We start from the raw sequence: 55,106 nt of genomic DNA, 5'->3' as shown, positions 1-55,106 counted from the left end.
CGGAACTGGTCTTTTTTGTGTTTTTAAAAAGGAACAAACACTCGATCTGACATGGATACATATACTAAACTACCATCTAAAACATTCTTAATTTTGTATACAATTGAAAGTGCTGGGGCATACTGAAGCTATAAGTGGAGGTGTCACAATGAACAAAAAAGAGCGAGAAGCGATATGTTTGATTTGTGAAGAGAAAAAGACAAAGGGAATTTATTTATATCATCAATTTTTGTGCCGAGACTGTGAGCGAAAGTTAATTTCTACATCGACCTCGGATCCTAGCTATGCCGATTATGTTAGAAAGCTTAAAAATCTTCATACGCCGCCTTTGTATTCATAGACCATTAGATGGTCTTTTTTTATGAGCTATGATGGATTGGGCCTGTTTTTTGGAACTTAGTTTGGACATCACCCGTAATTAATAATAAGATAAACAGAGAGCCTTATTATTCATAGGAGTCGATGAACATGAAATCAATCTTTTATACATTTATATGGGCCATCCTCTCTACTTTTTTTTCGGTTGCGATCTTAACCTTTAGTATAGGGGTTTTCCATCACCATGCTGGATTATCGATACTGTATGCGATGATGGGGTGGGGCGTAATGTTTGTAGGGAGCAGATGGGTTGCTTTCCAGTTATTTTTAAAGAAACACGGACTGTCTCGTAGTGATTATGTATATATCAAACAGCACTTAAAAGAAGCAAGGCAAAAGCTCGTACGTTTAAAGAAGGCTTTATTTGCTGTGAAGAACGTACAGACGATCAAACATAATTATGAAATTTTTCGGCTTGCACGACGAATCTATACAATTACAAAAAAAGAGCCGAACCGATTTTATGATGCACAGCATTTTTATTTCGAAAGCTTGGATTCTGTCGTTGAACTAACTGAAAAATATGCATTGTTGTATAATCAGCCTAATCGCAGTCATGAGCTGGAAATGACGTTGAGCCAAACTCGAGTGACGCTGTCAGAGCTGCAAAAGCAATTGACAAATGATTTGCAGCAAGTGTTAGGCAGAGATATAGAAGCCCTTCATATTGAGCTAGAAGTGGCAGATAAAATGATGAAGAAATAGATGAGAGGAGTCAAATTCGATGAAACCAGAAGATCAAGTCACACCATCAACTGCCGCCGCTACAGATCTTCAGTTTCGGGTGTTTGATACCTTATCTGATGAGCAGAAACAAGAAGCCGTTCAGCGCGCTAAGCAGATGCCTGACAATCCACAAAAGCTGCTTTTATACGGTACACGTGTGCAGGAACGATTATTAGAACAATCTCAACAGATGATGAAATATGTTGAGAAAAAAGATATAGATCAAATAGGTGACGTGCTTGAGGCTTTTTTACAGCAGCTACATGTAGTGGAACCTGAGGATTTACTGCCAAAGAAGCAGGGCTTTTTTTTGAAGCTGTTTCAGCGTGAGAAGCGTTCTACTCATGAGATCATTTCGCGTTTTCAACATGCAAAATCACAGATCGAGAGATTATCAGCAAGGCTTCGTTATGCAAGAGGTGTATTGATCTCAGATGATATGTTATTAGAGCGTTTATTCGAAGAAAATCAAACTTATTTCGAAGAGATGACGTTGCAGGTTGCAGCGGTTGAAGCGAAATTGACAACTTTAGAGGAGCAGATCATATCAGAAACACAGCGTATTGGTAATCAGACAATAGAGGAGCAATTGATGAGTCAGGAAGTCAATGCGGAAGAATATATGGAGAGGTTGAAGGAACGGAAATATGATTTGCTGTTAAGCCGGCAAATTGCACTGCAATGTAATGCTCAAATTCGGATGATCCAGCATACAAATCATACATTAGCCAATCACATTCAATCAACTGTTTCTGCATCTATTCCTCTATGGATTAACCAAATGTCGATTGCGTTAACTTATATTCAGCAGAGGGCTAATTCAGCTCTTGGGAATCGAATTCAAAAAACATATGAAAAGGTATCGAAGCAACAAGGGCAGCTCCTTGAAGAGGCAGCTTTTGCACCTATAGATACGTTGAAAAAGGTGCAACGTCAATTAGCTGAAACCTTACAGGAAACGTTACAGGTGAAAGAGCATGGGAGTCAAGAGCGAGCACAATTGAAAAGCAGCATGTATGAGGCAGAGCAGCAGATGACGAATCACCAACCAATAAAGGAATGAGAATCCATCTTTCAGTTCCTTTGTATGAACGTTATAATAGATATAAGATATCGTTAAAGTGAAAAGGGTCGATTTGTTTGAAAACACCTTTATATACAGCATTAGTACAACATGCGGAAAAGAAGCCTTATTCTTTTCACGTTCCAGGACATCACAATGGAGATGTCTTTTTTGATGAGGCGCGGACTTATTATGAGTCAATTCTTCAGCTGGATGTGACGGAGCTTGAAGGTTTAGATGATCTCCATCATCCAACTGGTGTGATTCAAGAGGCAGAACATTTATTGGCAAAGCTATATGGTTCAGAGCAAAGTTTTTTCCTTGTGAATGGTACAACTGTCGGAAACTTAGCGATGGTGATGGCTGCATGTCGTACGGGGGATGAAATTTTTGTCCAGCGAAATTGCCATAAGTCTGTTTACCATGCCATTGAGCTTGCAGGAGCAACGCCTATTATGGTGGAAGCTGAGATTGATCCACACCTGCATGTTCCAACACATGTAACGGATGAAACAATCAGAAAAGCCATAGCGAAACATCCTAATTGCCGGGCAATCGTATTGACTTATCCGAACTACTACGGACATGCAGCTGATTTATCAAAGCTGATTCACATGTGCCACGAAGCGGGCATGAGCGTTTTGGTGGATGAGGCACATGGCGCACATTTTGTATTAGGCGGCTCCTTTCCTCCATCTGCTCTTTCTTATGGAGCTGACGTGGTGGTACAATCAGCACATAAAACCCTTCCGGCAATGACGATGGGTTCCTACCTCCATATTCAGGGGGACAGAATTAATGCAAAGCGATTGAAAACTTGCCTCACGATGCTCCAAAGCAGTTCTCCGTCCTATCCAATTATGGCCTCATTAGATGTGGCAAGAGCATATGTCGAGGGGATCAAGGAAAATGGGACGTTGGATAGGGTCATGAAAAAGGTGACAGAGCTGAAAGCTGAGTTCAACCGTATACCCCAACTTGAAGTGATCGAGTCTGACTCACTGTCTACCGATCCATTAAAATGCACCATTCGATCAACAGAAGGGCTGACTGGTTATGAACTAAAACGGGTGCTTGAATCAGTGGAGATTCACCCAGAGCTTGCGGACGAACATCAGGTTTTACTTATTTTTGGTTTAGAACAAAAGAAGGATGTTCCTTTTAAAAGAATGGAGCACGCCCTTAAACAAAGCGATTCATTGCGCAAAGGAAAAGATCATATCCAAAATGAAGCGCTGTCTATAGAGACTGCTGAGCAAAGACAGGATATTGAAGCAGTTCCATTTGAACATGCAGCAGGTCGGATTAGTGCAGAATCGGTTATTCCATATCCACCTGGTATTCCTTTGATGATTAAGGGAGAGCGTATTGAAATAGATCAAATTGCGGCGTTAAGTCGTTTGCTTGGACATCAGGTTCATGTTCAAGCAAGTCAGGTAATTCATCAGAGAAAATTATATGTTTATATAGAAGAGGAGACACTATGAGCGGTATGTTTATTACGTTTGAAGGGCCAGAGGGTGCCGGAAAAACGACAGTGATTCGAAAGGTGTACGAAGAAATGGAACGCCAAGGATATGCAGTGATGGCGACACGAGAGCCTGGTGGCATTGACATTGCAGAACAGATTCGTGAAGTCATTTTAAATGAACAAAACACAAAAATGGATGCGAAAACAGAGGCATTGCTTTATGCAGCAGCAAGAAGACAGCATTTGGCTGAAAAGGTAGAACCGGCATTGCAGCGCGGAGAAACCGTCCTATGTGATCGCTTTGTCGATAGCTCCCTTGCTTATCAAGGCTATGCGAGGGGGCTTGGGATTGATGAAGTCAAATCAATTAATGATTTTGCTATAAATGGCACGATGCCACAAATGACCATTTACTTTTCCATTACACCTGAGGAAGGTTTAAAGCGAATCGACGCCAATCAAGGGAGAGAAAAAAATCGATTAGACATGGAGACGCTCAATTTCCACCAGCTGGTTAGAGAAGGCTATGAACTGCTCATTGCACAATCACCAGAACGATTCCGTGTAGTGGATGCGTCTCAGCCGATGCAGGCTGTCTATGAAGAAGTCCTTCAATTGATTCAGGACACATTAAAGAAAAATCAAATATGACCTAATTCCCAATCGTTGTTATAATATAGAGGAAGACATCGGCATGTCACCTGTGCCTAAAACAAAGGAGGCCAATCAAATGAAATTAATTGTTGCCGTTGTACAGGACCAAGATAGCAGCAAGTTGTTGAAAATATTGACTGAACATCATTTCGGCGTCACAAAATTAGCTTCAACTGGTGGGTTTTTAAAGTCTGGGAATACAACTTTTATCATTGGTTGTGATGATGTCCGGGTGGATAAAGCATTGCAGCTTATAAAAGAAAATTGCCGTAAACGTGATCAAATGATCGCGCCTGTATCCCCGATGGGTGGAAATGCAGATTCATATGTACCATACCCTGTTGAGGTTGAAGTTGGCGGAGCTACTGTCTTTATTCTGCCAGTTGAACAATTTCATCAATTTTAAGGATGGGTTGCTGTGAAAATTAATCAAGATATGCGGCTGCGTTTAGAAAAGCGTGAACTTCAAGCGATGAAAGGAAGCCAGACATCTTCCTCCTTTAAAGCTTCGATGGAGACGCAAAGCGGGAAACTGCGCTTAGAGCAGCTGACGGTTATGCTGAGTGATATTGAAGTGTTCGGTAAAAAGCTGGCGAAGTCAAGAAACCTAAAGGATTTGGCTAAGTTTAAAGGACTTGTGAAGCGCTTTGTGAAAGAGACAGTCGACAATGGATTAAATATAGAAACATCAAGAAGCTTTGACATTTATGGCAACACGCGTACACTTGCTTTAGTCAAAGCATTAGATGAAAAGCTGATTGAATTAACAGAGGAAATGATGGATCAAGAGAAACCATCTATTGATTTGCTTGAACGTATTGGAGAAATAAAAGGTTTATTGATTAACCTTTACACATAGAGAGTGATAACATGGCAATTAGCTGGGATGACATGAATGATTTGCAGCCGCGCGTCATGCGGCTGATTTTTAATAGTATTGATAAAGACCGACTTGCGCATGCCTACTTATTTGAAGGGAAAAAAGGGACAGGAAAGCTGGATGCAGCGATGCTTTTGGCTAAGAGCTTTTTTTGTTTGGAATCAGGAGTGCAACCATGTGAATCCTGTCAAAACTGTAAAAGGATTGAATCAGGGAACCATCCTGATTTACATCTTGTGCAGCCTGATGGCCAATCAATTAAGAAGGCGCAAGTGCAGGCACTGCAGGAGGAATTTACAAAAGCAGGTGTAGAATCTCACCGGAAAATGTATATTATTCTTCATGCGGACAAAATGACGGTCAATGCCGCGAACAGTTTATTGAAGTTCCTAGAGGAGCCTAATCGGGAAACGATGGCGGTTTTAATCACTGAGCAATCGCATAAAATGCTGGATACGATTATTTCAAGATGTCAGATGCTCAGCTTTCAGCCGCTGCAGCCACAATCCTTGGAGCAGCAGCTATTACAAGAAGACGTACCTCAGCATCTTGCAAGGCTTTTGTCGAATTTAACCAATAATTTAGCAGAAGCACTCGAATTAAGTCGAAATGATCAGTTTGCAGAGTCTAGAGCGAAAGTGATAAAATTGTATGAAGTCTTACACCAGCGAAAAGAACATGCATTTTTTTATATACAGGATCAATGGATGCCTTTTTTCAAAGAGAAAGACCTTCAAGAAACAGGTCTGGATATGCTTTTATTTATATATCGTGATGTATTGTCGATTCAAATAGGAAATGAAGATAAAGTCATTTATCAAGACTTATTCCAGACAATGAAGCAGCATGCGCTGCATTCCACACAGCAGCTGGTGACCAGCCAGATCCTTGCTGTATTAGAAGCGAAAAAGAGACTTCAATCCAACGTGAATGCCCAAGGGCTGATGGAGCAATTGGTGTTGATGTTGCAGGAGGGATAAGCTTGTACAACGTAATTGGTGTTCGCTTTAAAAAAGCGGGCAAAATCTATTATTTCGATCCTAATGGATTTCATATAGAAAATGATAGTTGTGTCATTGTAGAGACGGTCAGAGGGGTTGAATACGGACAAGTGGTCATCGCTAATAAAAAAGTAGATGAACACGATGTGGTTCTCCCCCTGCGTAAGGTCATTCGCGTAGCAGATGAACGAGACCGGCTCATCGTTGAGGAAAACAAAGAAGCTGCGGTGACAGCCTTTGATACATGTCTTCAGAAAGTAAGTGAACACGGGCTAGAAATGAAACTAGTTGATGTCGAATTTACATTTGACCGAAACAAAGTTATCTTCTACTTCACAGCGGATGGCAGAGTAGATTTCCGTGAGCTGGTGAAGGATCTTGCATCCATCTTCAAGACGAGAATTGAACTTCGCCAGATTGGGGTAAGAGACGAGGCAAAAATGCTGGGCGGTATAGGTCCTTGCGGGCGAATGCTTTGCTGTTCGACTTTCTTGGGAGACTTTGAACCAGTGTCCATTAAGATGGCAAAGGATCAAAATTTATCGTTAAATCCTACAAAAATTTCAGGGCTTTGTGGCCGTTTGATGTGCTGCTTGAAATATGAGAATGATGAGTATGAAACAGCGAAAGAACAATTACCGGATATCGGTGAAACGATTCAAACGTCTAATGGCTCTGCAAAGGTAGTAGGGCTCAACATTTTAGAACGAATTTTACAAGTTGAATTAACCGGGCAAGAAAAAGTGATAGAATATACATGGGAAGAATTATTACAAGAAGGCGTTGTATCTGCACAAACAACTGAGTAACGAGGTGTGCCACCTTGGATAAAAAGGAACTATTTGATACGGTGATTAATTTAGAAGAACAAATCGGTTCTCTTTATCGCCAGTTAGGTGATTTGAAAAATCATATCGGTGAAGTGATTGAAGAAAATCATCAGCTGCAGATGGAGAATCAGCACTTGCGTGAACGTCTGGATCAGTCTGATCGAGATAAATCTTCTGAGGCAGAGAATGATTCTGCCCAGAAGCCAAGTCATTCTGATATAGGAGAAGGTCATGATAACCTGGCTCGGTTATATCAGGAGGGCTTCCATATTTGTAATGTACATTATGGAAGCATTCGTAAAGAGGGAGACTGTTTGTTCTGTCTGTCATTTTTAAATAAAAAATGAGAAAAGGCTTCCGCTGAATCGGGAGCCTTTTTCACAGGAAAAGAAAGGATACATCATGGTTTCGTTAAGAGAAGATGAACGTTTAGATTACTTGCTTGCCGAAGATATGAAGATTATTCAAAGTAAAACTGTATTTGCCTTTTCATTGGACGCAGTGTTATTAGCTAAATTTGCGTATGTGCCGATCCAAAAAGGGGAGATCATTGATCTTTGTACTGGCAATGGCATCGTGCCGCTGCTGCTATCGACTCGATCTAAGGCGTCAATTACAGGTGTTGAAATTCAAGAACGGCTGTTTGATATGGCAAAAAGAAGTGTAGCGTATAATCAGCTTGAGCACCAGATCGAATTGATTCATGGTGATTTGAATGATATACCTGAACGCTACGGCAATCACAAAGTAGATGTCATTACATGTAATCCGCCATATTTTAAAACACCCTCTAAGGATGAAATCAATGAAAATGAATATTTGGCGATTGCAAGGCATGAAATTCATTGTACATTAGAAGATGTCATTCGTGTTTCTTCCACGCTGCTGAAGCAAGGGGGAAAACTGGCGATGGTTCATCGTCCGGGACGGCTGCTTGAAATTGTAGAATTAATGAAGAAATACCGAATTGAGCCGAAACGAATTCAATTTGTCTATCCTAAACAAGGGAAAGAAGCCAATACCATTTTAGTAGAAGGCATAAAAGATGGAAAACCAGATCTGAAAATTCTCCCGCCTCTTTTTGTTTATGGAGAAGATCAAGAGTATACAGAAGAAATCAGGACGATACTGTATGGAGAAGCATAATCATTACTTCTATGTATTGAAATGTGCAGATGGCAGCCTGTATGCAGGTTATACAAATGATTTACAAAAAAGATTGATGACCCACAATAGTGGAAAGGGAGCAAAGTATACAAGGGCCAGACGACCGGTTGAGCTTTTGTATCATGAATGCTTTGCAACGAAAAGAGAAGCCATGCAGCAAGAATATCGTTTCAAAACGTGGACCCGGAAAAAGAAAGACATTTATATAGAAGAAATGAGAATGGAAAAGGAGGCGGCACATGAAAAAGACACAGAAAAGCTTTGATGGTCAATCTGGCATGGGCATTCTTTATCTCGTCCCAACCCCGATTGGAAATCTAGAAGATATGACGTTTCGAGCGATACAAACGTTAAAAGATGTAGACTATATTGCCGCAGAAGATACAAGGCAGACGAAAAAACTTTGTCATGTATACGAAATTGATACACCATTAACGAGTTATCATGAGCATAACAAAGACAGCAGCGGTCACAAGTTAATCGAATGGCTAAAAGAAGGAAAACATATCGCACTCGTGAGTGATGCCGGTTTACCGACGATTTCAGATCCAGGGGCTGAGGTGGTTCGAGATTTTACTAGCATCGGAGGATATGTCATTCCGTTACCTGGCGCAAATGCTGCACTAACGGCACTCATTGCATCAGGGATCGCACCTCAGCCATTTTTCTTTTACGGTTTTCTTGACCGCCAAAAGAAAGAAAAGAAAAAACAGCTTGAAGCTTTGAAGAAACGTCAAGAAACGATCATTCTCTATGAAGCACCCCATCGATTAAAAGAAACGCTGACCTTGATGAAGGAAGTGTGGGGGAATCGAAATATTGCAATTACGAGAGAACTAACGAAAAAATTCGAAGAGTTTATACGTGGAGATTTAGAGTATGTGCTGACATGGGCTGCGGAGAACCAAATCCGAGGTGAATTCTGTCTTGTAGTACAAGGGAATGATCAGGATGAAGTAGAGCTGGATGAAGAAGTCTGGTGGAAGTCCTTATCTGAAAAAGATCATGTGATCCATTATATAGAAGAAGGATTAACATCGAAGGAAGCCATTAAACGTACAGCTGTCGAACGTGGTGTGCCAAAACGGACGATATACGATGCCTACCATATTGAACAATAAAGAAAGGTTCTTGCAAACGGTGCAAGAACCTTTTTATATCAACTTATTTTTGTGATTGAAGTTGGTTTTGGATTTCGTTAATGATTTGCTCTGCACCTTCACGGCTAAGAACTAATTTACCATTAGCAAGTTTAAGGTTATCGTCTGATACTTCACCTGTTACTTGGCAAGTCATGTTTGGTTTATATTTTTTTAGGATAATTTTTTCATCATCAACATAAATTTCCAAAGCGTCTTTTTCAGCAATTCCTAGCGTACGGCGAAGTTCGATTGGAATCACCACGCGCCCTAATTCGTCAACTTTACGTACAATACCTGTAGATTTCATCTTCATTCTCCTCCCAAAAAGTTCTTATTCTTAAAATAATATTATCTTCGTCATTATTCGACAAATTCCTTACATTCCTAGCATAACAAGGTTTCCATAAATCGTCAATCATTTTGTTTACTATTGTTTGTAAAATATGACTCTTAAAGTCAAAAGACCTTGAAACTATTGATATATAAGGATTTTGTAGACTTTTTCTATGAAAATATAAGAAATGACGAGTTCAGATTAACAAGACTTTTGCCCTAAATTAGCCAATTGTAAATCTGGAGATGAATTTCATACGACAATATTCGACAAAATGTCGACGGGTTTGTCGTTTTTTTCGAAAATCTCATATTTTTAGATCATTTCATCTTGTTCTATGTATATATGCTTGATCTTAAAGGCTAAGATGGTATCATAGAGAAAGCACAAGTGCAAAATATAATGAATGATTTGACACATTTTCATGTAATGATGATAACCGCTCTCGTCCATTGGGCGGGAGTTTTTGACATTTACACACACGCAGGAGGTTCCGACATGCCGGAAAAGAAAAAAACGTTTTATCTGACAACACCTATTTACTATCCAAGCGGCAAATTACATATTGGACATGCTTATACGACGGTAGCAGGAGATGCTATGGCACGTTATAAACGTCTTCAAGGCTTCGATGTGATGTATTTAACGGGTACAGACGAGCACGGACAAAAAATTCAGCAAAAAGCGGAAGAACAAAACATTACACCGCTCGAGTATTTAGATCCAGTCGTTGAAGACATCCAATCATTATGGAAGAAACTCGACATTTCCAATGATGACTTCATCCGTACAACAGAAAAAAGACATACGAAAATCATTGAGCAGGTCTTTCAAAAACTGCTTGATCAAGGCGATATATATTTAGATCAATATGAGGGCTGGTACAGTATTCCTGATGAGACATTCTATACGGAAACACAGCTTGTTGATGTTGAGCGTAATGAGAAAGGGGAAGTCACTGGCGGGAAGAGTCCTGACAGCGGCCATCCTGTTGAATTAATTAAAGAGGAATCATACTTCTTCCGCATGAGTAAGTATGCGGATCGTTTGCTCGACTATTACGAGAAAAATCCATCATTTATTCAGCCTGAATCAAGAAAGAATGAAATGATCAATAACTTCATTAAACCAGGTTTAGAAGATTTGGCTGTATCCAGAACAACCTTTGATTGGGGAATTAAAGTTCCTAACAATCCAAAGCACGTGATCTATGTGTGGATTGATGCGTTATTCAACTACTTGACGGCCATTGGCTATGGAACAGATCAAGATGAAAAATATAAAAAATATTGGCCTGCTAACGTACATCTCGTAGGAAAAGAAATTGTACGCTTCCATACGATTTATTGGCCGATTATGCTGATGGCATTAGATTTGCCTTTGCCGAAACAGATTTTCGCACACGGCTGGCTGCTCATGAAAGATGGCAAAATGTCTAAATCAAAAGGGAATGTTGTAGATCCGGTTACATTAATCGATCGCTATGGCCTCGATGCCCTTCGTTATTACCTGCTTCGCGAAGTGCCATTTGGTGCGGATGGTGTGTTTACACCAGAAGGATTCGTGGAACGTGTAAACTTTGACCTTGCCAATGATTTAGGTAACTTGCTTAACCGTACTGTTGCAATGGTCCAAAAATATTTTGACGGTACATTAAGCAGTTATAAGGGTCCTGTTAATGAGTTTGATGAGGAGCTGAAAGCGGTAGCTGAGCAAACAGTCAAAGCGTATGAAGAAGCGATGGAAAACCTTGAATTCTCGGTTGCTCTTTCAAATGTTTGGACATTAATCAGCAGAACCAATAAATATATTGATCAAACAGCTCCATGGGTGTTAGCTAAAGATGATACGAAGCGTAAAGAACTGCATTCTGTCATGTACCATTTAGCAGAATCACTTCGCATCACAGCAGTACTCTTAACACCATTCTTAACGAAAACACCTGAGAAAATCTTCTTCCAGCTTGGAATTGAAGAAGCGAAGCTTAAAAGCTGGGATAGTATTCTATCATTTGGTGCGATTCAACAAGCGACGGTACAAAAAGGAGAGCCTTTGTTCCCGCGTTTAGAGGTTGAGGAAGAAGTAACCTACATTAAAGAAAAAATGCAGGGAAGTGCACCTAAGGTAGAAGAAAAAGTAGAAGTGGAAGAAACGGAATTACCTGAGCTGGGAGCAGAAATTGCATTTGATGATTTCTCGAAAGTTGATCTTCGAGTAGCACAAGTATTGGAAGCAGCCCCAGTGAAAAAAGCGGATCGTCTCTTAAAGCTTCAGCTTGATTTTGGATTTGAAAAAAGACAAATTGTTTCTGGGATTGCCAAGCATTATCAGCCAGAAGAATTAGTAGGGAAAAAGCTCGTTTGCGTAGCGAATCTGACACCAGTTAAACTTAGAGGGGAAATTTCCCAGGGAATGATTTTAACTGGAGAAACTGATGGTAAATTGCAGGTTCTTGAAGTAGATCAATCCCTAGCAAATGGAACAAAAATTTTATAAATAAACAAAGGTGTTCCACGTGTAACATTTCGTCGAACACCTTTTGTTTTTTAGAGGAATTGTCGAAAGGAGCATTCAACGATGTTATTTGATACACATGCCCACTTAAATGCGGAACAATACAATGAAGATTTAACGCAGGTGATCGAAAGAGCGAAAAGCGAAAAAGTTGAAAAAATCGTGGTGGTAGGGTTTGATCGTCCGACAATTACGAGAGCAATGGAATTAATTGAAGAGTATGATTTCATATATGCAGCTATTGGCTGGCACCCAGTTGACGCCATTGATATGACAGATGAGGATTTGACTTGGATCAAAGATTTATCTCAACACGAAAAAGTGGTTGCGATCGGAGAAATGGGTCTGGATTACTATTGGGACAAGTCGCCAAAAGATGTACAAAAGGAAGTCTTTAGACGCCAAATTGCTCTTGCGAAGGAAGTAAATCTTCCCATCATTATTCATAATCGTGACGCAACGGAAGATGTCGTGACGATCTTAAAAGAAGAGGGAGCAGCTGAGGTTGGAGGTATTATGCACTGCTTTACTGGGAGCTTAGAAACTGCAAAAGCATGTATGGATATGAATTTTTACATCTCATTCGGTGGACCAGTGACATTTAAAAATGCCAAAAAACCGAAGGAAGTTGTAAAGGACATACCAAGTGACCGGCTTTTGATCGAAACAGACTGTCCATACTTAACACCAGCGCCATTTAGAGGGAAACGTAATGAGCCGAGTTATGTAAAATATATCGCAGAACAGATTGCGGAGCTGCGAGAAATCAGCTTTGAAGAGCTGGCTGATTTGACAACAAAAAATGCAAAAAAAGTTTTCCGTATAAACTGACAGTATATGATGTCAATCCTTGTTTAAGCTTGTCCAATTGTGAAACATAACGAAAAAGTTCTACACGTTTGCGCCTCCTCATAGGATAAGTTGTCGATAAGTCTTTCTTCCCTTCCTTCCTTAAATCTCCCATAATAGGTTTACAATCGAGCATTTTTGTACAGTGGGTGGAAGGGTTGACAGGTTTTGAGATACTCTATATAATCTCTCCGAGGAGAAGGAGGCGTTTTTCATCGTACAAAAAATGAAAAATCTGTTTTCTGTTAAGCTAGGAAAAGGCAAGGTTTTATTACTAGTTGTTTGCTTGCTTTTAGCTGGAACTGGGACGGCTTACGGTGCGCATGAGCTCACTAAGCAGTCTATTACCATTTCAATCAATGGTAAAGAGGAGACAATTCGTACACATGAAGAGACAGTAGCACAGCTGCTTTCAGACCTTGGAATAAGGACCAAGGCGGAGGATCATATCTCTCCAAGTCTAAATACAAAAATTCAAGACAACATGAACATTGTGTATGATGCGGCTATACCGGTTCATCTCACCCTAGATGGGAAAGAGAAAACGATATGGACAACAGATCAGACGGTTGGAGCATTATTGAAGAATGAGAAGATAGATATTGGGAAGCACGATCAAGTCACTCCAGGAAAGAACGACAAGATTAAAAAGGATATGAAACTTGTGGTTCAGCAGGCCTTTCAGGTCAGCTTAAATGATGGAGGAAAAGATAAAAAAGTGTGGACCACTTCGACTACGGTCGCTGACTTTTTAAAGCAACAAGAGCTGAAGCTCAAGAAGCACGATAAGATCAAACCTGCGTTACATAGTAACCTTTCTAAAAAAAGCGCAGATATTCAGATCACTCGGGTGGAAAAAGTCACCGATGTAGTGGAAGAGAAAATTGCTTTTGATACCAAACATAAAAAGGATCATTCTCTTGAAAAAGGAAAAGAGAAGGTGCTTAAAAAAGGTGAAGAAGGTAAATTGAAGAAGCACTATGCCATTGTGAAAGAAAACGGCAAAGTGGTGTCTAAAGAATTGATAAAAGAAGTAACAGAAAAAGATAGTAAGGACCGTTTGGTGGCTATTGGTACACAAGTATCCAATAAGGAGCCTAAAGCGTCCCCTACGGTTTCTCGAAGCAATGAATCGTCAGGAAAAGAATTTTATGTGGCGTCAACAGCCTATACAGCGAGCTGTGCTGGATGTACGGGCAGAACGTCAACAGGCTTTAATTTAAAAGCAAATCCGGGTGCAAAGGTCATAGCAGTTGACCCGAGTGTCATTCCGCTGGGCTCTAAAGTGTATGTGGAAGGCTATGGATATGCCGTCGCATCAGACACCGGATCTGCTATAAAAGGGAATAAAATTGATGTGTTCGTCCCAAGTAAGTCGGCAGCTTATCAATGGGGAAACAAACGAGTGAAAATTAGAGTGCTCAAATAAACACATCAAATCATTTATATGAACAGAGGGCTTTGCGCACCCTCTGTTTTTTTGGTTATAATAGAAGCACTGTTTTCTAATTAATTAGACGCAAAAACAGCATGAAAGGTTTCGTTTTTTAACCAAAAAATGTAGATTGTTTTTGCGAGCGGAGGAATACATGAAAATCAAAGAAATCATTGTGGTGGAGGGTCGTGATGACACTGCCAGAGTGAAGATGGCGATTGATGCAGATACGATTGAAACAAACGGATCTGCCATTGGCGATACAGTCATTCAACAAGTGCGTCTTGCTCAGGAGACGAGAGGGGTCATTATTTTAACAGATCCTGATTTTCCTGGTGAGAAGATCCGTAAAACCATCGCAGAGGCGGTTCCTGGCTGTAAGCACGCTTTTTTGCCTAAACATCTTGCGAAGGCGAAGCGGGATAAAGGAATTGGTGTGGAGCATGCTTCCTTGGACAGTATTCGGGAATGCCTTGCCCATGTCCACGAAGAAATGGAAGAGTCGGAAAGTGACATTACATTAGACGACTTATTTGACGCAGGCCTTATCGGAGGCGAAGCATCCAAACGCCGCCGTGAACGACTAGGTGTGCTTTTAAATATAGGATATACCAATGCGAAGCAGCTGCAAAAGCGTCTTCACATGTTCCAAATAACCAAACATGATTTTATTGCGGCCTTAAAGACCGTCATGCAGGAGGAAGCCGATGAATAAAGATATTGCGACACCCGTCAGAACGAAGGAAATACTGAAGAAGTACGGTTTCTCTTTTAAAAAGAGCTTAGGGCAGAACTTCTTAATTGATACAAATATTTTAGATCGCATTGTTGATCATGCAGAGATTACAGATGAGACCGGCGTCATTGAAATTGGGCCTGGTATCGGCGCATTGACAGAGCAGCTCGCTAAACGTGCAAAGAAAGTCACCGCTTTTGAAATCGATCAGCGTTTATTGCCTATCTTAAACGATACGCTTTCTCCATATGATAATGTAACGATCATTCATCAAGACGTCTTAAAGGCGGATGTGCGAAAGGTGATCGAAGAAAACTTTGCTGACTGTAAAGAAGTGATGGTCGTTGCCAACCTTCCATATTACGTGACAACACCGATTATTATGAAGTTGCTAGAAGAAAACCTTCCATTGAAAGGAATTGTGGTCATGCTGCAAAAAGAAGTAGCAGATCGTATGGCTGCTGTCCCTTCATCAAAGGAATACAATTCGCTGTCTATCGCAGTTCAATTTTATACAGAAGCGAAAACAGTGATGGTTGTACCTAAAACGGTTTTTGTCCCTCAGCCAAATGTCGATTCGGCAGTAATTAAACTAACCGTTCGTGATACACCGGCTGTTTCAGTAGAAAACGATGCCTTTTTCTTTCAATTGATCCGTGCGAGCTTTGGTCAGCGCAGGAAAACGTTAATGAATAACTTGATGAACAACTTGCCTGATGGTAAGAAACATAAAGCCATGATCGAAGAAGCGCTTCAAACAGCAGATATTGATGGAAAGCGCCGCGGTGAATCATTATCCATTGAGGAATTTGCCCGTTTGTCGAACGTCTTACAAAAAGCCCTATCTTAAGGGCTTTTTTCTTTTGTTTTTCACCACTTTGGCTGTTCGGGCATAGGTTAGAAAGAACAGCACACATGAAAGACGACTTCAACGCAAGACGATACCAACAGGATATGAGCCTGATTGTGGAGTGAAAAGCATGCAATTTCAAATAGGAGATATGGTGACAAGGGCATCCTATCAAATGGATATTATGTTTCGAATCATTCGAATTGATGAGACAGATCAGCACGAAGCCACCGCCATATTGCATGGGAATGAAGTAAGACTGATTGCTGATGCCAAGATGTCGGATCTTGTCTTGATTCAAAAAGAGGAACAGCTGACAAGGGAGAAAGACGACGAACGGAAAATTAACGAATCGCTCGACTTACTAAGGCAGGATTATCAGCTGCTGCGTGAAAAACAAGAATATTATACGTCTGGACAATATCAGCATCAGGAGCAGTATTTTCACATGCCTGGAAAGGTCCTTCATTTAGATGGAGATGCTTCATACTTAAAGAAATGCTTAGATGTATATGAACGAATTGGTGTACCTGTATATGGCGTGCATTGTCATGAGAAGAAAATGCCAAGCATGATTGATTCGTTACTTGATCAATATCGACCTGATATCTTGGTTATTACAGGGCATGATGCGTATTCCAAGCAAAAGGGCGGCGTAAATGATATTGGTGCCTATCGCCATTCTCGTCATTTCGTTGAAACGGTTCAAAAAGCAAGAAAGAAAATACCTCATTTAGATCAGCTTGTGATTTTTGCAGGTGCCTGTCAATCTCATTTCGAATCATTGATCCAAGCAGGCGCGAATTTTGCAAGCTCACCTGCTCGTGTGAACATCCATGCGCTTGATCCCGTCTATATCGTTGCGAAGATCAGTTTCACTCCATTTGTAGATCGAATCAACGTGTGGGATGTGCTTCGTAATACATTAACAAGAGAAAAAGGCCTTGGAGGCATCGAGACGAAGGGTGTTTTAAGGGTAGGCATGCCATATAAAAGAGACCATGAATCGACATAACCCGACTGATTTCAGTCTGGTTTTTTTTATATTCAAAAAGAAATTCCAAAAGGATACATAATTCACCTGAAGTTGAGAAAAATAGGGAGGAGAAAAGGTAGAAGTTTGTCAAAATTATTTTGTTGACAATGGCTCGTGTTGGTTGATATAATTTAATTTTTATTTGACAAAAATGGGCTGTTGTTGTATAATTATCTCAGTGAGGTGGATGCAATGGCGAAGACTTTGTCCGACATCAAAAGATCGCTTGATGGTAACTTAGGTAAACGTTTGACGTTAAAGGCTAACGGAGGCCGCCGTAAAACAATTGAGCGTTCGGGCATTTTAGCTGAAACGTACCCTTCTGTATTTGTGATTCAATTAGATCAAGATGAGAATTCGTTTGAAAGAGTTTCTTACAGTTATGCAGATATACTGACTGAGACGGTCGAATTAACGTTCGATGATACCGCTAGCTCAGTCGCCTATTAATGGGCAGTGAACTTTTTGTTTACTGCTTTTTGTTTTGCCTTTTTTTCCGAATGGGAGTCTGTCCATTTTTTGAAAGGGGTAAAAGGAAGGATTCGATACAAAATAAGAAAGCCACAGAAGCAGTGGCACTGATTCGAATTCTCGACTAAAGGGGCTGTTTCGTTTGGGTAGACGCCGAGGCATTATGTCAGATGAGTTCAAATACGAGCTGGCGAAGGATCTTGGATTTTATGATACCGTCAAAAATGGAGGCTGGGGAGAGATTCGTGCACGTGACGCAGGTAATATGGTCAAACGTGCCATTGAATTAGCTCAGCAGCACATGGCTCAGGATGAGAATCAACGATAGAAAAACGGTCAGGGATACCTCGGGTGTCTCTGGCTTTTTTTAATGAAAAAGTCAGTGTGCTGAGCGTTAAAGCCAATATTCATCAGATCAATCAAATGTGATACAATATTGATACTTATGTTTAGATGGAGAAGTAGGTGAAATGTTTGCGTATTTTAGAAAAAGCACCGGCGAAAATTAATCTCTCACTTGATGTTCATGGAAAAAGACCGGATGGATATCACGAAGTGGAGATGGTGATGACAACAATAGACCTTGCAGATCGACTAGAGCTGACGGAGCTGGACAAAGATGAAATCCGTGTATCATCTCATAATCGATTTGTGCCAGATGATCAGCGTAACTTGGCTTATCAGGCGGCTAAATTACTCAAAACAAGGTTCGGTATTCAAAAGGGCGTATCGATTGTCATCACAAAAGCAATTCCTGTTGCAGCAGGTTTAGCTGGAGGGAGCAGTGATGCGGCAGCAGCGCTTCGCGGTTTAAACCGTTTGTGGAAGTTGAATCTCACGTTAGATGAACTAGCTGAGCTTGGAGCGGAGATCGGCTCAGATGTCTCTTTTTGTGTTCACGGAGGCACAGCACTAGCTACAGGACGTGGAGAGAAACTAAAGCATATCGCGACACCGCCGCATTGCTGGGTGATTTTAGCAAAGCCGGTGATTGGGGTATCTACAGCTGAAGTTTATAGACAATATGACGCAAGCAAAGTAGAACACCCAAATGTACAGCGTATGATTGAAGCCATTGAAGCGAAAAATTATAAAGAAATGTGCGGCTCACTCGGTAACGTTCTAGAGTCTGTGACACTAAAGATGTATCCGGAAGTGGATATGATCAAGAGACAGATGAAGCGTTTCGGTGCTGATGCTGTATTAATGAGTGGAAGCGGCCCAACTGTGTTTGGCTTGATTCAATATGAATCGAAGGTACAAAGAATATATAACGGACTGAGAGGATTTTGTGATCAAGTATACGCTGTCCGCATGATCGGCGAACAAAATGCCCTTGATTAAATCCGTATATTAAGTTATATTATTCATAAATTATTCGGGTTCTGGGGGTAAGTTCATGAAGTTTCGTCGAAGCGGCAGATTGGTGGACTTAACAAATTATTTGTTAACCCACCCGCACGTACTAGTACCGTTAACTTTTTTTGCAGAACGATATCAATCTGCGAAGTCTTCCATTAGTGAAGACTTAACGATTATCAAACAGACCTTCGAACAGCAGGGAATCGGCACATTGCTTACTGTACCTGGAGCTGCTGGCGGAGTGAAATATATTCCAAAGATTCACCTAAAAGAAGCAGATGACGTAGTAAACGATATTGGAGAGGCATTATCAACTCCTGAACGTGTACTTCCTGGTGGTTATTTGTATCTAACCGATGTTTTAGGCAATCCATCGATTCTTGCGAAAATTGGTAAGCTGTTTGCGACCATCTTTGCGGATCGTGCGATTGATGTCGTCATGACCGTTGCGACAAAGGGTATTCCAATTGCCTATTCAGTTGCGGGTTATTTGAATGTGCCTGTTGTGATCGTTAGAAAAGATAATAAGGTAACCGAAGGATCAACTGTCAGTATTAATTATGCGTCAGGTTCTTCAAACCGAATTCAAACCATGTCACTTGCAAAGCGCAGCTTAGATAAAGGCTCCAATGTGTTGATCATTGATGACTTTATGAAAGCAGGCGGAACCATTAATGGCATGATGAATTTGCTGGAGGAATTTAATGCAAATGTTGCAGGGATCGGTGTTCTTTTAGAAGATGAAGGCGTAGATGAACGTCTTGTTGATGAATATGTCTCGTTGTTAAAGCTTTCAACCATTGATATGAAGCAGAAAATCATTGAGATCAATGAAGGCAATTTCCACGAGTTTTTTCATTCGAAAGCGTAAGCTTTGATCAAACATGTATTTGAATGGGAGAGATTGATATGACAAAAGTTGTTCAAACCAAACATGCACCAGCAGCCATTGGACCTTACTCTCAAGGTATTATTGTCAATAACATGTTTTACAGCTCAGGGCAGATTCCATTAACCCCAGCTGGAGATTTTGTAAATGGAGATATTAAAGAACAAACACATCAAGTGTTCCGTAATCTTGAGGCTGTGCTTGAAGCAGCAGGTGCTTCCTTTGAAACAGTCGTGAAAGCCACTGTTTTTATTAAAGATATGGAACAATTCGCAGAAGTGAATGAAGTGTACGGTGAGTATTTCCATACACATAAGCCAGCTCGTTCATGTGTGGAAGTAGCAAGACTTCCAAAAGATGCTCTTGTAGAAATTGAAGTCGTTGCTTTAGTGAAATAAACAGGCACTCTCAATAAAAGCCGTTTGGTTTCATTCTATGCAGGAAAAGACATCATCATGATGTCTTTTTTTATGCTGGAGATGAAAGCGTCGCCATGAATATGACAAAAAATGTATAAATATCCCGATATTTCAAAAAAAGTTTAAAAAAAGAGCAGGAGAATCACCACGATCGTTGAATACCTAAGTAATGCTTTTATATTGGGAAAAGGTGGTGAACTACTGTGGAAGTTACTGACGTAAGATTACGCCGCGTGAATACCGATGGTCGCATGAGGGCGATTGCATCCATCACGCTGGACCACGAATTTGTTGTTCATGATATTCGTGTGATTGATGGAAACAATGGGTTGTTTGTTGCAATGCCTAGCAAACGCACGCCTGATGGAGAGTTTCGCGATATTGCACATCCAATTAATTCAAGCACTCGGGGTAAAATCCAAGATGCTGTATTAAATGAATATCATCGCTTAGGCGAAGAGGAAGAAACAATTGAATATGAAGAAGCTGGAGCTTCTTAATCATACGTGAACCTAAAAAGACAGCTTTAAGAGAAAATGAATGTTTTCTTTTAAATGCTGTCTTTTTTGCGTTTTTTCTCAGGTTTCTTGCGTGTTTCATCCATTAGAAAATTATTGTACTTCCTTATGTATCCTTGAAATCAGTTCTTATTTAGGATATATTTTTCTATGGATAATAGGGATATTGGAGGCCAATCAATGGATAAGCGGTTCGCAGTGATTTTAGCAGCGGGAAAAGGAACGAGAATGAAGTCAAAGCTATATAAAGTACTTCATCCAGTTTGCGGAAAGCCAATGGTCGAGCATGTGGCAGATGAAGCGTTAAAGCTTTCTTTAGCCAAGCTAGTAACAATTGTCGGTCATGGAGCAGAGGACGTCAAAGAGCAGCTTGGAGACAGAAGTGAGTATGCACTTCAAGAAGAACAGCTAGGAACAGCACATGCCGTCAAACAAGCAAAGTCGTTCCTTGCGCAGGAAAAGGGAACAACCATCGTCATTTGTGGTGATACGCCATTATTGACAGCGGAAACAATGGAAGCCATGTTAAGCGAGCATCAAAAACATCAAGCGAAAGTTACAATTTTAACAGCACATGCGGATGATCCGACTGGTTATGGCCGCATTATTCGTGATGCGACAGGTGCTGTGGTGAAAATTGTGGAGCATAAAGATGCAAATGATTCAGAGCGTCAAGTGAATGAAATTAATACAGGAACCTATTGCTTTTCAAATGAAGATCTCTTCCGTGTGATTGAGCAAGTGTCGAATGAAAATGCACAGGGTGAATACTACTTGCCAGACGTCATTGAAATTTTAAAGAATGAAGGGCAAACAGTTGCAGCTTATCAAACTCCGCATTTTGAAGAAACACTTGGAGTCAATGATCGTATCGCTCTATCACAAGCAGAGCAATTCATGAAGCGACGTATTAATCATCAGCATATGAAGAATGGTGTGACCTTGATTGATCCTGAGAACACGTATATTTCGCCAGATGCTGTCATCGGTGAAGATACAGTTATTTATCCTGGGACGGTCATCAAAGGGAATGTAAAAATCGGTGCAGACGCCACTATTGGGCCAAACACTGAAATTGTTGACAGTGTCATCGGAGATCGCACAGTGATTAAGCAATCTGTCGTCTGCGATAGTGAGGTTGGAGTCGATGTGACAATTGGGCCGTTTGCTCATATACGCCCGTTGTCGAAAATTGGAGATGAAGTGAAAATCGGGAACTTTGTCGAAATCAAGAAAACGGTTTTTGGTGACCGCAGCAAAGCATCTCATCTAAGCTACATTGGAGATGCAGAGGTCGGAACTGATGTAAACCTTGGCTGTGGTTCTATTACAGTCAACTATGATGGGAAAAACAAATTCTTAACGAAGATTGAAGACGGCGCCTTTATTGGCTGTAATTCAAATCTCGTTGCACCAGTCACTGTCGGAAAAGGGGCATATGTTGCAGCCGGTTCAACGGTTACAGAAGATGTACCACAGGATGCACTGTCTATTGCTAGAGCAAGACAAGTCAATAAAGAAGATTATGTGAAAAATATTCATAAAAAATAATCCAAATACCCGGAGGTTTACCATGTCTAATCGTTATGCTGATGCGAATTTAAAGATATTCTCTTTGAATTCAAACCCTGAACTTGCCAAAGAAATTGCCGAACGTATCGGAGTTGATGTAGGAAAGAGCTCTGTTAAACGCTTTAGTGACGGTGAAGTCCAAATCAATATTGAAGAAAGTATCCGCGGCTGTGATTGTTATGTCATTCAATCAACAAGTGCACCAGTCAATGAGCATATTATGGAGCTGCTCATTATGGTGGATGCGCTAAAACGCGCTTCTGCAAAAACTGTCAATATTGTGATCCCTTATTACGGATATGCACGTCAAGATCGTAAGGCAAAGCCTCGTGAGCCAATCACTGCGAAGCTTTTTGCAAACTTGCTTGAAACTGCAGGTGCTACACGTGTTATTGCACTTGATCTTCATGCGCCGCAAATCCAAGGTTTCTTTGATATTCCAATCGATAACTTAATGGCTGTGCCAATCTTAACAAACTATTTCGAACAGAAGAACTTGAATGATATCGTTGTTGTGTCTCCTGACCACGGTGGTGTGACACGTGCGCGTAAAATGGCAGACCGCCTGAAAGCGCCAATCGCAATTATCGACAAACGTCGTCCAAAGCCAAATGTTGCTGAAGTCATGAACATCATTGGTAACATTGAAGGCAAAACGGCAATTCTGATCGATGATATCATTGATACAGCTGGTACCATTACACTTGCAGCAAATGCGCTTGTCGAAAATGGAGCAGCTGAAGTATATGCTTGCTGTACGCACCCAGTATTGTCTGGACCAGCAGTAGAACGTATCACAAACTCTAAAATTAAAGAATTAGTTGTGACAAACAGTATTCAATTAACTGATGACAAGAAAGTTGGAAAATTCATTCCGCTTTCAGTTGGGCCTTTGCTTGCAGAAGCCATCATCCGTGTACATGAAGAAGAATCTGTGAGCTACCTTTTTAGCTAATTCTTTTACCAAAAAAGGCCCTAGGCATCAGCTTAGGGTCTTTTTGCTTTCATTGTTTACAGCCAAACATGTTTAAAATAATGCGGTTATGGGTATTTATGAGAGTAGTGACAAAAAAGAAATAGGATGGTGCTGAATATGGCAACTTTAAAAGCAAATAAAAGAACTGATTTCAAACGTTCCACACTGCAAAAAATCCGTCATTCAGGACACGTTCCTGGTGTCATATACGGAAAAAATACAGATAACTTGGCTGTTTCATTAGACAGCGTCGATTTATTAAAGACCTTACGTGATGAAGGGAAGAATACAATCATCAAATTAGACGTGAGCGGTGAAACGAAATCCGTGATGGTCACAGAATTACAAACAGATCCGCTGAAAAACGAGCTTGTCCATGCTGATTTCCAAGTCGTTGACTTACAGCGTGAAATTGACGCGGATGTCCCTGTACAGCTGATTGGCGAGTCTAAAGGGGTAAAAGATGGCGGTGTGCTTCAGCAGCCACTATTTGAATTATCTGTATCAGCGAAACCAAAAGATATCCCGCAACATATTGAAGCTGATATTACTCATTTAGAAGTCAATGATGTCTTAACAGTTGCAGATTTGCCTGTTCAGTCATCTTATCAAATCAATAACGATCCAGAAGAAGTCGTTGCATCTATTCTGCCGCCTCAGCAATCAGAGGTTCCTGAGCCTGATAGTGAAGAGGAGCCGCAAGAACCTGAAGCCATTAAAGAAAAGGATGACGATGGAGAATAACTGGTCATTTAGAGACGTAACCCTCCCGCGGTTGCGTCTTTTGTGCTAGAATGAAAAGAATTCATACGTTTTTACATGAGGCAATCCCATTGGCTCATTTTTTAGGCGTGTGCTGTGTGACAAAGGAGGTTATTGGTTTCATGATTGCATTCGTTGGATTAGGTAATCCAGGAAAAGAATATGAAAAAACAAGACATAATGTCGGGTTTATGACAATAGATGAACTATCGAAAAAATGGGATATCCCTTTAAGTCAATCCAAATTCCATGGACAATTTGGAACTGGGTTTGTTTCGGGGCAAAAGGTTCTACTTGTAAAGCCGCTTACATATATGAATTTATCAGGAGAATGTGTGCGTCCGCTGATGGACTATTACGATATTCCCCTTGAACATTTGAAAGTGATCTATGATGATCTTGATTTGCCAACTGGCCGGATTCGTTTACGTACAAAAGGAAGTGCAGGCGGGCATAATGGAATCAAATCGTTGATTCAGCATTTAGGGTCACCTGAGTTTGACCGATTCCGTATCGGCATTGGACGTCCTCAAAACGGCATGAAGGTCGTTGATTACGTGCTAGGACGCTTCTCAGAAGAGGAACAGCCTGACATCGCATCAGCTATTCAATCATCTGTCGAGGCATGTGAAGCCGCTTTAACAAAGCCATTTTTAGAAGTGATGAATGATTTTAACAAGAAGGTATAAGAATCATAAGCAAAGCACATACTGATCATAAAATCTCAGCATGGGAGGATCACGTATGGCTTTGCATTATTACTGCCGGCACTGTGGTGTAAAGGTTGGCAGTCTAGATGAATCTGCTGTCCAAAGTGAAGCACTTGGATTTCATCACTTAACAAATGAGGAAAGAAACGATATGATTTCTTATAGGGAAAATGGTGATTTACATGTACAAACCATTTGTGAGGATTGCCAAGAGGCGCTCGAAAGAAATCCTGATTACCATCAGTATCATACTTTTATTCAATAAAAAAGCTTTGGTGTAGATATTAGACCAAAGCGTTTTTCTGTTTTAAACAAGCAGGGAGGAGGAGCCAAATGAAAAACATACAATCATTTATCAAACAAAGTGATGATTTTCAGTCCATTTTTAATGGGCTAAAGGAAGGGTTAAAAGAACAGTTGCTCGCCGGACTATCAGGCTCCGTCAGATCTTTATTTACAGCCGCAATATCAGACGAACTCAAACGGCCAATGTTTATTGTGACGCACAATTTGTATCAAGCGCAGAAGGTAACGGATGATCTAGCAAGTGTTATACCGGATCGCTCGGTTCTTCTTTATCCTGTCAATGAACTCATCGCGTCAGAAATTGCGGTGGCCAGCCCTGAGCTGAGAGCACAGCGTTTAGATGTCTTGAATCGACTGGCAAATGGTGAAAATCCTATTGTCGTCACACCAGCTGCTGCGGTGCGCAGGATGCTTCCGCCAGTTGAGCTCTGGAAGGAGAGTCAGGTCCATTTAAAGATCGGTGAAGAAATTGATTTGGAGGCGTTTTCAAAACAGCTCGTACAAATCGGTTATGACCGGACGTCGATGGTTGCTGCGCCTGGGGACTTTAGTGTGCGTGGAGGAATTATTGATATCTATGCGTTAACGGAAGACCATCCAATTCGTATTGAACTGTTTGATACAGAAGTAGACTCGATTCGGACATTCCACTCAGATACACAGCGTTCATTAGAGACACTTCAAGAGATCAAAATCGGTCCGGCAAAAGAGTTGATCGTCAGGGGTCCTGAACGAGTAAGAGCGATTGAACAGCTGGATGAAGGTCTTGCGAAAAGCTTAAAGAAATTCAACTCAGACAAACAAAAAGAGCTGCTGCATCAAAATATTTCTGCTGATCGAGAGAAGCTGTTAGAAGGCATCGTGACACAGGAAATGACGAAGTACCTGTCCTATTTCTATGAAAAGCCTGCTAGTTTGCTAGATTACACATCGCAGGATACGATTATTATTTTAGATGAAATCAGTAGAATTCAGGAGATGGAAGAACAGCTTGAACAGGAAGAAGCCGATTGGACAATTAGTCTGCTTGAAGAAGGCAATATTCTTCATGATTTATCTCTTTCTTTCCCGTTCCAAGAACTGATCAATCAGCACTCAAGGTCTATTCTGTACTACTCCTTGTTCCTGAGACATGTCCAGCAGACGAATCCGCAAAATATCGTCAATGTATCTAGTAAGCAAATGCAGAATTTCCATGGGCAGATGAATGTGCTTGCGAGTGAAATTGAACGCTATAAAAAACAACAATACACGGTTGTTTTCTTAGGTGCGGATGAAGAGCGGACAGAAAAGCTGTCGTCTGTGTTACATGATTATGATATTGAAGCGGCTCTTGCGAAACCAGACGCTGAGCTTGTCAGCGGTCAGGTGTATATTTTACAAGGTGAGCTGCAAACAGGCTTTGAATTGCCATTATCAAAAATTGCCGTGATCACAGAAGGTGAACTCTTCAAGAAACGCGTGAAGAAGCAGGCACGTAAGCAAAAACTGACCAACGCGGAGCGAATTAAAAGCTATTCAGAGCTTCAGGTTGGCGATTATGTGGTGCACATTAACCACGGGATCGGTAAATATTTAGGGATTGAAACGCTTGAAATTGGCGGCATTCATAAAGATTATTTAAATATTCATTATCAAGGAAGCGACAAGCTTTATGTACCGGTTGAACAAATTGATCAAGTACAGAAGTATGTAGGCTCAGAAGGTAAAGAACCAAAGCTGTACAAATTAGGCGGCAGTGATTGGAAGCGCGTGAAGAAAAAAGTTGAAACATCTGTACAGGATATCGCAGATGATTTGATTAAGCTGTACGCAGAACGTGAGGCAAGCAAAGGATATGCATTCTCGCCTGACCATGAGATGCAGCGTCAGTTTGAATCTGCGTTCCCTTATCAGGAAACAGATGATCAAATCCGTTCGATTCACGAAATCAAACAGGACATGGAACGGGAGCGTCCAATGGACCGCCTGCTTTGTGGAGATGTGGGATACGGAAAAACAGAGGTGGCGATTCGAGCGGCCTTTAAAGCAATTGCTGATGGGAAACAGGTAGCTCTGCTTGTTCCGACAACCATCTTAGCGCAGCAGCATTTTGATACTATTATGGACCGATTCCAAGACTACCCTGTTAAAATCGCTCAGCTTAGCCGTTTCCGTACAAGAAAAGAAACAACGGAAACGTTAAAAGGGTTAAAAAATGGAACGATTGATATGGTCATCGGCACACATCGTCTTCTTTCTAAAGACATTGTCTACAAGGATTTAGGGCTGTTGATCATTGATGAGGAACAGCGTTTTGGTGTGACACATAAAGAGAAAATTAAGCAGATGAAAGCCAATATCGATGTATTGACATTAACGGCTACGCCAATTCCGCGTACGCTTCATATGTCCATGCTTGGCGTGCGGGATTTATCCGTTATTGAAACACCGCCTGAAAATCGATTCCCTGTTCAAACCTATGTGGTCGAGTACAATGGCGCTTTAGTCAGAGAAGCGATTGAGCGAGAATTAGCACGCGGCGGTCAAGTTTATTTCCTTTACAACCGCGTTGAGGATATTGAACGGAAAGCAGATGAAATCTCCATGCTAGTCCCAGATGCAAAAGTCAGCTATGCACATGGGAAAATGAGTGAGAACGAGCTGGAATCAGTGATGATCAATTTCCTTGAAGGTGAATCAGATGTATTAGTCAGCACCACCATCATTGAAACGGGAGTCGATATTCCAAATGTGAATACGCTCATTGTGCACGATGCCGATAAAATGGGGCTATCTCAGCTGTACCAGCTAAGAGGACGAGTCGGGCGCTCGAATCGTGTCGCTTATGCTTATTTCACGTATCGAAAAGATAAAGTTCTTTCTGAAGTAGCGGAGAAAAGACTTCAAGCCATTAAAGAATTCACTGAGCTTGGATCAGGATTTAAAATTGCGATGCGTGATTTAACGATTCGAGGAGCAGGGAACTTACTTGGTGCTCAGCAGCATGGTTTCATTGATTCCGTCGGATTCGACCTCTACTCTCAAATGTTGAAGGAAGCCATTGAGGAAAGAAGAGGCGATACAACGGCTCAAGATAAATTCGAGCCAGAAATTGATCTGCAAATTGATGCTTACATTCCGGACACTTATATTTCCGACGGCAAGCAAAAGATTGAGATGTATAAGCAGTTTAGAGCAATCGGATCAATTGAAGAGCGAAAAGAGCTTGAAGATGAAATGATTGACCGATTTGGTGAATATCCGCAAGAAGTGGCTGACTTGTTCACAATTGCGACGATGAAAGTGTACGCAATTCAGGAACGTGTGGAACTGATTAAGATGGAGAAAGGGATTGTCAGACTCACACTTCAAGAGCAAGCAAGCAGTGAAATCGACGGTCAAAAATTATTTGAGCTCGGCAGTAAATATGGACGTGAGATTGGTTTGGGAATGGAAGGAAGCAAGCTGATTATTTCTGTTCAAACGAAGGGCAAGAAAACGGAGGAATGGCTTGAGGTCGTTCTGAGTATGCTTCGAGGCCTGCAAGATGTGAAAAAAGAAACCATTCCTTCTTCATAAAATTTTGTTTGTCTCTCGTGTATATTACGTTTGATGTGACGGATACTAAACTCAGGGTCAAGTGGTGAATGTTGCATAAAGTGGACGCTTTTGTTCCATTCACCCAACACATCATCAAACGAAAGAGAGGCAGCAGTGAATGAAAGCAACTGGAATTGTACGCCGCATCGATGATCTAGGTAGAGTGGTTATTCCGAAGGAGATCCGCAGAACATTGCGCATCCGAGAAGGAGATCCGCTTGAGATTTTCGTCGACCGCGATGGAGAAGTGATTTTGAAGAAGTATTCGCCGATTAGTGAGCTAGGAGACTTTGCGAAGGAATATGCTGATGCATTATTCGACAGTTTGGGTCATTCCATCCTGATCTGTGATCGAGATACGTATATTGCTGTATCCGGCAGTTCGAAAAAAGAGTACTTAAACAAATCCATCAGTGATTTACTCGAACGAACAATGGATCAGCGTAATTCTGTGTTAGAAGAAAGCAAAAAAGAAATTCAACTAGTCGATGGTATTGATGATGACGTATCTGCTTATACCATTGCACCTATTGTTGCAAACGGAGATCCGATTGGCGCCGTCGTTTTATTTTCTAAAGAGCGTTCAATGGGAGAAGTGGAGCATAAAGCGGCAGAAACGGCAGCTGGCTTCTTAGCCCGTCAAATGGAACATTAGGTCTAATAATTCTATATCATTTTGATAACACGAAAGAATGCCGATGAAATCATTTGATTTTGTCGGCGTTTTTTATATGGAATGAAACAAAACGAAACATGTACCGTCTACTCGTTAGAAAGAAACGACTTTTTATTCACGTATGATATAATGAGTGCGTTTAACTGTAGATCTATTTAAAGGAGTCATCCATGAAAAATGCTGTGAATCAGCCTCATTGGCTTTTCCAGGGTGCGGTGATTTTGACCATCGCAGGCTTGTTATCAAAGATATTAAGTGCCGTTTACCGTGTCCCGTTTCAAAACATCGTAGGGGACACAGGGTTTTATATTTATCAGCAGGTATATCCATTCCTTGGCATTGCCATCATGCTTGGCACAACAGGTTTTCCTGTCATGGTGTCCAAGCTTTTGAGTGAGCATGGGGATGAGAATCGACGGATCATTACAAGGGTATCCTTGGTATATATCACTTTACTGAGCCTGGTCTTATTTCTTTGCCTTTACATAGGAGCAGGCAGAATTGCGAGCCTTATGGCAGACAGCCAATTAATTTTGCTCATCCAGATGAGTGCCTTTGTGTTTCTATTTTTGCCGCTCACTGTGATGCTGAGAGGCGTTTTTCAGAGTGACGGTTTGATGCTTCCAACGGCTATTTCTCAATTGATTGAGCAGCTCATCAGGGTCGGTGTCCTGCTTGTTTTATCCTTCTATTTCGTGAGGCATGGCTATTCGCTTTATGAAACAGGGGCGGGGGCAGTTTTCTCTTCTATCGCGGGAAGTGCGACCTCGCTCATTCTCCTGTTTTTTCTATGGCTGACCTATCAAAAACAGTCTGCTAAAAGTATGTCAGTGAAACAGCCGACTCTTCGGAGAAAGGATGTTTTGAAGAGCTTGGTGCTGTATACTTTGACGATTTGTGTCAGTGGATTGCTCATTTTATGGATGCAAATGATTGATGCTTTTCATCTGTATGCGCTGCTGCGCAGCGAGGGTCTGAGTGAAGCTGCCGCAAAGGCGGCGAAAGGTGTGTATGACCGAGGTCAGCCTTTCTTACAGCTCGGAACGGTGTTTGCCATCAGCATTGGAACCTCTCTTGTGCCATTTTTATCAGCGGCCGTGAGGAAGGGAGAGCATACAGCGCTACGGCAAAAAATTCGTACATCGATTAAGACCACGTCAGTGTTGGGAATTGGTTCTGCTGTCGGGCTGATTTGTATTCTATCACCAGTAAATACAATGCTATTTCGTAATGATTTAGGCACAGACGCCCTGCAAATATTCTGTATATCGATCGCCTTTACATCGATCGCCATTACGCAAACGGCTTTACTGCAAGGGCTCGGGCATCCCGTGTATCCCGCTGTTGTGGTGATCCTCAGTGTGCTAGTGAAATGGGTACTCACGATTGGACTAGTCCCTTTATTTGGCATACACGGTGCCGCATGGTCAACTGTATGTGGTTTTCTCGCAGCAGCAGTGCTCAATGCCGTTTATTTGAAGCATAAAGGGTGGATTTCATTGAGAGAGCTATTCCCATTGAAAATTCTTTTATCGGCCGCCTTCATGGCCATTATCTTAATAGGGTATCAGACTTTGTTTTCCTGGGTCATCCCCTTTGAAAAACGTCCGTTTTCCGTTTTAGAGAGCCTGACATCAGTTTTTATTGGTGGTTTCGCCTTTTTATATAGTATTCTTAAGCTAGAAGTATTTACGGACGAGGAATGGAGACTCATTCCATTAGGAGAAAAGATTTTATATTTTAAACAGATGAGAGGGAATCAAAATGGCAGGTAAGATTACCGTCGTCGGTCTCGGGGCAGGCGACATGGATCAGCTGACGCTCGGTGTATATAAGCAGCTGAAGCAGGCGAAAGAAGTATTTATGAGAACGCAGGATCATCCGCTAACCGCAGAGTTGATGCAGGAGATCCCAGCTCTGACCTTTTTTGATGAGATTTATGAAAAGCACGATCAATTTGAACAGGTGTATCAGGAAATTACTGAAATCTTGTTTGCAGAGGCTGCGGAAAAGGATATTGTGTACGCTGTTCCAGGTCATCCATTTGTGGCAGAAAAGACCGTGCAGCTGCTCGTCGCCCAGCAGCAAGAGCGCGGGATTGAGGTGTCTGTTGCTGGTGGACAAAGCTTTCTAGATGCGACATTTAACTCCTTGCAGATTGACCCTATCGAGGGGTTACAATTTGTTGATGCAGGGGATATGAGAGCGGAAGACTTGAAATTAACCCAGCATGTTCTGATTTGTCAGGTATATGATCAGATGACAGCTTCGAATGTGAAGCTCACGCTGATGGAAAAGCTCCCTGACGATTATAAAGTCTATATTGTGACGGCAGCGGGAAGCAGTCAGGAACAGATTACCGCCGTTCCTTTATTTGAACTTGATCGAGATGTGTCGATAAATAACTTAACGAGTGTATATGTACCTCCGATTCAAGATGAACAGCTGCTTTATCAACAATTTGACACCTTCCGTGACGTCATACGTACATTAAGAGGTCCTGAAGGCTGTCCATGGGATCAAAAACAAACCAATGAGTCACTCAAACCATATTTAATTGAAGAATGCTATGAACTGCTTGAAGCGATAGATGAAGATGACCCAGATCATATGGTAGAAGAGCTCGGTGATGTGTTGTTGCAGGTGTTGCTTCACGCTCAAATTGGTGAAGATGACGGCTATTTCTCAATCGATGACGTCATTCAGCATGTCACAGAAAAAATGATTCGGCGACATCCCCACGTATTTGGTGACACGAATGTTTCTGAGGCAGCAGATGTGGTTGCCAACTGGGAAAAAATCAAACAGCAGGAGAAGCCGGAGCGGGCCAGTTCTATTTTACAATCGATTCCGGCGACACTTCCAGCACTAACAAAGGCATACAAACTCCAAAAGAAAGCTGCCAAAGTGGGCTTCGATTGGACAGATGTTCAAGATATTTGGAACAAATACGAAGAAGAAAAGCAGGAATTTCTCGTTGAAGTGGCAGAGAAGACGGACGAAGGTGCAACGAAGCAGATGAAAGATGAATTTGGAGATCTTTTGTTTGTTCTCGTCAACATAGGAAGGTTCTATCACCTAGAGCCTGAAACGGCGCTTGCTTCTGCCAACACGAAATTCATGCGGCGCTTTCAGCATATCGAACAAAAAGCAAAGGACATGGGCCGTTCATTAGATGACTTAACGCTAGAGGAAATGGACGATTTATGGAACGATGCCAAACGTATAGAAAGAGGGGAACACACATGAGACTAGATAAATTTTTAAAAGTGTCTCGCTTAATTAAAAGAAGAACATTAGCAAAAGAAGTAGCAGATCAAGGCAGAATTTCTATTAACGGAACACAGGCGAAAGCTAGCTCTGACGTGAAAGAAGGAGACGAGCTTCAAATCCGCTTTGGTCAAAAACTTGTGACTGTTCAAGTCAACGAGTTAAAGGATACGACGAAAAAAGAAGAAGCTGCTGGCATGTATACTGTGCTAAAAGAAGAAAAAACAGCAGAATAGGGCTTGTTCTAAATGACCCTCTTACCACATACAATGCAGTAACATGCAAGTATGAGATATGGGGGATGTATAAATGAATCAATATTATAACCAACCTCAAGGTACGAAGCTGTCATCAGAAGCGGAGCACAATGTCACAATGCGAAACAGAAAGCATTTAGATATTACCGGCGTCAAACAAGTGGAAAGCTTTGATAGTGAAGAATTTCTGCTGGAGACGGTCATGGGGATTCTCGCCATCCGCGGAGAAAATCTGCAAATGAAGAACTTAGACGTCGAAAAGGGCGTTGTGTCAATCAAAGGGCGAGTCTTTGATTTAATTTATGTAGATGAGCAGCACGGGGAGAAAGCTAAAGGATTTTTTAGCAAGCTGTTTAAATGACGCTGACAGTCCAGTTTTATACGATGCTTTCCATGGCGGCGATGGGCATCTGGCTGGGCGCATCGCTTGATACGTACAAGCTGTTTGTGAACCGGGAAAAAACAGCAAAATGGCTTTTGGTCATTCACGATCTCCTTTTTTGGATGGTACAGGGTCTCTTATTCTTTTACGTCCTGCTGCTGACAAATGAAGGGGAATTCAGGCTTTATATTTTTCTAGCCGTTGCTCTAGGTTTCTCGATGTATCAGGCATTGATGAAACAGCTGTATCTCAACATTCTCAAGTTTATCATGATGTGTGTATACCAGACCGTACTCTTCCTAAAAAGGCTGGTCATGTCGATTGTCTTCCAGCCGATCCGCTGGATGATCACATTGGTCATAAGTGCTATTCTGTTCTTGCTCCACTCGCTCTTACGTCTTGTTCGTTTTACGTTTCGGCTCGTGTGGAAGGTGCTGTCGATTGTTTGTTATCCGCTCATCTGGTTACTTAATGTGACCATTATTCATCGGATTCCCGAAAAATGGCGAACATCAATGAGATTGTTTTTCTCAAAAGGAGCAGGAATTTTACAAGGGACCAAGAAATTATCTGGTACCATCAAAACGAAATGGAAACAATTCTGGACAAAGTAAGAGAGGAGGCCTTCAACCTTGAACAATAGAAAAAGAAATATTGCACAAATTCAAAATGAGTATCAAAAACAAATGGAACAGCAAGCTCAGCGCTTAAAACGCAAACGTCGCGGACTCCTTAGAAGGCTTACCGTGTTTGGTGTAATCGTGCTTATGTTTGCTGTCTTGGTGACAAGTGCCCTCTGGTCGCAATCTTCCTCACTAAAGGAAAAAGAAGAGAAGAAGGTTGTACTCCAAAAAGAGTTGAAGCAATTACAAACAAAGCAGGAAGATATTTCTGATGAAATTAAGAAGCTGAAAAGCAAGGAATACGTGCTCGAACTGGCACGACGTGACTATTATATGTCCAAAAAAGGCGAAAAAATCTTTGATGTGGGCAATAAGAGCGATTAGCCTTGTTGACACTTAAAATTCAGTTTATGTATAATTGAACAAATGAGATTTTTTTATAAGTCTAAGGAGGAGCACTTTTTTTATGTCGATTGAAGTTGGCAGCAAGTTACAAGGGAAAGTTACGGGCATTACAAATTTTGGAGCTTTTGTGGAGTTGCCAGGCGGTTCAACTGGTCTCGTTCATATCAGTGAGGTAGCCGATAACTATGTAAAAGATATTAATGAGCATTTAAAAGTCGGTGAACAAGTTGAAGTGAAAGTGATTAACGTTGAAAAAGACGGTAAAATCGGCTTGTCCATTAAAAAAGCAAAAGATCGTCCTCAACAACAAGCAAGACCGAGCAGAAATGATTTCCGTCCGAAGGAATCGTTTGAACAAAAAATGAACAAATTCTTAAAAGATAGCGAAGACCGCTTAACATCTTTAAAACGTAACACGGAATCAAAACGTGGGGGGCGCGGAGCAAGAAGAGGATAACTTGTTGCTGCTTTCTATATATTTTTCACAACAAAGCATCTGCTGTAGCAGGTGCTTTTTTTCTTGATCCATACGACATTTTTTAAGGTTTCGTGATTTAATTTAAAACTTCCTATTGACGGACAAGCGAATCCTTTGTATTATAGTTCTTGTGCTTCTTAGCGCATTTTCATTATGGCGGTGTAGCTCAGCTGGCTAGAGCGTACGGTTCATACCCGTGAGGTCGGGGGTTCGATCCCCTCCGCCGCTATCCTTTTAAAAAAGAACATTAAGCAAGGCCCGTTGGTCAAGCGGTTAAGACACCGCCCTTTCACGGCGGTAACACGGGTTCGAATCCCGTACGGGTCATCTTCGAAACAGCTTTCTATAGGAAGGCTGTTTTTTTGTGCTTTCGTAAAATTGTGATGAAAGACATCGACTTTCATGAAAGTATGCCTCTTTGACGAATAAAGCGTCGAACGTTTTATGGAAACGACAACTTCTTTTGACAAAATTTCTTTTTCACCTTCGCTATAATGACAAGCAACGAATATCTGGTGGGGGATGAGAAGATGGAAAAACTAGAAAGAAGAACTGATTTAACAGGAGCGGGGTTTGAAAAAATCAGTGCGGGGTTAAAAAAGATGAAAAACCTGTTTCTTCATCATACGCATTCTCTTTTTTTCTATAAAGGGTTTATTTACGTTGTTCTTGGCTTTTTATTAGGACGAGCCTTTATCTTATCTGAAATCATGCCGTTTGCACTGCCCTTCTTTGGCTCCATGCTGCTCATTAAAAGAGATAAGGCGCTGCTTGCTTGTCTCGCTTTACTCGCTGGGGCGATGACGATATCACCTCAAAACGCATTATTTGTGTTTGCGTCGCTGCTCGTGTTTCTCCTTATGTCAAAGGTAATTTCTTTTATCATCAAAGATCCAGTGAAAACATTACCGGTTGTCATTGTTCTGTCAATGCTGATCACCAGGGGAGTGTTTGTTTACCTAGAGCAAGGTGCAGTACAAAGCTACGATTATGTCATGGCGGGTGTCGAAGCGGGAATGGCCTTCATTTTGACACTGATTTTTCTTCAGAGCCTTCCGATTTTTACAGTCAGGAAAATCAAGCACTCATTAAAAGTTGAAGAAATCATTTGCTTTATGATTTTAATTGCCTCAGTATTAACTGGCCTTGCTGGCATCACATTTCAAGGGATGCAGGCAGAGCATATATTGTCACGTTATGTAGTGTTGACCTTTGCCTTTATTGGCGGAGCCAGTATTGGTTGTACGGTCGGTGTCGTGACAGGTTTAATTCTTGGTCTTGCTAATGTGGGTAATCTTTATCAAATGAGTCTGCTTGCCTTTTCAGGCTTATTAGGCGGTTTGTTGAAGGAAGGGAAGAAAGCAGGGGCAGCCATTGGCTTAATTGTGGGTTCCTTACTCATTTCACTGTATGGTGAAGGATCCGCAGGTCTCATGACTACACTGTATGAATCACTTATAGCGGTTGTGCTTTTTTTGCTCACACCACAATCAGTCACTTCTAAGGTAGCGAAATACATTCCTGGTACGGTAGAGCATGTACAGGAACAGCAGCAATACGCTCGGAAGGTACGAGATGTGACAGCAAAAAAGGTAGACCAATTCTCTCATGTATTTCATGCGCTGTCTGAGAGTTTTGCGACATTTTACGAATCCATTCCTGAAGAGAAGAAACAGGAAGAGGATGTAGATCTTTTTTTAAGTACGATCACAGAACGATCCTGTCAAACGTGCTATAAGAAAAATAAATGCTGGGTGCAGAACTTTGATACAACCTATGAACTAATGAAACAAGTTATGCATGAATCTGATGAAAAAACGTATGAGCATAACCGAAAATTGAAAAAGAAATTTAGCCAGCACTGCTCAAAATCAAAACATGTCGAGGAATTGATCGAAGAGGAGATCGCTTATTATAAAGCAAACCAGACACTGAAGAAAAAAGTCCAAGACAGCAGACGTCTTGTGGCAGAACAGTTGATGGGTGTCTCGCAAGTGATGGAGGATTTTTCCCGGGAAATAAAACGAGAAAGAGAACAGCATTTTATTCAGGAAGAGCAGATGATAGAAGCGCTTCAGCACTTTGGCATTGAAATTCAGCAAGTAGAAATTTATAGCTTGGAGCAGGGGAATGTCGATATTGAAATGAGAATCCCATATTGCCAAGGTCATGGGGAATGTGAAAAAATCATCGCCCCAATGCTCTCCGATATTTTAGAAGAACAGATTTTAGTCAAAGCAGAGCAGTGTGCAGAGCATCCAACAGGCTATTGTCACGTTGTATTTGGCTCTGCTAAATCCTATCGAGTGGCTACAGGTGTAGCGCACGCAGCGAAAGGCGGAGGGCTGGTATCTGGAGACAGCTACAGCATGATGGAGCTGGGTGCGGGTAAGTATGCTGCAGCTATTAGTGATGGAATGGGCAATGGAGCAAGGGCTCATTTTGAAAGCAATGAAACGATTAAGCTGTTAGAAAAAATATTGGCGTCAGGTATTAATGAAAAAGTAGCGATCAAAACCATTAATAGTATTTTATCTTTACGAACGACGGATGAAATCTATTCAACATTAGATTTATCGATCATTGATTTACAGGATGCAAGCTGTAAGTTCCTCAAGATTGGTTCAACACCAAGCTTTATTAAACGGGGTGATCAGGTGTTGAAGGTACAAGCGAGCAACCTGCCAATTGGCATTATTGATGAATTCGAAGTGGAGGTTGTGAGCGAACAGATGAAGGCGGGAGATCTGCTGATCATGATGAGTGACGGCATTTTTGAAGGACCAAAGCATATTGAAAATCATGATCTGTGGGTGAAGCGCAAAATGAAAAGCTTTAAAACAGAAGATCCGCAAGAGATTGCTGATTTATTAATGGAAGAGGTCATTCGAACGAGAGCGGGCCAAATTGATGACGATATGACGGTGGTTGTCATCAGGCTCGACCACAACACTCCAAAATGGGCATCCATTCCGACCGGTACATTCTATCTTGAGAAACAAGAGATTTCTTAATATATCGTATAATATGAATTTCTTCTGGCGATGATGGGGATATAAGCATTCAGTTACAATCCCAGGAGGAATGAAGATGCGAAAAGGTCACGTCAACCAAATCTTATTGATTACAGATGGCTGCTCCAATCATGGGGAGGATCCACTTGCAATTGCCTCATTGGCAAAGGAACAAGGGATAACAGTTAATGTCATTGGCATTATGGAAGAAAACAGACACGATCATGAAGCGATGAAAGAAGTAGAGGGGATTGCGCTCGCAGGAGGAGGCATCCATCAGGTTGTCTACGTCCAGCAATTATCTCAAACAGTACAAATGGTCACGAAAAAAGCGATGACACAAACCTTACAAGGTGTTGTGAATAAAGAATTGCAGCAAATTCTCGGCAAAGATACTGAAATTGAAGAGCTTCCGCCTGATAAGCGCGGGGAAGTCATGGAGGTTGTTGATGAGTTAGGAGAGACGGTTCACCTTCAAGTACTCGTGCTTGTTGATACAAGTGCAAGTATGAAACCGAAGCTGCCGACCGTCAAAGAAGCGCTCATCGACCTGTCCATCAGTTTAAATTCAAGGATTGGTGAAAATCAGTTTGGGATGTGTGTATTTCCCGGGAAAAACTCAGATGCCGAAATTGTGTTGAATTGGACACCTCGATTCGATTCGTTATCATCGATTTTCCCGAAACTGACCACTGGAGGAATCACCCCAACTGGGCCAGCGCTTCGGGAAGCACTTCAGCATTTCAAATCGGTTCGTTCACGTAAAGGGCTGCTTGAAGCAAAGGAAGAACATGATGATGAATTCGGCTTCTAACATCCCGTTAGGCACGGTCATTGAAGGGAAATGGCACCACCATCATTACCGCATTGTAAAAGAGCTGGGAAAAGGGGCGAACGGTGTTGTCTATCTGGCAGAATCGCCACATGGGCAAGTGGCCCTTAAAGTGAGTGATGACAGTATGCTCATTGCATCTGAAGTCAATGTATTAAAATCCTTTTCAAAGGCTCCTGTGAAAACCATGGGGCCTTCTTTTTATGATATGGATGATGCGATTTATCCAGGTATGCCTCAAAAGCGTTCCTTTTATGTGATGGAGTATGTCAAAGGCCCATTACTTCTTGAATTTGTGAAACACAAGGGAGATGAATGGATCGTTGTTTTAATGATTCAGCTTTTATCCAGCTTGGCACATTTACATCAGGAAGGGTGGATTTTTGGGGACTTAAAGCCGGATAATCTCATTGTTTCTGGCCCCCCAGCCACAATCCGGTGTATTGATGTGGGGGGAACGACGAAAGCGGGCAGGGCCATTAAGGAATATACCGAGTTTTTTGATCGAGGCTATTGGGGATTCGGCACAAGAAAAGCAGAGCCATCTTATGATTTGTTTGCCTTAAGCATGGTGATGGTAAACTGTGCGTATAAGAAAGAGTTCAAAAAAGGAGCAGAGCCAGAAAAGCAGCTTTATCGAGCCATTGAAGGACATCCTTTATTAAAGCGATATGAAAGAGTGTTAAAGGCTGCTTTACAAGGTAAATATCGATCGGCAGCAGACATGAAAAGTGCGATGCTGAAAGAAGGACAGCTGATTGCATCTAGGAAATCGCGTCAAAAGAAACAAGCGCAAAAAACAGTGCAAAAACCAGCTGTTAGCCAGTATCAACAGGTAACTTCTCGATCGCGTGCTGCAGCAGCAAAAAGAACGTCAGTGCGTAAAAAATCGAGCGGGCTTTTTGAAACCATTCTTATCGTATGCAGTGTACTTGCTCTTTACTGTGCATATGTGGTTTTATTCCTGTTGTAGAGCTGTAAAAAAGCAGGCTTCTTCTTTGCTTGGAGCTACTGAAAGTGATAGGATATGTATATCTTTAAATTACCTGCTCTTTGTGAGGAGGAAGTTGTGAATAGAATTGAATCTTTCTTGAAAAAACATGATGTTTACCTTGAAAATACGACAGTCATTGTCGGGGTGTCTGGCGGACCGGATTCCATGCTCCTGCTGCATGAACTTAACAAGCGTCGAAAAGGTTCCTTTCAGCTGATTGCAGCCCATGTAGATCACATGTTCAGAGGAGAAGAATCCTTTGCTGATTTGGCATTTGTGGAGGCTTACTGTAGAGAGCAAGAAATCCTTTTTGAATCATCCCGCATACAGGTAACCCAATATGCAAAAGAAAACCGCTTAAACAAACAGGCAGCTGCAAGGGAGTGCAGATATGATTTCTTTCGTCAATTGATGGAGCGGTACAACGCTCAATTTATAGCGCTTGCACATCATGGAGACGACCAAGTAGAAACAATGATGATGAGGCTGACAAGAGGGACTGTTGGCATAGGACTCGCCGGTATCCAAGCAAAACGCTCTTTTCAAAATGGGTGGCTGATTCGTCCACTCATGGGATACTCTAAGGATGACGTGCTAAAAGCTTGTGAAAAAGAACATGTGCCCTATGTCATTGATCAAAGCAATCACACAGATGACTACTTGAGAAACCGGATCAGAAGACACATTCTACCCGTGTTAAAAGAAGAAGCACCTCGTGTACATGAAAGCTTTCAGTTTGTAAGTGACATGCTGACTGAGGATGAGCAATACTTGCAGGCAGTAACAAAGGAACAAATGAAGCAAGTGATGACTAGTCAAACGCCTAAGCAAATTGAGATCAAAACGAAGCCTTTGCTTGACCTGCCTTTGCCTTTACAAAGAAGAGGCATTCAACTAATATTAAACTATCTTTATGAAAACACTCAATCAGCGTTTTCAAACCAGCATATTCTAGGGACTTTGGACTGGTTATCTCATACCGATCAACCGTCTGGATCATTAGATTTGCCAAAAGGTTTACAAGCTGTCAAGTCTTATGATTACTGTATGTTTACCTTTGAACGATCGCATGTGTTAGATCCGTCTTATGCTCTTCACTTAAAGGTTGAGCTCGGAGAAGAGCTTTTCCTCCCAAATGGACAGTCTATCGTAGTATCAAATCATGTTCCGAAGGATGCACGGAACGGAAACCATTTTTTCTTGCTTCAAAAAGATCAGGTTCATCTTCCTTTGATCATTCGCTCACGAAAAAATGGTGATCGAATCAAACTTAAAGGGATGAATGGATCGAAAAAGGTGAAGGATATATTTATTGATAAAAAAGTGCCTCTTGCAGAAAGAGACAGCTGGCCGATCGTCACTGACTCGGATCATCAAATCATCTGGATCCCAGGTCTGAAAAAATCTGTTTTTGAAGAAATTGATATGACAAACAGCGATCTCATTGTATTACAATATAGACAGCACGAAAATTTGTAGGGGGCAAGCAAAAGCATGAAACAAGATATTGAAAAGATTTTGATCTCTGAAGAAGAGATCCAGCAAAAAGTGAAAGAGTTGGGTGCAACATTAACCAGCGATTATGATGGTAAATTTCCCCTGGCTATTGGTGTTTTGAAAGGGGCTCTTCCATTCATGGCAGACCTGATCAAACACATTGATACATATTTAGAACTTGATTTTATGGATGTATCTAGCTACGGAAAGTCTACCGTATCTTCTGGAGAAGTAAAGATCATTAAGGATCTGGATACTTCAGTTGAAGGAAGAGATATTTTAATTATGGAAGATATCATCGACAGTGGGTTAACTTTGAGCTATCTGGTAGAGCTTTTCCGATACCGTAAAGCAAATTCCATTAAAATTGTGACACTGCTTGATAAACCAAGCGGCCGCAAAGCAGACATCAAAGCAGATTATGTTGGATTTGAAGTACCAGATGCATTTGTTGTCGGCTATGGATTGGATTTCGCTGAACGTTACCGAAACCTCCCGTATATTGGAGTGTTAAAACCATCTGTTTACGAAGGCTAATCAGCATACGTATACATGAGGTTATTGGTTGTGTTGGAATGATTTTCTATGATACTATTGAACATAGTTGTGCTTACTGTGGGAGGAGGTAAGGAATGAATCGGGTTTTTCGTAATACGATTTTTTATATACTTATTTTATTACTTGTTATAGGGGTAGTCAGCTGGTTAGGATCCCCTAATCAAAAGCCTGAGAACATGTCTTACAGCAAATTTTCGCAAAATTTAAGTGCGGGAAAAGTGGAGAGTATCTCCATTCAGCCTGTAAGAGGGGTTTATGAAATTCGTGGTCAGTTAGATGGCGCGAAGAAAGATGAATACTTCATTACCCATGTTCCAGACGGTCAAGGTGTTGACCAAATTTATAGTGCACTTAAGAATACAGATGTAAAAGTAGAACCAGCACCTGAAACAAATGGATGGCTGCAAGTTCTAACAACCATCATTCCGTTTATCATCATCTTTATCCTGTTCTTCTTCTTATTGAACCAAGCTCAGGGCGGCGGAAGCCGAGTTATGAACTTTGGTAAGAGTAAGGCGAAGCTTTACACAGAAGAGAAGAAACGTGTGAAATTTAAAGATGTTGCCGGTGCAGATGAAGAAAAGCAAGAGCTTGTAGAAGTAGTTGAATTCCTGAAGGACCCACGTAAATTTGCAGAGCTTGGCGCAAGAATCCCTAAAGGGGTTTTACTAGTAGGACCTCCAGGTACAGGTAAAACATTGCTTGCAAGAGCATCTGCAGGAGAAGCAGGCGTTCCTTTCTTCAGCATCAGTGGTTCTGACTTCGTCGAGATGTTCGTCGGTGTCGGTGCATCACGTGTACGTGATTTATTCGAAAATGCGAAAAAGAATGCACCTTGCTTAATCTTTATTGATGAGATTGATGCAGTGGGTCGTCAGCGTGGAGCCGGTCTTGGCGGTGGTCATGACGAGCGTGAACAAACGCTTAACCAGCTTCTTGTTGAAATGGATGGTTTTAGTGCCAACGAAGGTATTATTATCATTGCTGCGACGAACCGTGCAGATATCCTAGATCCTGCATTGCTGCGTCCGGGACGTTTTGACCGTCAAATTACGGTTGACCGCCCAGATGTTATTGGCCGTGAAGAAGTACTGAAGGTTCATGCGAAAAACAAACCGCTTGATGAAACAGTAAACTTAAAAGCCATTGCAAGCAGAACACCAGGGTTCTCTGGAGCAGATCTTGAGAACTTACTAAACGAAGCAGCACTTGTTGCTGCCCGTCAAAACAAAAAGAAAATCGATATGCGTGATATCGACGAAGCGACTGACCGTGTCATCGCTGGACCGGCGAAGAAAAGCCGTGTCATTTCGAAGAAAGAACGTAATATCGTGGCTTACCATGAAGCAGGTCATACCGTCATTGGTCTTATTCTAGACGAAGCGGACATGGTGCATAAAGTAACGATCGTTCCTCGTGGTCAGGCAGGTGGATATGCGGTCATGCTTCCAAGAGAAGACCGTTATTTCCAAACGAAGCCAGAGCTTCTTGATAAAATTGTCGGCTTGCTCGGCGGTCGTGTTGCAGAGGAAATTACGTTTGGTGAAGTAAGTACAGGCGCTCACAACGACTTCCAGCGTGCAACAGGCATTGCAAGAAGAATGGTTACAGAGTTCGGTATGTCTGATAAACTTGGTCCGCTTCAATTCGGTCAATCACAAGGAGGTCAAGTATTCCTTGGCCGTGATTTCAACAATGAGCCGAATTATAGTGAAGCGATCGCTTACGAAATTGACCAAGAAGTTCAGCGTTTCATTAAGGAGAGCTACGAACGTGCAAAACAAATTCTCACTGAGAATAAAGATAAGCTAGAAATCATCGCACAAGCCCTTCTAGAAGTTGAAACATTAGATGCTGAACAAATTAAATCTCTTTACGAAACTGGAAAGCTTCCAGAGCGTGTATACGCAGATGACGGAGAGAAAAACGATGATGTGAAAGTGAACATCAAGAAAAAAGAAGATGAGGAGATCTAATCTCCTTCTGTGAAAGCTGCCGGGATCACCGGCAGCTTTTTTATTTCAATTCGTGAATGGATCGGTTTCGAATTGTTTACAAATGGAACTCAATTCGTGTATGGTATGATAGAAAGTCGAAAAATGCTCTTTTTGAGAAACTATTCAAAGTGGTGATGAAGTTGTTACTCGTGATAGATGTAGGAAACACAAATACCGTTTTAGGTGTTTATCATAATGGCGATCTAAACTACCATTGGCGAATTGAAACAAGCCGTCATAAAACAGAAGACGAATTTGGTATGGCCATCAGGTCTTTATTTGATTATGTGGGGCTGATGTTTGACCAAATAGAAGGGATTATCATCTCATCTGTTGTCCCGCCAATGATGTTTGCACTAGAAAGAATGTGTGAAAAGTATTTTCACATAACACCTCAAATTGTAGGCCCTGGAATGAAGACTGGATTAAACATTATGTGTGACAATCCAAAGGAAGTCGGGGCTGATCGAATTGTCAATGCTGTTGCGGCAATTCACCTATATGGGGCGCCTCTTATTGTGGTAGACTTTGGAACGGCAACAACCTACTGCTATATCAATGAACAAAAACAGTACATGGGTGGAGCGATTGCACCGGGTATTACCATCTCAACTGAAGCTTTATATACAAGAGCGGCGAAGCTGCCGAGAATTGAAATTGTTCGTCCAGATCATATCGTCGGGAAAAATACAATTAGTGCGATGCAATCCGGCATCCTCTATGGATATGTTGGCCAAGTCGAGGGAATAGTGAAACGGATGAAGCAGCAAGCCAAACAAACACCGAAAGTCATTGCAACAGGCGGTTTGTCTACATTAATTGGAAATGAATCAGACTGCATTGATATTGTCGATCCGTTCCTCACATTAAAAGGACTACAACTCATTTATGAACGTAATCGTGTCGGTGTATTATAGGAGGTTTAAATTAAATGGATTACTTAGTTAAAGCGTTAGCATATGATGGAAAAGTCCGTGCATATGCTGCAAACACAACAGATACAATTAATGAAGCACAAAGAAGACATCATACATGGCCCACTGCATCAGCAGCGATTGGCAGAACGATGACAGCAACAGTCATGATGGGTGCTATGCTGAAAGGCGAGAATAAATTAACAGTCAAAATTGAAGGTGGTGGACCAATCGGTGCCATCATTGCTGATGGAAACGCAAAAGGCCAGGTGCGTGGATATGTCTCAAACCCACAAGTTCACTTTGACTTAAATGAACATGGCAAGCTGGATGTTAGACGCGCAGTCGGAACATCTGGAACGTTAAGTGTTGTCAAAGATATCGGGCTGAAGGATCACTTTACAGGGCAAACGGAAATTGTCTCAGGTGAAATTGGAGATGACTTCACCTATTATCTTGTCTCTTCTGAGCAAGTGCCTTCCTCTGTTGGTGTAGGCGTCCTTGTCAATCCAGATAATTCGATCCTTGCAGCAGGAGGTTTCATCATTCAATTGCTGCCTGGTACAGAAGATGCTGTTATTGAAAGACTAGAAAAGCGTCTGTCAACCATTGAACCCATCTCTAAACTCATTGAAAAAGGGATGACACCGGAAGAAATATTAGAAGAAGTACTTGGTGAAAAACCTCAAATTTTAGAAACTGTACCTGTCGAATTCTCTTGTAACTGCTCAAAAGAACGGTTTGCTAATGGCATTATCAGCCTCGGGAAAGCCGAAATTGACGATATGATTGAACAAGACGGACAAGCAGAAGCTCAATGCCATTTTTGTAACGAAACGTATGTATTTACAAAAGAAGAGCTAGAAGAGCTACGTGAAGAATTAACCCGCTAAGCTCTAAGCAGCGGGTTTTCTTTTTATAAAGGAAAGGAGACGAAAGATGAGACTAAAAGCAAGAGTGGTATGGACATTTATTCTCGTGTTGCTCATGATTAATGCCGTTGTCATTGCTTATGTATTAACAAAATCACAAATGTCACAGGCTTCTTCTAACGGGAAGAGCGGTGAAGAAATTGCGTCGATTGGAAAAGAGAAGGTGACGCGTCAAGAATGGTTAAAGAAGATGGAAGACCGCTACGGAAAGGCAACACTTGAACAAATGATCAATCAGAAGGTGGTCAATCAGCTTGCGAAAGAAAACAAGCTGGAGGTGTCTTCAAAAGAGATCAATCGTGAATTGCTCATGCTCAAAGCGGTGTCTAATAATTTCTACGAAGATGGACATACAAGTGAAAAAGAATGGAAAGAGCAGATTCGTTATCAAATTTTATTAGAGCAGCTTTTAACAAGAGATGCCGTAGTTTCTGAAAAAGAAGCGAAATCGTTTTATGAAAAAAACAAGGACTTATATCAATATGATGATTCATATCGCATTCGCCATATCGTCGTAAAGACAAAGGGCGAGGCTGAGAATGTATTGAAAGATCTAAAAGGTGGATCTAGCTTCGAAGCCGTGGCTGCTGAACGCTCAATCGACCGCTATACCTCTCCATACGGCGGAGATCTTGGGTTTGTCACAGAAGAACAGGAGAGTATCCCAGCGCTATACATACAAGAAGCTCAAAAACTTCAACCAGATGAATGGACGAAAGAGCCGATCGAGACCAAAAACGGGTATGCCATCATTCAGTTAAAAGAGAAATTAAATGGACGCTCCTTCTCTTATGAAGAAGTCAAAGATCAGATTAAAAGGCAAATCGCAATGGAAGACTTAGGTGAAAAGGCGAATGTCAAAACCCTCTGGAAAGAAGCAAAAGTCACATGGTTTTACGATGGCGAGCAGGACTAAAAGCATTGACAAAATTTTTCGAAATTGATAATTTAATATTAATACAATAAAATTACTCGGAGATAGAGGTGTTAGTGATGGCTCGTATTGCAAATTCAGTTTTTGAACTAATAGGAAATACACCAGTCGTTAAATTAAACCGTTTAGTAGATGAAGACAGTGCGGATGTCTACTTGAAACTTGAATATATGAACCCGGGCAGCAGTGTGAAAGATCGTATTGCATTAGCGATGATCGAAGATGCTGAAGCAAAAGGTACATTAAAAGCTGGCGACACACTTATTGAACCAACAAGTGGAAACACAGGGATCGGCCTTGCGATGGTAGCGGCAGCTAAAGGGATCAATGCAATTTTGGTTATGCCGGACACGATGAGTCAGGAGCGCCGCAATCTTTTACGTGCTTATGGTGCAGAGCTTGTCTTAACACCAGGTGCAGAAGGAATGAAAGGTGCTATCAAAAAAGCAGAAGAATTGGCAGAAGAGCACGGTTACTTCATGCCTCAGCAATTTAGCAACGAAGCCAATGCGGAGATTCACCGTCGTACAACAGGAAAAGAAATTCTTGAACAGTTTGATGGCGAGCTTGATGCATTTATTGCAGGTGTTGGTACTGGCGGTACAATTACAGGTGCTGGTGAAGTCCTAAAAGAAGCCATCCCATCCATTCAGCTTTATGCAGTAGAGCCGACAGATTCCCCTGTATTATCAGGCGGAAAGCCGGGTCCGCATAAAATTCAAGGGATTGGAGCAGGTTTTGTTCCTTCCATCTTGAACACAGAAATATATGACGGCATTATCCAAGTGAAAAACGAAGATGCGTTTGAGCTTGCAAGGAAAGCAGCGAAAGAGGAAGGTATTCTTGGCGGTATTTCTTCAGGAGCAGCTATTTACGCAGCACTTCAAACAGCGAAGAAGCTCGGTAAAGGGAAAAAGGTTCTCGCGATCATCCCAAGTAACGGTGAGCGTTACCTTAGTACACCTCTTTATCAATTTGATTAAACCAATCACCCCAGCATTTGCTGGGGTTTTTTCATGAATTCTGAAGATGGAAAGCAAATACTATTTTCTAAATAAATTGGATTGCATTACAATAAGGTTAATGAAAATGAAAAAGGATGATAACATGACACAACGCAGGCCGACGGGCATCAAAATTCCTTTTACAAAAGATGCATTCTTGAAAAGATACGAACAATTAACTGCTCGTGAAACACACCATGTGCTTCTTGAAAGTGCGCGCGGCGGTTCATATAGCATTGCTGGTATTCACCCGATCGCTAAAGCGAAGGGGAAAGACGGGATGACTACGATTCATTACCAAGATGAGGTCCTGTTCAAAGAAGGCGATCCATTCAGAGCATTTACGGATTGGTTTCAAACCCTTCAAACCGAAACGAATGACGAATACCCCGACTTTCAAGGTGGGGCGATTGGGTTTTTAAGCTATGATTATGCTCGATATATCGAACATTTTAAGATGCTGTCAATTGATGATCTTAAAACACCTGATCTTTATTTCCTTGTGTTTAATGATGTTGCGGTTTTTGATCATGAAGAACACGTGCTGTGGCTGATCACTCACACAGAGGGAGACGAGCCTGTAAGTGAAGTTCATCAAAGGCTCGAAGAATGGAAACAAAAATGGACAAGCTCTTCAGAGGAATCAGGACAATCACCTGTCAGTGTATCTTCTACAGAATTTGTACCAGCAGCACCCTTTACTGAAGAAACCTTTGGAGTAGCAGTAGAGAAAATTAAACAATATATCGCAGACGGTGATGTGTTCCAAGTGAATTTATCCATCAGACAAGATGAACAGCTTCACACGCATCCGTATGATTTATACAAAACGTTACGTCAAGTGAATCCATCTCCTTATATGTCTTATCTGCACACACCTGATTTTCAGATTGTTTGTGGTTCTCCAGAGCTGCTTATTAAGAAAAAAGGAACTCAGTTAGAAACAAGACCAATTGCGGGTACAAGATCACGAGGCAAGGACGACGCTGAGGATCAAGCGCTGGCAAAAGAACTCATTGAAAATGAAAAAGAACGCGCAGAGCATGTGATGCTCGTTGATCTTGAGCGGAATGACCTTGGACGTGTATCCACTTATGGATCAGTAAAAGTGAACGAATTTATGGCGATTGAGAAATATTCACACGTGATGCACATTGTATCTAATGTACAAGGCGAGCTGCGTGATGAATGTGATGCAGTAGATGTGATGAGAGCTGTATTCCCAGGAGGAACGATTACAGGTGCACCAAAAGTGAGAACAATGGAAATCATAGAAGAACTTGAGCCAACAAGACGTGGGCTTTATACTGGATCTATAGGCTGGTTTGGATTCAATCAAGATATGCACTTTAATATCGTTATTCGGACTGCGTATTGTACAGAAGGAAAAGCCTTTATGCAATCAGGTGCAGGGATCGTCATTGATTCTGTATCAAAGCACGAATATAAAGAATCGATTAAAAAAGCCTATGCAGTGAAAAAAGCATTACAGTTGAGCAAAGAAGAGACTATTTTGAGTTAGAGGTGAGCAGAGTATGATATTAATGATTGATAATTATGATTCATTTACGTACAACCTGGTCCAGTATTTAGGTGAGCTTGGAGAAGAATTGATCGTGAAACGGAATGATCAAGTCACAATTCAAGAAATCGAAGAGCTCAAGCCGGATTTTCTCATGATTTCTCCAGGGCCATGCAGTCCTGATGAAGCGGGAATTAGTATGGAGGCGATCAAGCACTTTGCAGGAAACATTCCGATCTTCGGTGTGTGTTTAGGTCACCAATCCATCGCACAAGTCTTTGGCGGGGATGTCGTTCGAGCAGAGCGCTTAATGCACGGTAAAACGTCAGAAATTAAACATGACGGAAAAGGTGTCTTTAATGGACTTCAAAATCCTCTCGTCGCAACGAGATATCATTCATTAATTGTCAAAAACGAGACGCTGCCGGATTGCTTTGATGCAACAGCCAGCACAAAGGAAGGCGAACTCATGGCGATTCGTCATAAAGAATTGCCCATCGAAAGTGTGCAGTTCCATCCTGAATCGATTATGACGTCCTTCGGAAAAGAAATGCTGAGAAATTTCATTGAAACCTATCGTAAAAAGGGGCATGAAATAAACGCATGATCATTTATCTGAACGGTCAGTATATAGAGGAGAAAGACGCGACTCTTTCTCCTTTTGATCATGGTTTTCTATATGGCATCGGTGTATTCGAAACATTTACCAGCCTTGCAGGACAAGTCTTCCTGTTAGATTGGCATCTTGAAAGGCTCAATCAATCGTTACGTGACCTTTGCATCGAATCCACAATAGAGAAACCATTTGTACTCGACATCATTCATACCTTACTAATTAAAAACCAAATAGCAGGTGGCCATGCGAGAATTCGCTTGAATGTTTCTGCGGGAAGAGGCAATGGATTTTCTGCAGATCCTTATAAAGAGCCTGTTGTTTTTGTCATGATTTCTCCATTCAGGTCCGAATCGATTTTAGATGAGAAGCAGGGAGTCATTCTTCAAACGAGGAGAAACACACCGGAAGGCCAAAGACGCCTCAAGTCTCATCATTATATGAACAACCTGATCGCGAAAAGAGAAGTGGGAAATGACCCGTCGTTAGAAGGTATCTTTTTAACAAAAGAAGATGATGTAGCAGAAGGAATTACCTCGAATGTATTTTGGAGAAAAGGTGATATGGTCTATACACCTTCACTTGATACAGGCATTTTAAATGGGGTCACTCGTCGATACTGTATTGAAACGCTTCACACTATCGGGGCCTCGTTAAAGGAAGGGCGATACCCGGTCTCACATCTGCTCTCAGCTGATGAGGCATGGATGACCAATTCTGTTCAGGGAGTTGTCCCTTTCAAGAGTATAGGAGAAATCACCATGCCTAAAGACAACCAGACAATCTCAACAACATTAAGAATGCAATACACAAAAGAACGTCAAGACCATAAAGAGTAGGTGGACACAATGACACAACAAGTGATAAAACAGCCTAAAATCATACAGGCCAAGCACCACACCCTTAGTTATGAAGAAAAGACATTGGTCATGGGCATTTTGAATGTCACACCTGACTCTTTTTCAGATGGAGGAAAGTTTAATCAAGTGGATAAAGCGCTGGCTCATGCAGCGCAGTTGATAGAAGACGGGGCGCATATCATTGATATTGGCGGAGAATCGACTCGCCCGGGAGCGGCATATGTTTCAGAACAGGAGGAGCTTTCAAGAGTGATTCCTGTCATTGAGAAGATCACAAAAGAATTGGATATCCCGATCTCCATTGATACGTATAAAGCCCATGTGGCAGATGAAGCGGTGAAAGCTGGAGCCTCTATCATTAATGATGTATGGGGAGCGAAGGCAGATCCTCAAATGGCACATGTGGCAGCGAAGCACAATGTGCCCATCATCTTAATGCACAACCGGCCTGAGCGAAACTACACACACCTTATTTCAGATATGATCGCAGATTTAAAGGAAAGTGTTCAAATTGCTAAACAAGCAGGTGTCCATAATGACATGATCATATTAGATCCAGGTGTAGGATTTGCGAAAAATAAAGAGGACAACCTGAAGGTCATGAATGAGCTCGAACATTTTTGTCACCTTGGGTATCCACTGCTGCTAGCTACATCTCGAAAACGATTCATCGGTGCTGTCTTAGACCTTCCGCCTGAAGAACGTACTGAGGGAACGGGTGCGACGGTCTGTCTTGGGATTCAAAAGGGCAGTGCGATGGTCCGTGTTCATGATGTAAAAGAAATCGCAAGAATGGCAAAAATGATGGATGCCATGCTGAATAAGGGAGGCGCTTATCATCGATAAAGTATATGTAAATGGAATGGAATTTTACGGCTATCATGGCGTATTTGCAGAGGAAAATAAATTAGGGCAGCGATTCCGTGTGGACTTAACAGCTTCACTTGATTTAAGTAAAGCCGGACAAACTGATGACCTTAATGAGACCATCAACTATGCAGAGCTCTATCAAATCTGTAAAAGCATCGTAGAAGGTGAACCAGTCAATCTTGTTGAAACACTGACAGAAAGAATTGCAAACCAAGTGTTAAAGGACTTTCCGACAGTTCAGGAATGTACAGTGAAGGTGATCAAGCCAGACCCGCCAATTCCAGGGCACTATCAGTCCGTTGCAATTGAAATGACGAGATCACGCACATGAACAATACCGCATACATTGCTTTAGGCTCGAACATAGGTAAAAAGGAAACCTATTTAAAAGAAGCCGTCAAAAAGCTGCACGAACATCCAGAGGTTCAAGTAGAATTGATTTCATCGATATATGAAACAACACCTGTAGGCTACGAAAACCAAGATGATTTTTTAAATATGGCTGTCAAAATCTCGACCTCGCTTCGTCCAGAGGAACTACTGTCGCTTACTCAGAAAATCGAGCAAGAGTTAGGCAGAACAAGAGAAGTGAGATGGGGGCCGCGAACGGCTGATCTTGACATTTTACTTTATAATCGTGAAAATATTGAAACAGAACAACTTGTAGTGCCGCATCCTAGAATGTACGAACGTTTATTCGTTCTTGTCCCGATGAGTGAGATTTGCCCAGAAATAGGCGAAGTACAAATAAATGCCGTAACAGACCAAGAAGGTGTAAGCATATGGAAAAAGACATGTGGGGTAGAAGAATTCGTGCATACCGAAAGCTAAAAGGGTATACTCAGGAAGGGTTCGCGAAAAGACTGGGCATCTCTGTCTCTGTCTTAGGAGAAATTGAGCGCGGCAATCGATTACCAACAAACCAATTGGTTGGTCAAATAGCAGATGCTTTAAATATAACGGTGGAAGAACTTTCGCCAATTCTTAAAGAAGAAGGGAGGGGAAAAGATGTTTAAAATCGGAGATATCGAGATTAAAAACAAAGTAGTGCTCGCACCAATGGCTGGTGTGTGCAACTCTGCCTTCAGACTGACAGTCAAAGAGTTTGGAGCGGGCTTAGTCTGCGCTGAAATGGTGAGTGACAAAGCAATCCTGATCAATAATGCGAGAACAATGGGTATGCTCTACATCGATGAACGGGAAAAGCCTTTGAGCCTTCAAATATTTGGAGGGGAAAAAGACACACTCGTCGAAGCGGCAAAGTTTGTAGACCAACATACAACGGCGGACATTATTGATATCAACATGGGCTGTCCTGTACCGAAAATTACAAAATGTGATGCAGGAGCGAAATGGCTGCTTGATCCAAACAAGATTTATGAAATGGTCTCTGCTGTCGTAGAAGCTGTAGATAAACCAGTTACAGTGAAAATGAGAATGGGCTGGGACGAAGACCATATCTTTGCTATCGACAATGCCCGTGCAGTTGAACGAGCAGGTGGACAAGCGGTTGCGCTTCATGGACGGACACGGGTGCAAATGTACGAAGGAACAGCGAATTGGGACATCATAAAAGAGGTCAAACAATCTGTTTCAATTCCTGTCATCGGCAACGGTGATGTTAAAACCCCTCAAGATGCAAAACGTATGCTTGATGAAACAGGTGTCGACGCTGTCATGATCGGAAGAGCCGCACTAGGAAACCCGTGGATGATTTATCGAACGGTTCATTATTTAGAAACGGGTGAACTAAAAGAAGAGCCAAACGTGCGTGAGAAAATGTCAGTGTGCAAACTTCACTTAGACAGGCTCATTGACCTGAAAGGCGAGCGCGTGGCTGTCAGAGAAATGAGAAAGCACGCAGCATGGTACTTAAAAGGGGTCCGCGGCAACGCTGACGTAAGAAATCAAATCAATCAAAGTGAAACGAGAGCGGAGCTTGTACAAGTTCTTGATAACTTTACGATCGAAGCCGAGGCAAAAGAGCTTCAAAGTATAAAAGTAGGATAAGACTATCTTTCTTTTTGTAGCTCACTGCTAGTGCATATACTGGCAGTTTTTCTGCTTTTCTCTGCAAAATACATTATTGGAGTGATATAAATGAGTAATGAAGGGCTTAATAACGAAGAATTAAATGACCAATTCCAAGTCAGACGTGACAAAATGAATAAAATGAGAGAAGAAGGTATCGATCCATTTGGTGAACGATATGACCGTTCTCATCAATCTGCACAAATTATCGCTGAATATGACGAGTTTTCTAAAGAAGACTTAGAAGGAAAAGCGGCTCAAGTGACAATTGCTGGACGTATGATGACAAAGCGCGGAAAAGGAAAAGCTGGCTTTGCGCATATTCAAGACTTAGAAGGACAAATTCAAATCTATGTTCGTAAAGATAGTGTAGGAGAAGAAGCTTACGAATTATTCAAAAGCTCAGACCTAGGCGATATCATCGGTGTAACAGGTACTGTGTTTAAAACAAATGTAGGAGAACTTTCTATTAAAGCAACTACCTTTGAGGTTCTCACGAAAGCACTTCGTCCGCTTCCTGATAAATATCATGGACTAAAAGATGTTGAACAACGCTATCGTCAGCGCTACCTTGACCTGATTGTAAATCCAGAAAGTAAGCAGACGTTTATCATGCGAAGCAAAATCATTCAAGCCATGAGAAGATACTTAGATTCTAAAGGATACCTAGAAGTTGAAACACCAACAATGCACAGCATCCCTGGTGGTGCATCAGCGCGTCCTTTCATTACTCATCATAACGCACTTGATATGCCGCTTTATATGCGTATTGCGATCGAGCTGCACTTAAAACGCCTAATTGTCGGTGGTCTAGAGAAAGTATACGAGATTGGCCGCGTATTCCGAAACGAAGGTGTATCGACTCGTCATAACCCAGAATTCACGATGATCGAGCTGTACGAAGCTTATGCAGACTACAAAGACATCATGAATTTGACTGAAAACCTGATTGCTCATATTGCGCAAGAGGTGCTAGGAACAACAACGATTCAATATGGAGAAGATGAAATTGATCTCAAACCTGAATGGAAGAGACTTCATATGGTTGAAGCGGTCAAAGAAGCAACAGGTGTAGACTTCTGGCAGGAGATGTCTGTAGAAGAAGCAAAACAGCATGCTGCTGATCATGGTATTGAAATCACGAAAAACATGACAGTGGGTCATATAATCAACGAGTTCTTCGAGCAAAAAGTAGAAGAAACATTGGTTCAGCCTACATTCATTTACGGACATCCCGTGGAGATTTCTCCATTAGCTAAGAAAAATCCTGAAGACCCTCGCTTCACAGATCGCTTTGAGTTGTTTATCGTACGCCGTGAACATGCAAATGCATTCACAGAGCTGAACGATCCAATCGATCAAAGAGAACGCTTTGAAGCACAATTAAAAGAACGTGAAGAAGGAAATGACGAAGCGCATCTAATGGATGACGATTTTGTTGAAGCATTAGAATACGGAATGCCTCCAACAGGCGGTTTAGGAATCGGGATTGACCGATTAATCATGCTATTAACAAATTCTCCATCAATCAGGGATGTACTGCTTTTCCCACAAATGAGAAACCGCTAATACATCAATCGAAGCGCCATTTTATCAATGGCGCTTTTTATTTTTCATAAAATGAAACTTTTTTTAAAAAAACTATTGCAAGGAAAGATTCAAGATGGTATATTATTATTCGTTGCCGCAAAACAGCAACGAGGTTAAAAAAAGAAATTGAAAAAATTTCTTGACTTTAACCGATACAAAATGTTAAGATATTAAAGTCGCTTACGAGCGATAACGAAGATGATCTTTGAAAACTAAACAA

General features: G+C 41.5%; 58 protein-coding genes, 2 tRNA genes and 1 pseudogene. 60 read left to right on the top strand and 1 reads right to left on the bottom strand.

The annotated features are described in order from the left end of the window. The first annotated feature begins 148 nt into the window (after window positions 1-148). The 13 genes from AKG37_RS05535 (at window position 149) to rsmI (ending at window position 9,291) form a co-directional block, all read left to right on the top strand. A complete protein-coding gene (locus tag AKG37_RS05535; protein WP_060697900.1) occupies window positions 149-340 on the top strand; it encodes a sigma factor G inhibitor Gin in 192 nt (63 codons plus the stop codon). Between the two features lie 128 nt (window positions 341-468). Then, window positions 469-1,083, top strand: coding sequence for a 5-bromo-4-chloroindolyl phosphate hydrolysis family protein (locus AKG37_RS05530; RefSeq protein ID WP_060697899.1), 615 nt, complete (start codon window positions 469-471; stop codon window positions 1,081-1,083). 19 nt (window positions 1,084-1,102) lie between these two features. Beyond that, window positions 1,103-2,167, top strand: coding sequence for a toxic anion resistance protein (locus AKG37_RS05525; RefSeq protein WP_060697898.1), 1,065 nt, complete (start codon window positions 1,103-1,105; stop codon window positions 2,165-2,167). A gap of 77 nt (window positions 2,168-2,244) precedes the next feature. Further along, window positions 2,245-3,654 carry an aminotransferase class I/II-fold pyridoxal phosphate-dependent enzyme gene (locus AKG37_RS05520; protein ID WP_060697897.1) on the top strand — a complete coding sequence of 470 codons (1,410 nt, stop codon included), beginning with the start codon at window positions 2,245-2,247 and terminating at the stop codon, window positions 3,652-3,654. Further along, window positions 3,651-4,289, top strand: a complete 639-nt coding sequence (gene tmk / locus AKG37_RS05515; RefSeq protein ID WP_060697896.1) for a dTMP kinase — start codon at window positions 3,651-3,653, stop codon at window positions 4,287-4,289. Before AKG37_RS05520 ends, tmk begins: the two co-directional genes overlap by 4 nt. Window positions 4,290-4,368: 79 nt before the next feature. Continuing rightward, on the top strand, window positions 4,369-4,698 hold the full coding sequence (locus tag AKG37_RS05510; RefSeq protein ID WP_024425625.1) for a cyclic-di-AMP receptor: 330 nt from the start codon (window positions 4,369-4,371) through the stop codon (window positions 4,696-4,698). A 12-nt stretch (window positions 4,699-4,710) separates the two neighbouring features. Continuing rightward, a complete protein-coding gene (locus tag AKG37_RS05505) occupies window positions 4,711-5,151 on the top strand; it encodes a YaaR family protein (protein WP_060697895.1) in 441 nt (146 codons plus the stop codon). An 11-nt stretch (window positions 5,152-5,162) separates the two neighbouring features. After that, window positions 5,163-6,152, top strand: a complete 990-nt coding sequence (gene holB / locus AKG37_RS05500) for a DNA polymerase III subunit delta' (RefSeq protein WP_060697894.1) — start codon at window positions 5,163-5,165, stop codon at window positions 6,150-6,152. 2 nt (window positions 6,153-6,154) lie between these two features. Beyond that, entirely contained in the window at window positions 6,155-6,982 is an 828-nt protein-coding gene (ricT, locus tag AKG37_RS05495) for a competence/sporulation regulator complex protein RicT (RefSeq protein WP_060697893.1), read from the top strand. A 14-nt stretch (window positions 6,983-6,996) separates the two neighbouring features. Continuing rightward, window positions 6,997-7,350: a DNA replication initiation control protein YabA gene (gene yabA / locus AKG37_RS05490; protein ID WP_024425629.1), complete on the top strand. Its 354-nt coding sequence runs from the start codon at window positions 6,997-6,999 to the stop codon at window positions 7,348-7,350. A gap of 55 nt (window positions 7,351-7,405) precedes the next feature. After that, window positions 7,406-8,149: a tRNA1(Val) (adenine(37)-N6)-methyltransferase gene (locus tag AKG37_RS05485; RefSeq protein WP_060697892.1), complete on the top strand. Its 744-nt coding sequence runs from the start codon at window positions 7,406-7,408 to the stop codon at window positions 8,147-8,149. Continuing rightward, on the top strand, window positions 8,136-8,435 hold the full coding sequence (locus AKG37_RS05480; protein WP_060697891.1) for a GIY-YIG nuclease family protein: 300 nt from the start codon (window positions 8,136-8,138) through the stop codon (window positions 8,433-8,435). The genes AKG37_RS05485 and AKG37_RS05480 overlap by 14 nt, the downstream gene beginning before the upstream one ends. Continuing rightward, complete coding sequence (gene rsmI, locus AKG37_RS05475) at window positions 8,410-9,291, top strand: 16S rRNA (cytidine(1402)-2'-O)-methyltransferase (protein WP_060697890.1); 882 nt, start codon at window positions 8,410-8,412, stop codon at window positions 9,289-9,291. The genes AKG37_RS05480 and rsmI overlap by 26 nt, the downstream gene beginning before the upstream one ends. Before the next feature lie 43 nt (window positions 9,292-9,334). Here rsmI and AKG37_RS05470 read toward each other — a convergent pair whose 3' ends face one another. Next, window positions 9,335-9,625: an AbrB/MazE/SpoVT family DNA-binding domain-containing protein gene (locus AKG37_RS05470; protein WP_087975202.1), complete on the bottom strand. Its 291-nt coding sequence runs from the start codon at window positions 9,623-9,625 to the stop codon at window positions 9,335-9,337. Between the two features lie 519 nt (window positions 9,626-10,144). On the opposite strand from AKG37_RS05470, the gene metG reads away from it, so the two are divergent. From metG to lysS, 47 genes and pseudogenes are all read left to right on the top strand, one after another. Further along, on the top strand, window positions 10,145-12,142 hold the full coding sequence (metG, locus tag AKG37_RS05465) for a methionine--tRNA ligase (protein WP_060697889.1): 1,998 nt from the start codon (window positions 10,145-10,147) through the stop codon (window positions 12,140-12,142). A gap of 81 nt (window positions 12,143-12,223) precedes the next feature. Then, entirely contained in the window at window positions 12,224-12,991 is a 768-nt protein-coding gene (locus AKG37_RS05460; protein ID WP_060697888.1) for a TatD family hydrolase, read from the top strand. A 244-nt stretch (window positions 12,992-13,235) separates the two neighbouring features. Further along, a complete protein-coding gene (locus tag AKG37_RS05455; protein WP_060697887.1) occupies window positions 13,236-14,438 on the top strand; it encodes a G5 and 3D domain-containing protein in 1,203 nt (400 codons plus the stop codon). Window positions 14,439-14,598: 160 nt separating this feature from the next. Next, window positions 14,599-15,159, top strand: a complete 561-nt coding sequence (gene rnmV, locus AKG37_RS05450) for a ribonuclease M5 (protein WP_060697886.1) — start codon at window positions 14,599-14,601, stop codon at window positions 15,157-15,159. Then, window positions 15,152-16,030, top strand: a complete 879-nt coding sequence (rsmA, locus tag AKG37_RS05445; RefSeq protein ID WP_060697885.1) for a 16S rRNA (adenine(1518)-N(6)/adenine(1519)-N(6))-dimethyltransferase RsmA — start codon at window positions 15,152-15,154, stop codon at window positions 16,028-16,030. Before rnmV ends, rsmA begins: the two co-directional genes overlap by 8 nt. 130 nt (window positions 16,031-16,160) lie before the next feature. Further along, window positions 16,161-17,045, top strand: a complete 885-nt coding sequence (gene yabG, locus AKG37_RS05440; RefSeq protein ID WP_060697884.1) for a sporulation peptidase YabG — start codon at window positions 16,161-16,163, stop codon at window positions 17,043-17,045. Between the two features lie 213 nt (window positions 17,046-17,258). After that, window positions 17,259-17,516: a biofilm formation stimulator Veg gene (veg, locus tag AKG37_RS05435; protein WP_003217979.1), complete on the top strand. Its 258-nt coding sequence runs from the start codon at window positions 17,259-17,261 to the stop codon at window positions 17,514-17,516. A gap of 163 nt (window positions 17,517-17,679) precedes the next feature. After that, window positions 17,680-17,865 (top strand): small, acid-soluble spore protein, alpha/beta type, encoded by a 186-nt coding sequence (locus AKG37_RS05430; RefSeq protein WP_012008653.1) that lies wholly within the window; start codon window positions 17,680-17,682, stop codon window positions 17,863-17,865. Window positions 17,866-18,011: 146 nt separating this feature from the next. Then, window positions 18,012-18,881 (top strand): 4-(cytidine 5'-diphospho)-2-C-methyl-D-erythritol kinase, encoded by an 870-nt coding sequence (gene ispE, locus AKG37_RS05425; protein ID WP_060697883.1) that lies wholly within the window; start codon window positions 18,012-18,014, stop codon window positions 18,879-18,881. 55 nt (window positions 18,882-18,936) lie between these two features. Next, window positions 18,937-19,770 (top strand): pur operon repressor, encoded by an 834-nt coding sequence (purR, locus tag AKG37_RS05420; protein ID WP_034624436.1) that lies wholly within the window; start codon window positions 18,937-18,939, stop codon window positions 19,768-19,770. 38 nt (window positions 19,771-19,808) lie between these two features. Continuing rightward, window positions 19,809-20,186 (top strand): 2-iminobutanoate/2-iminopropanoate deaminase, encoded by a 378-nt coding sequence (gene ridA / locus AKG37_RS05415; RefSeq protein WP_024425639.1) that lies wholly within the window; start codon window positions 19,809-19,811, stop codon window positions 20,184-20,186. A gap of 224 nt (window positions 20,187-20,410) precedes the next feature. Further along, window positions 20,411-20,707 (top strand): septation regulator SpoVG, encoded by a 297-nt coding sequence (gene spoVG, locus AKG37_RS05410; RefSeq protein ID WP_008357439.1) that lies wholly within the window; start codon window positions 20,411-20,413, stop codon window positions 20,705-20,707. A 198-nt stretch (window positions 20,708-20,905) separates the two neighbouring features. Further along, window positions 20,906-22,276, top strand: coding sequence for a bifunctional UDP-N-acetylglucosamine diphosphorylase/glucosamine-1-phosphate N-acetyltransferase GlmU (gene glmU / locus AKG37_RS05405; RefSeq protein ID WP_060697882.1), 1,371 nt, complete (start codon window positions 20,906-20,908; stop codon window positions 22,274-22,276). Between the two features lie 22 nt (window positions 22,277-22,298). Further along, window positions 22,299-23,252, top strand: a complete 954-nt coding sequence (locus AKG37_RS05400) for a ribose-phosphate diphosphokinase (RefSeq protein WP_060697881.1) — start codon at window positions 22,299-22,301, stop codon at window positions 23,250-23,252. Window positions 23,253-23,390: 138 nt separating this feature from the next. Continuing rightward, on the top strand, window positions 23,391-24,017 hold the full coding sequence (locus AKG37_RS05395; protein WP_060697880.1) for a 50S ribosomal protein L25/general stress protein Ctc: 627 nt from the start codon (window positions 23,391-23,393) through the stop codon (window positions 24,015-24,017). Between the two features lie 140 nt (window positions 24,018-24,157). Beyond that, entirely contained in the window at window positions 24,158-24,724 is a 567-nt protein-coding gene (gene pth, locus AKG37_RS05390; protein WP_060697879.1) for an aminoacyl-tRNA hydrolase, read from the top strand. Window positions 24,725-24,779: 55 nt separating this feature from the next. Continuing rightward, window positions 24,780-25,010: an anti-sigma-F factor Fin gene (locus tag AKG37_RS05385; RefSeq protein ID WP_003217967.1), complete on the top strand. Its 231-nt coding sequence runs from the start codon at window positions 24,780-24,782 to the stop codon at window positions 25,008-25,010. Between the two features lie 68 nt (window positions 25,011-25,078). After that, window positions 25,079-28,612 carry a transcription-repair coupling factor gene (gene mfd, locus AKG37_RS05380; protein ID WP_060697878.1) on the top strand — a complete coding sequence of 1,178 codons (3,534 nt, stop codon included), beginning with the start codon at window positions 25,079-25,081 and terminating at the stop codon, window positions 28,610-28,612. 139 nt (window positions 28,613-28,751) lie between these two features. Continuing rightward, window positions 28,752-29,288: a stage V sporulation protein T gene (gene spoVT, locus AKG37_RS05375; protein WP_003217990.1), complete on the top strand. Its 537-nt coding sequence runs from the start codon at window positions 28,752-28,754 to the stop codon at window positions 29,286-29,288. A gap of 191 nt (window positions 29,289-29,479) precedes the next feature. Beyond that, window positions 29,480-31,084: a putative polysaccharide biosynthesis protein gene (locus tag AKG37_RS05370; RefSeq protein WP_060697877.1), complete on the top strand. Its 1,605-nt coding sequence runs from the start codon at window positions 29,480-29,482 to the stop codon at window positions 31,082-31,084. Continuing rightward, window positions 31,074-32,558, top strand: coding sequence for a bifunctional methyltransferase/pyrophosphohydrolase YabN (gene yabN, locus AKG37_RS05365; protein WP_060697876.1), 1,485 nt, complete (start codon window positions 31,074-31,076; stop codon window positions 32,556-32,558). The genes AKG37_RS05370 and yabN overlap by 11 nt, the downstream gene beginning before the upstream one ends. Then, window positions 32,555-32,815: an RNA-binding S4 domain-containing protein gene (locus tag AKG37_RS05360; RefSeq protein WP_008341839.1), complete on the top strand. Its 261-nt coding sequence runs from the start codon at window positions 32,555-32,557 to the stop codon at window positions 32,813-32,815. Before yabN ends, AKG37_RS05360 begins: the two co-directional genes overlap by 4 nt. A gap of 73 nt (window positions 32,816-32,888) precedes the next feature. After that, window positions 32,889-33,197: a sporulation protein YabP gene (yabP, locus tag AKG37_RS05355; RefSeq protein WP_048239558.1), complete on the top strand. Its 309-nt coding sequence runs from the start codon at window positions 32,889-32,891 to the stop codon at window positions 33,195-33,197. Further along, a complete protein-coding gene (gene yabQ / locus AKG37_RS05350) occupies window positions 33,194-33,832 on the top strand; it encodes a spore cortex biosynthesis protein YabQ (RefSeq protein WP_060697875.1) in 639 nt (212 codons plus the stop codon). The genes yabP and yabQ overlap by 4 nt, the downstream gene beginning before the upstream one ends. An 18-nt stretch (window positions 33,833-33,850) precedes the next feature. Beyond that, complete coding sequence (locus AKG37_RS05345; protein WP_060697874.1) at window positions 33,851-34,225, top strand: FtsB family cell division protein; 375 nt, start codon at window positions 33,851-33,853, stop codon at window positions 34,223-34,225. An 82-nt stretch (window positions 34,226-34,307) separates the two neighbouring features. Next, window positions 34,308-34,703, top strand: coding sequence for a S1 domain-containing RNA-binding protein (locus tag AKG37_RS05340; protein ID WP_060697873.1), 396 nt, complete (start codon window positions 34,308-34,310; stop codon window positions 34,701-34,703). A 176-nt stretch (window positions 34,704-34,879) separates the two neighbouring features. Beyond that, a tRNA-Met gene (locus AKG37_RS05335) sits at window positions 34,880-34,953 on the top strand. A 26-nt stretch (window positions 34,954-34,979) separates the two neighbouring features. Continuing rightward, window positions 34,980-35,051, top strand: a tRNA-Glu gene (locus AKG37_RS05330). A 203-nt stretch (window positions 35,052-35,254) separates the two neighbouring features. Beyond that, window positions 35,255-37,738 (top strand): stage II sporulation protein E, encoded by a 2,484-nt coding sequence (gene spoIIE / locus AKG37_RS05325; RefSeq protein WP_060697872.1) that lies wholly within the window; start codon window positions 35,255-35,257, stop codon window positions 37,736-37,738. Between the two features lie 76 nt (window positions 37,739-37,814). Further along, window positions 37,815-38,552 (top strand): vWA domain-containing protein, encoded by a 738-nt coding sequence (locus AKG37_RS05320; RefSeq protein ID WP_034325063.1) that lies wholly within the window; start codon window positions 37,815-37,817, stop codon window positions 38,550-38,552. Beyond that, window positions 38,536-39,543 carry a protein kinase domain-containing protein gene (locus AKG37_RS05315; protein ID WP_078060975.1) on the top strand — a complete coding sequence of 336 codons (1,008 nt, stop codon included), beginning with the start codon at window positions 38,536-38,538 and terminating at the stop codon, window positions 39,541-39,543. The genes AKG37_RS05320 and AKG37_RS05315 overlap by 17 nt, the downstream gene beginning before the upstream one ends. A 96-nt stretch (window positions 39,544-39,639) precedes the next feature. Further along, window positions 39,640-41,062 (top strand): annotated as a pseudogene (gene tilS / locus AKG37_RS05310) (tRNA lysidine(34) synthetase TilS). Next, window positions 41,059-41,598 (top strand): hypoxanthine phosphoribosyltransferase, encoded by a 540-nt coding sequence (hpt, locus tag AKG37_RS05305; RefSeq protein ID WP_008357399.1) that lies wholly within the window; start codon window positions 41,059-41,061, stop codon window positions 41,596-41,598. The pseudogene tilS and the gene hpt overlap by 4 nt, the downstream one beginning before the upstream one ends. Window positions 41,599-41,693: 95 nt before the next feature. Beyond that, window positions 41,694-43,595 carry an ATP-dependent zinc metalloprotease FtsH gene (gene ftsH / locus AKG37_RS05300; RefSeq protein WP_060697869.1) on the top strand — a complete coding sequence of 634 codons (1,902 nt, stop codon included), beginning with the start codon at window positions 41,694-41,696 and terminating at the stop codon, window positions 43,593-43,595. Between the two features lie 161 nt (window positions 43,596-43,756). Continuing rightward, on the top strand, window positions 43,757-44,533 hold the full coding sequence (locus AKG37_RS05295) for a type III pantothenate kinase (protein ID WP_008341820.1): 777 nt from the start codon (window positions 43,757-43,759) through the stop codon (window positions 44,531-44,533). A gap of 14 nt (window positions 44,534-44,547) precedes the next feature. Then, window positions 44,548-45,423 carry an Hsp33 family molecular chaperone HslO gene (gene hslO, locus AKG37_RS05290; protein ID WP_024425653.1) on the top strand — a complete coding sequence of 292 codons (876 nt, stop codon included), beginning with the start codon at window positions 44,548-44,550 and terminating at the stop codon, window positions 45,421-45,423. A 46-nt stretch (window positions 45,424-45,469) separates the two neighbouring features. Then, the gene (locus AKG37_RS05285; protein ID WP_060697868.1) at window positions 45,470-46,378 is read left to right on the top strand and encodes a peptidyl-prolyl cis-trans isomerase; all 909 of its coding nucleotides are present in this window, start codon (window positions 45,470-45,472) and stop codon (window positions 46,376-46,378) included. A gap of 77 nt (window positions 46,379-46,455) precedes the next feature. Next, entirely contained in the window at window positions 46,456-47,379 is a 924-nt protein-coding gene (gene cysK / locus AKG37_RS05280) for a cysteine synthase A (protein ID WP_024425655.1), read from the top strand. A gap of 124 nt (window positions 47,380-47,503) precedes the next feature. Further along, window positions 47,504-48,922 (top strand): anthranilate synthase component I family protein, encoded by a 1,419-nt coding sequence (locus AKG37_RS05275; protein ID WP_060697867.1) that lies wholly within the window; start codon window positions 47,504-47,506, stop codon window positions 48,920-48,922. Window positions 48,923-48,935: 13 nt separating this feature from the next. Beyond that, a complete protein-coding gene (pabA, locus tag AKG37_RS05270; RefSeq protein ID WP_060697866.1) occupies window positions 48,936-49,529 on the top strand; it encodes an aminodeoxychorismate/anthranilate synthase component II in 594 nt (197 codons plus the stop codon). Next, window positions 49,526-50,374: an aminodeoxychorismate lyase gene (gene pabC / locus AKG37_RS05265; RefSeq protein WP_060697865.1), complete on the top strand. Its 849-nt coding sequence runs from the start codon at window positions 49,526-49,528 to the stop codon at window positions 50,372-50,374. Before pabA ends, pabC begins: the two co-directional genes overlap by 4 nt. 9 nt (window positions 50,375-50,383) lie before the next feature. Further along, a complete protein-coding gene (folP, locus tag AKG37_RS05260; protein WP_060697864.1) occupies window positions 50,384-51,241 on the top strand; it encodes a dihydropteroate synthase in 858 nt (285 codons plus the stop codon). Further along, a complete protein-coding gene (folB, locus tag AKG37_RS05255) occupies window positions 51,234-51,596 on the top strand; it encodes a dihydroneopterin aldolase (RefSeq protein ID WP_024425659.1) in 363 nt (120 codons plus the stop codon). The genes folP and folB overlap by 8 nt, the downstream gene beginning before the upstream one ends. After that, complete coding sequence (gene folK, locus AKG37_RS05250; RefSeq protein ID WP_060697863.1) at window positions 51,593-52,096, top strand: 2-amino-4-hydroxy-6-hydroxymethyldihydropteridine diphosphokinase; 504 nt, start codon at window positions 51,593-51,595, stop codon at window positions 52,094-52,096. The genes folB and folK overlap by 4 nt, the downstream gene beginning before the upstream one ends. Continuing rightward, a complete protein-coding gene (locus tag AKG37_RS05245; RefSeq protein WP_060697862.1) occupies window positions 52,048-52,281 on the top strand; it encodes a helix-turn-helix domain-containing protein in 234 nt (77 codons plus the stop codon). Before folK ends, AKG37_RS05245 begins: the two co-directional genes overlap by 49 nt. Beyond that, window positions 52,274-53,275, top strand: coding sequence for a tRNA dihydrouridine synthase DusB (dusB, locus tag AKG37_RS05240; RefSeq protein WP_060697861.1), 1,002 nt, complete (start codon window positions 52,274-52,276; stop codon window positions 53,273-53,275). Before AKG37_RS05245 ends, dusB begins: the two co-directional genes overlap by 8 nt. A 90-nt stretch (window positions 53,276-53,365) precedes the next feature. Then, window positions 53,366-54,865 (top strand): lysine--tRNA ligase, encoded by a 1,500-nt coding sequence (lysS, locus tag AKG37_RS05235; RefSeq protein WP_060697860.1) that lies wholly within the window; start codon window positions 53,366-53,368, stop codon window positions 54,863-54,865. Window positions 54,866-55,106: the final 241 nt, after the last annotated feature.

The organism is Bacillus australimaris (assembly GCF_001307105.1).
Lineage (GTDB): Bacteria > Bacillota > Bacilli > Bacillales > Bacillaceae > Bacillus > Bacillus australimaris.
The sequence above is the reverse complement of the archived record's forward strand: the minus strand, read 5'-3'. Positions and strand labels throughout refer to the sequence as shown.

Bases quoted from the DNA above. Each gene is read 5' to 3' on its own strand.
- AKG37_RS05535 (WP_060697900.1), top strand. From the start codon at position 149: ATGAACAAAAAAGAGCGAGAAGCGATATGTTTGATTTGTGAAGAGAAA.
- AKG37_RS05530 (WP_060697899.1), top strand. From the start codon at position 469: ATGAAATCAATCTTTTATACATTTATATGGGCCATCCTCTCTACTTTT.
- AKG37_RS05525 (WP_060697898.1), top strand. From the start codon at position 1,103: ATGAAACCAGAAGATCAAGTCACACCATCAACTGCCGCCGCTACAGAT.
- tmk (WP_060697896.1), top strand. From the start codon at position 3,651: ATGAGCGGTATGTTTATTACGTTTGAAGGGCCAGAGGGTGCCGGAAAA.
- AKG37_RS05510 (WP_024425625.1), top strand. From the start codon at position 4,369: ATGAAATTAATTGTTGCCGTTGTACAGGACCAAGATAGCAGCAAGTTG.
- holB (WP_060697894.1), top strand. From the start codon at position 5,163: ATGGCAATTAGCTGGGATGACATGAATGATTTGCAGCCGCGCGTCATG.
- AKG37_RS05485 (WP_060697892.1), top strand. From the start codon at position 7,406: ATGGTTTCGTTAAGAGAAGATGAACGTTTAGATTACTTGCTTGCCGAA.
- AKG37_RS05480 (WP_060697891.1), top strand. From the start codon at position 8,136: ATGGAGAAGCATAATCATTACTTCTATGTATTGAAATGTGCAGATGGC.
- rsmI (WP_060697890.1), top strand. From the start codon at position 8,410: ATGAAAAAGACACAGAAAAGCTTTGATGGTCAATCTGGCATGGGCATT.
- AKG37_RS05470 (WP_087975202.1), bottom strand. From the start codon at position 9,625: ATGAAGATGAAATCTACAGGTATTGTACGTAAAGTTGACGAATTAGGG.
- metG (WP_060697889.1), top strand. From the start codon at position 10,145: ATGCCGGAAAAGAAAAAAACGTTTTATCTGACAACACCTATTTACTAT.
- AKG37_RS05460 (WP_060697888.1), top strand. From the start codon at position 12,224: ATGTTATTTGATACACATGCCCACTTAAATGCGGAACAATACAATGAA.
- AKG37_RS05455 (WP_060697887.1), top strand. From the start codon at position 13,236: ATGAAAAATCTGTTTTCTGTTAAGCTAGGAAAAGGCAAGGTTTTATTA.
- rnmV (WP_060697886.1), top strand. From the start codon at position 14,599: ATGAAAATCAAAGAAATCATTGTGGTGGAGGGTCGTGATGACACTGCC.
- rsmA (WP_060697885.1), top strand. From the start codon at position 15,152: ATGAATAAAGATATTGCGACACCCGTCAGAACGAAGGAAATACTGAAG.
- yabG (WP_060697884.1), top strand. From the start codon at position 16,161: ATGCAATTTCAAATAGGAGATATGGTGACAAGGGCATCCTATCAAATG.
- veg (WP_003217979.1), top strand. From the start codon at position 17,259: ATGGCGAAGACTTTGTCCGACATCAAAAGATCGCTTGATGGTAACTTA.
- purR (WP_034624436.1), top strand. From the start codon at position 18,937: ATGAAGTTTCGTCGAAGCGGCAGATTGGTGGACTTAACAAATTATTTG.
- ridA (WP_024425639.1), top strand. From the start codon at position 19,809: ATGACAAAAGTTGTTCAAACCAAACATGCACCAGCAGCCATTGGACCT.
- glmU (WP_060697882.1), top strand. From the start codon at position 20,906: ATGGATAAGCGGTTCGCAGTGATTTTAGCAGCGGGAAAAGGAACGAGA.
- AKG37_RS05400 (WP_060697881.1), top strand. From the start codon at position 22,299: ATGTCTAATCGTTATGCTGATGCGAATTTAAAGATATTCTCTTTGAAT.
- AKG37_RS05395 (WP_060697880.1), top strand. From the start codon at position 23,391: ATGGCAACTTTAAAAGCAAATAAAAGAACTGATTTCAAACGTTCCACA.
- pth (WP_060697879.1), top strand. From the start codon at position 24,158: ATGATTGCATTCGTTGGATTAGGTAATCCAGGAAAAGAATATGAAAAA.
- AKG37_RS05385 (WP_003217967.1), top strand. From the start codon at position 24,780: ATGGCTTTGCATTATTACTGCCGGCACTGTGGTGTAAAGGTTGGCAGT.
- mfd (WP_060697878.1), top strand. From the start codon at position 25,079: ATGAAAAACATACAATCATTTATCAAACAAAGTGATGATTTTCAGTCC.
- spoVT (WP_003217990.1), top strand. From the start codon at position 28,752: ATGAAAGCAACTGGAATTGTACGCCGCATCGATGATCTAGGTAGAGTG.
- AKG37_RS05370 (WP_060697877.1), top strand. From the start codon at position 29,480: ATGAAAAATGCTGTGAATCAGCCTCATTGGCTTTTCCAGGGTGCGGTG.
- yabN (WP_060697876.1), top strand. From the start codon at position 31,074: ATGGCAGGTAAGATTACCGTCGTCGGTCTCGGGGCAGGCGACATGGAT.
- AKG37_RS05360 (WP_008341839.1), top strand. From the start codon at position 32,555: ATGAGACTAGATAAATTTTTAAAAGTGTCTCGCTTAATTAAAAGAAGA.
- yabP (WP_048239558.1), top strand. From the start codon at position 32,889: ATGAATCAATATTATAACCAACCTCAAGGTACGAAGCTGTCATCAGAA.
- yabQ (WP_060697875.1), top strand. From the start codon at position 33,194: ATGACGCTGACAGTCCAGTTTTATACGATGCTTTCCATGGCGGCGATG.
- AKG37_RS05340 (WP_060697873.1), top strand. From the start codon at position 34,308: ATGTCGATTGAAGTTGGCAGCAAGTTACAAGGGAAAGTTACGGGCATT.
- spoIIE (WP_060697872.1), top strand. From the start codon at position 35,255: ATGGAAAAACTAGAAAGAAGAACTGATTTAACAGGAGCGGGGTTTGAA.
- AKG37_RS05320 (WP_034325063.1), top strand. From the start codon at position 37,815: ATGCGAAAAGGTCACGTCAACCAAATCTTATTGATTACAGATGGCTGC.
- AKG37_RS05315 (WP_078060975.1), top strand. From the start codon at position 38,536: ATGAATTCGGCTTCTAACATCCCGTTAGGCACGGTCATTGAAGGGAAA.
- hpt (WP_008357399.1), top strand. From the start codon at position 41,059: ATGAAACAAGATATTGAAAAGATTTTGATCTCTGAAGAAGAGATCCAG.
- ftsH (WP_060697869.1), top strand. From the start codon at position 41,694: ATGAATCGGGTTTTTCGTAATACGATTTTTTATATACTTATTTTATTA.
- hslO (WP_024425653.1), top strand. From the start codon at position 44,548: ATGGATTACTTAGTTAAAGCGTTAGCATATGATGGAAAAGTCCGTGCA.
- AKG37_RS05285 (WP_060697868.1), top strand. From the start codon at position 45,470: ATGAGACTAAAAGCAAGAGTGGTATGGACATTTATTCTCGTGTTGCTC.
- cysK (WP_024425655.1), top strand. From the start codon at position 46,456: ATGGCTCGTATTGCAAATTCAGTTTTTGAACTAATAGGAAATACACCA.
- AKG37_RS05275 (WP_060697867.1), top strand. From the start codon at position 47,504: ATGACACAACGCAGGCCGACGGGCATCAAAATTCCTTTTACAAAAGAT.
- pabA (WP_060697866.1), top strand. From the start codon at position 48,936: ATGATATTAATGATTGATAATTATGATTCATTTACGTACAACCTGGTC.
- pabC (WP_060697865.1), top strand. From the start codon at position 49,526: ATGATCATTTATCTGAACGGTCAGTATATAGAGGAGAAAGACGCGACT.
- folP (WP_060697864.1), top strand. From the start codon at position 50,384: ATGACACAACAAGTGATAAAACAGCCTAAAATCATACAGGCCAAGCAC.
- folK (WP_060697863.1), top strand. From the start codon at position 51,593: ATGAACAATACCGCATACATTGCTTTAGGCTCGAACATAGGTAAAAAG.
- AKG37_RS05245 (WP_060697862.1), top strand. From the start codon at position 52,048: ATGGAAAAAGACATGTGGGGTAGAAGAATTCGTGCATACCGAAAGCTA.
- dusB (WP_060697861.1), top strand. From the start codon at position 52,274: ATGTTTAAAATCGGAGATATCGAGATTAAAAACAAAGTAGTGCTCGCA.
- lysS (WP_060697860.1), top strand. From the start codon at position 53,366: ATGAGTAATGAAGGGCTTAATAACGAAGAATTAAATGACCAATTCCAA.